At 69.5% G+C, this 57,671-nt stretch carries 47 protein-coding genes, 1 tRNA gene and 1 other RNA gene (1 of these 49 cut by a window edge); 38 read left to right on the forward strand and 11 right to left on the reverse strand.

From position 1 onward, the window contains the following. Positions 1-458: 458 nt before the first annotated feature. Positions 459-1,889, reverse strand: coding sequence for a xylulokinase (locus tag ACFVV5_RS05845; RefSeq protein WP_387240374.1), 1,431 nt, complete (start codon positions 1,887-1,889; stop codon positions 459-461). 127 nt (positions 1,890-2,016) lie between these two features. Beyond that, a complete protein-coding gene (xylA, locus tag ACFVV5_RS05850; RefSeq protein ID WP_387240377.1) occupies positions 2,017-3,210 on the reverse strand; it encodes a xylose isomerase in 1,194 nt (397 codons plus the stop codon). Positions 3,211-3,375: 165 nt separating this feature from the next. On the opposite strand from xylA, the gene ACFVV5_RS05855 reads away from it, so the two are divergent. Genes ACFVV5_RS05855 through ACFVV5_RS05865 form a run of 3 tightly spaced genes read left to right on the forward strand, consistent with a single transcriptional unit; the run spans position 3,376 to position 6,394 of the window. After that, complete coding sequence (locus ACFVV5_RS05855) at positions 3,376-4,593, forward strand: Gfo/Idh/MocA family protein (RefSeq protein ID WP_387240380.1); 1,218 nt, start codon at positions 3,376-3,378, stop codon at positions 4,591-4,593. Positions 4,594-4,619: 26 nt separating this feature from the next. Next, on the forward strand, positions 4,620-5,312 hold the full coding sequence (locus ACFVV5_RS05860; RefSeq protein ID WP_387240383.1) for a ThuA domain-containing protein: 693 nt from the start codon (positions 4,620-4,622) through the stop codon (positions 5,310-5,312). After that, the gene (locus ACFVV5_RS05865; protein WP_387240386.1) at positions 5,297-6,394 is read left to right on the forward strand and encodes a Gfo/Idh/MocA family protein; all 1,098 of its coding nucleotides are present in this window, start codon (positions 5,297-5,299) and stop codon (positions 6,392-6,394) included. Before ACFVV5_RS05860 ends, ACFVV5_RS05865 begins: the two co-directional genes overlap by 16 nt. Before the next feature lie 6 nt (positions 6,395-6,400). Here ACFVV5_RS05865 and ACFVV5_RS05870 read toward each other — a convergent pair whose 3' ends face one another. Together ACFVV5_RS05870 and ACFVV5_RS05875 are read right to left on the reverse strand one after the other, a co-directional pair. Further along, entirely contained in the window at positions 6,401-7,681 is a 1,281-nt protein-coding gene (locus ACFVV5_RS05870) for an endo-1,4-beta-xylanase (RefSeq protein WP_387240389.1), read from the reverse strand. 13 nt (positions 7,682-7,694) lie between these two features. Next, a complete protein-coding gene (locus tag ACFVV5_RS05875) occupies positions 7,695-8,795 on the reverse strand; it encodes a LacI family DNA-binding transcriptional regulator (RefSeq protein ID WP_387240392.1) in 1,101 nt (366 codons plus the stop codon). A 182-nt stretch (positions 8,796-8,977) separates the two neighbouring features. Between ACFVV5_RS05875 and ACFVV5_RS05880 the strand changes: the two genes are divergently transcribed. From ACFVV5_RS05880 to ACFVV5_RS05910, 7 genes are all read left to right on the forward strand, one after another. Then, positions 8,978-10,273: an ABC transporter substrate-binding protein gene (locus tag ACFVV5_RS05880; RefSeq protein ID WP_387240394.1), complete on the forward strand. Its 1,296-nt coding sequence runs from the start codon at positions 8,978-8,980 to the stop codon at positions 10,271-10,273. Between the two features lie 9 nt (positions 10,274-10,282). Continuing rightward, positions 10,283-11,308, forward strand: coding sequence for a carbohydrate ABC transporter permease (locus tag ACFVV5_RS05885; RefSeq protein ID WP_387240397.1), 1,026 nt, complete (start codon positions 10,283-10,285; stop codon positions 11,306-11,308). After that, entirely contained in the window at positions 11,308-12,189 is an 882-nt protein-coding gene (locus tag ACFVV5_RS05890) for a carbohydrate ABC transporter permease (RefSeq protein ID WP_387240400.1), read from the forward strand. Before ACFVV5_RS05885 ends, ACFVV5_RS05890 begins: the two co-directional genes overlap by 1 nt. 103 nt (positions 12,190-12,292) lie before the next feature. Beyond that, a complete protein-coding gene (locus ACFVV5_RS05895; protein ID WP_387241305.1) occupies positions 12,293-14,707 on the forward strand; it encodes a beta-glucosidase in 2,415 nt (804 codons plus the stop codon). Between the two features lie 142 nt (positions 14,708-14,849). Continuing rightward, entirely contained in the window at positions 14,850-16,052 is a 1,203-nt protein-coding gene (locus ACFVV5_RS05900) for an ROK family protein (RefSeq protein ID WP_387240403.1), read from the forward strand. Between the two features lie 243 nt (positions 16,053-16,295). Beyond that, complete coding sequence (locus ACFVV5_RS05905; RefSeq protein WP_387240406.1) at positions 16,296-17,525, forward strand: multidrug effflux MFS transporter; 1,230 nt, start codon at positions 16,296-16,298, stop codon at positions 17,523-17,525. A gap of 162 nt (positions 17,526-17,687) precedes the next feature. Continuing rightward, entirely contained in the window at positions 17,688-18,959 is a 1,272-nt protein-coding gene (locus ACFVV5_RS05910; RefSeq protein WP_387240409.1) for a saccharopine dehydrogenase family protein, read from the forward strand. A gap of 15 nt (positions 18,960-18,974) precedes the next feature. Here the strand turns inward: ACFVV5_RS05910 and ACFVV5_RS05915 are convergent, their stop codons facing one another. Further along, the gene (locus tag ACFVV5_RS05915) at positions 18,975-19,823 is read right to left on the reverse strand and encodes an aminoglycoside phosphotransferase family protein (protein ID WP_387240412.1); all 849 of its coding nucleotides are present in this window, start codon (positions 19,821-19,823) and stop codon (positions 18,975-18,977) included. After that, entirely contained in the window at positions 19,820-20,674 is an 855-nt protein-coding gene (locus ACFVV5_RS05920) for a helix-turn-helix domain-containing protein (RefSeq protein WP_387240415.1), read from the reverse strand. The genes ACFVV5_RS05915 and ACFVV5_RS05920 overlap by 4 nt, the downstream gene beginning before the upstream one ends. A 17-nt stretch (positions 20,675-20,691) precedes the next feature. Here ACFVV5_RS05920 and ACFVV5_RS05925 point away from each other — a divergent pair, with 17 nt between their 5' ends. Further along, entirely contained in the window at positions 20,692-21,300 is a 609-nt protein-coding gene (locus ACFVV5_RS05925) for a GNAT family N-acetyltransferase (protein WP_387240418.1), read from the forward strand. Between the two features lie 78 nt (positions 21,301-21,378). Here ACFVV5_RS05925 and ACFVV5_RS05930 read toward each other — a convergent pair whose 3' ends face one another. The 4 genes from ACFVV5_RS05930 to ACFVV5_RS05945 form a co-directional block, all read right to left on the reverse strand. Next, the gene (locus ACFVV5_RS05930; protein WP_387240420.1) at positions 21,379-21,915 is read right to left on the reverse strand and encodes a hypothetical protein; all 537 of its coding nucleotides are present in this window, start codon (positions 21,913-21,915) and stop codon (positions 21,379-21,381) included. 312 nt (positions 21,916-22,227) lie between these two features. Next, the gene (locus tag ACFVV5_RS05935; RefSeq protein ID WP_387240422.1) at positions 22,228-22,557 is read right to left on the reverse strand and encodes a hypothetical protein; all 330 of its coding nucleotides are present in this window, start codon (positions 22,555-22,557) and stop codon (positions 22,228-22,230) included. 98 nt (positions 22,558-22,655) lie between these two features. Then, on the reverse strand, positions 22,656-23,549 hold the full coding sequence (locus ACFVV5_RS05940) for a PfkB family carbohydrate kinase (RefSeq protein ID WP_387240425.1): 894 nt from the start codon (positions 23,547-23,549) through the stop codon (positions 22,656-22,658). Then, entirely contained in the window at positions 23,546-24,541 is a 996-nt protein-coding gene (locus ACFVV5_RS05945) for a LacI family DNA-binding transcriptional regulator (RefSeq protein WP_387241308.1), read from the reverse strand. Before ACFVV5_RS05945 ends, ACFVV5_RS05940 begins: the two co-directional genes overlap by 4 nt. Positions 24,542-24,712: 171 nt before the next feature. On the opposite strand from ACFVV5_RS05945, the gene ACFVV5_RS05950 reads away from it, so the two are divergent. From ACFVV5_RS05950 to ACFVV5_RS05975, 6 genes are all read left to right on the forward strand, one after another. After that, on the forward strand, positions 24,713-25,804 hold the full coding sequence (locus tag ACFVV5_RS05950) for a substrate-binding domain-containing protein (protein ID WP_387240427.1): 1,092 nt from the start codon (positions 24,713-24,715) through the stop codon (positions 25,802-25,804). A gap of 123 nt (positions 25,805-25,927) precedes the next feature. After that, positions 25,928-27,007, forward strand: coding sequence for an ABC transporter permease (locus ACFVV5_RS05955; protein ID WP_387240430.1), 1,080 nt, complete (start codon positions 25,928-25,930; stop codon positions 27,005-27,007). Next, positions 27,004-27,813 (forward strand): ATP-binding cassette domain-containing protein, encoded by an 810-nt coding sequence (locus ACFVV5_RS05960; RefSeq protein WP_387240433.1) that lies wholly within the window; start codon positions 27,004-27,006, stop codon positions 27,811-27,813. The genes ACFVV5_RS05955 and ACFVV5_RS05960 overlap by 4 nt, the downstream gene beginning before the upstream one ends. Further along, complete coding sequence (locus ACFVV5_RS05965; RefSeq protein WP_387240436.1) at positions 27,806-28,102, forward strand: putative quinol monooxygenase; 297 nt, start codon at positions 27,806-27,808, stop codon at positions 28,100-28,102. Before ACFVV5_RS05960 ends, ACFVV5_RS05965 begins: the two co-directional genes overlap by 8 nt. A 25-nt stretch (positions 28,103-28,127) precedes the next feature. Further along, the gene (locus ACFVV5_RS05970) at positions 28,128-28,721 is read left to right on the forward strand and encodes a hypothetical protein (protein WP_387240439.1); all 594 of its coding nucleotides are present in this window, start codon (positions 28,128-28,130) and stop codon (positions 28,719-28,721) included. Positions 28,722-28,755: 34 nt separating this feature from the next. Beyond that, positions 28,756-29,523: an SDR family NAD(P)-dependent oxidoreductase gene (locus ACFVV5_RS05975; RefSeq protein ID WP_387240442.1), complete on the forward strand. Its 768-nt coding sequence runs from the start codon at positions 28,756-28,758 to the stop codon at positions 29,521-29,523. A gap of 246 nt (positions 29,524-29,769) precedes the next feature. On the opposite strand, the gene ACFVV5_RS05980 is transcribed toward ACFVV5_RS05975, so the two are convergent. Beyond that, a tRNA-Ser gene (locus ACFVV5_RS05980) sits at positions 29,770-29,854 on the reverse strand. Between the two features lie 102 nt (positions 29,855-29,956). Here ACFVV5_RS05980 and ffs point away from each other — a divergent pair. From ffs to ACFVV5_RS06085, 21 genes are all read left to right on the forward strand, one after another. Continuing rightward, an RNA gene (gene ffs, locus ACFVV5_RS05985) (signal recognition particle sRNA small type) lies at positions 29,957-30,053 on the forward strand. Between the two features lie 100 nt (positions 30,054-30,153). Further along, positions 30,154-31,506 carry a DUF1254 domain-containing protein gene (locus ACFVV5_RS05990; RefSeq protein ID WP_387240445.1) on the forward strand — a complete coding sequence of 451 codons (1,353 nt, stop codon included), beginning with the start codon at positions 30,154-30,156 and terminating at the stop codon, positions 31,504-31,506. A 3-nt stretch (positions 31,507-31,509) separates the two neighbouring features. Further along, on the forward strand, positions 31,510-33,639 hold the full coding sequence (gene pta / locus ACFVV5_RS05995; RefSeq protein ID WP_387240448.1) for a phosphate acetyltransferase: 2,130 nt from the start codon (positions 31,510-31,512) through the stop codon (positions 33,637-33,639). Further along, a complete protein-coding gene (locus ACFVV5_RS06000; RefSeq protein WP_387240451.1) occupies positions 33,636-34,841 on the forward strand; it encodes an acetate/propionate family kinase in 1,206 nt (401 codons plus the stop codon). Before pta ends, ACFVV5_RS06000 begins: the two co-directional genes overlap by 4 nt. Positions 34,842-34,871: 30 nt before the next feature. Next, positions 34,872-36,200, forward strand: coding sequence for an acyl-CoA thioesterase/BAAT N-terminal domain-containing protein (locus ACFVV5_RS06005; protein WP_387240454.1), 1,329 nt, complete (start codon positions 34,872-34,874; stop codon positions 36,198-36,200). 10 nt (positions 36,201-36,210) lie between these two features. Beyond that, a complete protein-coding gene (locus tag ACFVV5_RS06010) occupies positions 36,211-37,557 on the forward strand; it encodes an acyl-CoA thioesterase/BAAT N-terminal domain-containing protein (RefSeq protein WP_387240456.1) in 1,347 nt (448 codons plus the stop codon). Beyond that, complete coding sequence (locus ACFVV5_RS06015; RefSeq protein WP_387240459.1) at positions 37,554-38,897, forward strand: acyl-CoA thioesterase/BAAT N-terminal domain-containing protein; 1,344 nt, start codon at positions 37,554-37,556, stop codon at positions 38,895-38,897. The genes ACFVV5_RS06010 and ACFVV5_RS06015 overlap by 4 nt, the downstream gene beginning before the upstream one ends. Continuing rightward, positions 38,894-40,162, forward strand: a complete 1,269-nt coding sequence (locus ACFVV5_RS06020; protein ID WP_387240462.1) for an acyl-CoA thioesterase/BAAT N-terminal domain-containing protein — start codon at positions 38,894-38,896, stop codon at positions 40,160-40,162. The genes ACFVV5_RS06015 and ACFVV5_RS06020 overlap by 4 nt, the downstream gene beginning before the upstream one ends. Before the next feature lie 44 nt (positions 40,163-40,206). After that, complete coding sequence (locus tag ACFVV5_RS06025) at positions 40,207-42,660, forward strand: DNA polymerase III subunit gamma and tau (RefSeq protein WP_387240465.1); 2,454 nt, start codon at positions 40,207-40,209, stop codon at positions 42,658-42,660. A 3-nt stretch (positions 42,661-42,663) separates the two neighbouring features. Continuing rightward, positions 42,664-43,260, forward strand: a complete 597-nt coding sequence (gene recR, locus ACFVV5_RS06030) for a recombination mediator RecR (protein WP_387240468.1) — start codon at positions 42,664-42,666, stop codon at positions 43,258-43,260. Between the two features lie 116 nt (positions 43,261-43,376). Then, positions 43,377-44,663 carry an aspartate kinase gene (locus ACFVV5_RS06035; RefSeq protein WP_387240471.1) on the forward strand — a complete coding sequence of 429 codons (1,287 nt, stop codon included), beginning with the start codon at positions 43,377-43,379 and terminating at the stop codon, positions 44,661-44,663. Positions 44,664-44,672: 9 nt separating this feature from the next. After that, the gene (locus ACFVV5_RS06040) at positions 44,673-45,815 is read left to right on the forward strand and encodes an aspartate-semialdehyde dehydrogenase (protein WP_387241311.1); all 1,143 of its coding nucleotides are present in this window, start codon (positions 44,673-44,675) and stop codon (positions 45,813-45,815) included. A gap of 66 nt (positions 45,816-45,881) precedes the next feature. Continuing rightward, on the forward strand, positions 45,882-47,357 hold the full coding sequence (locus ACFVV5_RS06045; RefSeq protein ID WP_387240474.1) for a malate:quinone oxidoreductase: 1,476 nt from the start codon (positions 45,882-45,884) through the stop codon (positions 47,355-47,357). Between the two features lie 375 nt (positions 47,358-47,732). Beyond that, positions 47,733-49,415: an ABC-F family ATP-binding cassette domain-containing protein gene (locus ACFVV5_RS06050; protein WP_387240477.1), complete on the forward strand. Its 1,683-nt coding sequence runs from the start codon at positions 47,733-47,735 to the stop codon at positions 49,413-49,415. Between the two features lie 27 nt (positions 49,416-49,442). Next, positions 49,443-51,614: an intein-containing Rv2578c family radical SAM protein gene (locus tag ACFVV5_RS06055; RefSeq protein ID WP_387240480.1), complete on the forward strand. Its 2,172-nt coding sequence runs from the start codon at positions 49,443-49,445 to the stop codon at positions 51,612-51,614. A 168-nt stretch (positions 51,615-51,782) separates the two neighbouring features. Further along, the gene (locus tag ACFVV5_RS06060; protein ID WP_387240483.1) at positions 51,783-53,090 is read left to right on the forward strand and encodes an ATP-binding protein; all 1,308 of its coding nucleotides are present in this window, start codon (positions 51,783-51,785) and stop codon (positions 53,088-53,090) included. Next, positions 53,087-54,301, forward strand: a complete 1,215-nt coding sequence (locus tag ACFVV5_RS06065; protein WP_387240485.1) for a hypothetical protein — start codon at positions 53,087-53,089, stop codon at positions 54,299-54,301. Before ACFVV5_RS06060 ends, ACFVV5_RS06065 begins: the two co-directional genes overlap by 4 nt. Then, positions 54,298-54,987 carry a response regulator transcription factor gene (locus ACFVV5_RS06070; protein WP_387240488.1) on the forward strand — a complete coding sequence of 230 codons (690 nt, stop codon included), beginning with the start codon at positions 54,298-54,300 and terminating at the stop codon, positions 54,985-54,987. Before ACFVV5_RS06065 ends, ACFVV5_RS06070 begins: the two co-directional genes overlap by 4 nt. Before the next feature lie 44 nt (positions 54,988-55,031). Beyond that, on the forward strand, positions 55,032-55,697 hold the full coding sequence (locus tag ACFVV5_RS06075; protein ID WP_387240490.1) for a thymidine kinase: 666 nt from the start codon (positions 55,032-55,034) through the stop codon (positions 55,695-55,697). Between the two features lie 3 nt (positions 55,698-55,700). Then, a complete protein-coding gene (locus ACFVV5_RS06080) occupies positions 55,701-57,011 on the forward strand; it encodes a UDP-glucose dehydrogenase family protein (RefSeq protein ID WP_387240493.1) in 1,311 nt (436 codons plus the stop codon). A gap of 73 nt (positions 57,012-57,084) precedes the next feature. Beyond that, positions 57,085-57,671, forward strand: the beginning of a protein-coding gene (locus ACFVV5_RS06085) for a DUF4012 domain-containing protein (RefSeq protein WP_387240496.1). The gene runs 1,279 nt beyond the window's last position; 587 of the gene's 1,866 nt are visible here — the first part of the coding sequence; the start codon lies at positions 57,085-57,087; its stop codon lies beyond the right edge, outside the window.

Consider the following 57,671-nt stretch of genomic DNA (forward strand, 5'->3'; position numbering starts at 1 on the left):
CACACCCCACCCCCCCACCGCCCTGTTTTTTTAACAATGTTTGTTTTTCGGGCCTTTTTCGGGCCCTATAACGACACTTTGGAACAACTCAGCGCGAAGCGGTCGCCGGGGCTGTGGATAACCCGCGCCGACGACGACGGATGCCCGCGGCGCTCACGCGGCGGCGCGCCCGCCGGCGCCGCGCTGGCGCCGCACCAACCCCGCACCCAGCGCTCCGCCATCCCCACCGCCCGTCGGCGCTCGCCATCCCCACACCCCCACCGTCACCGCTCCGCCACCCCCACACCGACCCCACCGTCACCGCTCCGCCACCCCACCCCGCCATCAACGCTGAGTCGTTCCAAAGTGTCGTTATGGGGCCAATTTCGGCACCGTTAGCGACACTTTGAAACAACTCAGCGCCAGTGGGCCGGGCGGGCCTGTGGATAACCCGCACCGACGACGGATGCCTGCGCGGGTCAGATGCCGGCGTACGCCGCGTACTGTTCCCGGATGATCGGCCGATAGTCCGGCGCGACCTCGTTCGAGAGCTCGAGGGGCCATGCCGGGCGCGTGCCGGTGAGCGCCCAGGCCGCCTGCACCGCACCGCCGTCGGCCACGTACTCGCCGGGCGACGGCACCACGATCGGAGCGTCGAACACCTGCGCCGCCACCGCAGCGACGGCCGGGTTCTGTGCAGCGCCGCCGATGAGGAGGATGCGCCGTTCGCGCACCCCGGCCGCGCGCACCGCGTCGAGTCCGTCGGCCAATCCGCAGAGCATCCCCTCGATCGCGGCCCGCGCCAGGTTCTCGGGTCGCGTGGAGGCGATGGTGAGGCCGTGGATGCTCGCCGTCGCGTCGGGCAGGTTGGGCGTGCGCTCACCCTCGAAGTACGGCACCAGGACGACGCCGCCCGCGCCCGGTTCGGCCTCGAGCGCCAGCGTGGCGAGGCTGTCGTGGTCTGCCGAGAGGAGGGTGGCGATCGAGCTCAGGACGCGCGCGGCGTTGAGTGTCGCGATGAGGGGGAGGCTCAGCCCGCCGGCGTCCGCGAAGCCGGCGACCGTGCCACCCGGGTCGGTGACGGGGGACTCGGTCACCGCGAAGACGGTCCCGCTGGTGCCGATGGAGACCACGACGTCGCCGTCCCCCGCGCCGAGACCGAGGGCTGCGCCCGCGTTGTCTCCCGCTCCGGGGCCGACCAGCACGCCGGAGGGGGTGCGTCCGGCCGGCTCGGACGGCCCGAGCACGCGAGGCAGCACGACGCCGTCGCCCGGGGTCCCCGCGACCCGGCCGGCGCGCCCGAGGGCGAGCTCGAACAGCTCGAAGTCGTAGGCTCCGGATGCCGCACCCCAGTACGCGGTTCCGCTCGCGTCCGAGCGGTCGGTCGTCAGGGCGTCGAGGTCGGGGCCGAGGGGGCTCTCGTCCGCCGGTCCGTACCCGCGCAGACGCCAGGTCAGCCAGTCGTGCGGGAGGGCGACCGCCGCGACCCGGGCCGCGTTGGCGGGCTCCGCATCCCGGAGCCAGCGCAGCTTGGTGGCCGTGAACGACGCGACCGGCACGACGCCGACCCGGCGGGCGTACTCGGCTGCCCCGACGGCCTCGATGAGGTCGAGCGCCGCCCGGGCGCTACGGGTGTCGTTCCAGAGCAGGGCGTCACGGACGATATGTCCCGCGGAGTCGAGCACGACCATGCCGTGCTGCTGTCCGGCGATCGAGATCGCATCGACGTCGTCGATGCCGCCGGCGGAGGCGATGGCCTCCTGCAGCGCAGTCCACCACGTCGCCGGGTCGACCTCGGTGCCGTCCGGATGCGCGGCGCGCCCCGAGCGCACCAGGGCACCGGTCTCGAGGTCGCGCACGACCACCTTGCAACTCTGGGTCGACGAGTCGACTCCGGCCACGAGCGTCATCGGCCTGGCTCCTTCGGGGTGAGGGGATACGGCGTCGAAGGGTGCCGAACGCATCCGGTGACCGCGGTCTTCCGTGCGTCCGGCACCCTTCGGCGCTGGGTGATGGGTGGGGAGGGGTGGGGAGGCGTCAGCCGCGGGCGCCGATGAGGTGCTCGAGGGCGAGCTGCTGCAGGCGCACGAAGCCGAAGCCCTTGCCGCCGAAGTAGGCGTCCGCGTCGAAGTCCTCGTAGGCCGAGTGGTCGGCCAGGAGGTCATCGTAGGACTCGCCTGCGCTCAGCGTCGGAAGCGAGAGCTGCGGAACGCGGGACGCCTCGAGCGCCTCCTGGACCTCGGGGTCGGCGCGGAACGCCTGCGTGCGCTCCTTGAGCAGGAGGTAGGTGCGCATGTTGGCTGCGGCCGAGTCCCACACGCCGGTGATGTCTTCGGTTCGCGACGGCTTGTAGTCGAAGTGGCGCGGGCCGTCGTAGGACGGTCCGCCGTTGGGGCCGCCGTTCTCGAGCAGGTCGACGAGGGCGAAGGCGTTCTGCAGGTCGCCGTGCCCGAAGACGAGGTCCTGGTCGTACTTGATGCCGCGCTGGCCGTTGAGGTCGATGTGGAACAGCTTGCCCTGGTAAAGCGCCTGGGCGATGCCGGCGGCGAAGTTCAGACCGGCCATCTGCTCGTGGCCGACCTCGGGGTTCACGCCGACGAGTTCGGGGCGCTCGAGAGTCTCGATGAAGGCCATCGCGTGGCCGACGGTCGGGAGCAGGATGTCGCCGCGCGGCTCGTTCGGCTTCGGCTCGATGGCGAAGCGGATGTCGTAGCCCTTGTCGGTGACGTAGTCGCCGAGCAGGTTGACGGCCTCGCGGTAGCGCTCGAGCGCCGACCGGATGTCTTTGGCCGCGTCGTACTCGGCGCCCTCGCGGCCGCCCCACATCACGAACGTCTTGGCGCCGAGCTCGGCGGCCAGGTCGAGGTTGCGCAGCACCTTGCGCAGGGCGAAGCGGCGCACGGCGCGGTCGTTGGAGGTGAAGCCGCCGTCTTTGAAGACCGGTGCGCTGAACAGGTTGGTGGTGACCATCGGCACGATGACGCCGGTGTCGCTGAGGACCTGCTTGAGGCGGTCGATCTGCTTCTGGCGCTCGGCGTCGGTGGATCCGAAGGCGAAGAGATCGTCGTCGTGGAAGGTGAGGCCGTAGGCGCCGAGCTCGTTGAGCTTGGTCACCGCTTCGACCACGTCGAGCTGCGGACGGGTCGGGCCGCCGAACGGGTCGGTGCCGTTGTAGCCGATGGTCCAGAGGCCGAACGAGAACTTGTCGGCGCGGGTCGGAGTTGTGCTCATGGGTGCTTCCTTCAACGTCATTGGTGATTTGTTGTGTGAGTAAACTTATCACGCCATCGTTCGGAACGAAAACGCGATGGACTGAATAGAGTGGGCGCGCGAAACGTTTCCACTGTCCGCGAGAAACGTGCGGGTGCTTTCACGACGGCGTTACGCTCTGACGGCATGCAGCACACGAAGGAGCACCGGATGAACGGCACGACGAAACCGACCCTCGGCGTGGCCATGGTCGGCTACGGCTTCATGGGCGCCGCGCACTCGCAGGGGTGGCGGGTCGCTCCGCGGTTCTTCGACCTCGACGCCGAACCCGTGCTCCACACGATCGTCGGGCGTGACGCCTCCCGCGTCGAAGACGCCCGGGCGAAGTTCGGCTGGGAGAACGCGCAGACCGACTGGCGCCGCGTCATCGACGATCCGGCAATCGACATCGTCGACATCTGCTCGCCGGGCGACTCGCATGCCGAGATCGCCATCGCGGCGCTCGCCGCAGGCAAGCACGTGCTCTGCGAGAAGCCTCTCGCCAACACGGTCGAGGAGGCCGAGCGGATGACGGAGGCGGCCGAGCGGGCATCCGGAGACGGAGTGCGCTCGATGGTTGGCTTCAGCTACCGCCGGGTGCCGGCGATCGCCTTCGCACGCCAGCTCATCGGGCAGGGCAGGCTCGGCGAGATCCGCCAGGTGCGTGCGCAGTACCTGCAGGACTGGCTCGCCGACGAGAACGGCCCCATGACCTGGCGTCTCGACAAGTCCTCGGCCGGGTCGGGCTCGCTCGGCGACATCGGCGCGCACGCGATCGATCTGGTCGAGCACCTGACCGGTTCGCAGCTCACGGGGGTGAGCGGAACCCTCGAGACGTTCGTCACCGAGCGCCCGCTGCTCCGCGAGGGCGTCGGGCTCTCGGGCACGGCATCGGCCGCCCGCGGGCAGGTCACCGTGGACGACGCGGCCTGGTTCACCGCCCGGCTCGCGGGTGGCCACGCCGACCGTGCGATCGGCGCGTTCGAGGCGACCCGGTACGCCACCGGCCGCAAGAACGCCCTCCGCATCGAGCTGAGCGGATCGCGCGGTGCGCTCGCCTTCGACCTCGAAGCGATGAACGAGCTCCAGTTCTACGACGCGACCGCACCGGCGGGGGAGCAGGGCTTCACGCGCATCCTGGTGACCGAGCCCGAGCATCCGTACATGGCGCACTGGTGGCCAACGGGGCATGCGATCGGTTACGAGCACGCCTTCTCGCACGAGATCGCGGACTTCGTCGGCGCCATCACCCGAGGCACAGACCCCGAGCCGTCCTTCGCCGACGGCCTGCACGTTCAGCGCGTGCTGGCGGCGGTCGAGCAGAGCGCCGCCGCCGGCAGCGCCTGGACGGCGACCGCGCCGTGAGCGCTCCGAGAACACGAGAGGATCCCATGGGCAGACAGGCCCTCGTCGTGCGCGGCGGCTGGGACGGGCACATGCCCGTCGAGACCACCGAGCTCTTCATCCCGTTCCTGGAGGCCAACGGCTTCGAGGTCCGGATCGAGGACTCGCCCGCCGTCTACACCGACGCCGCGTACATGGACACCGTCGACCTCGTGCTGCAGATCAACACGATGAACACGATCGAACGCGACGAGTTCGCGGGCTTGCAGCGCGCGGTGCTGAATGGCACCGGCATGGGCGGCTGGCACGGAGGCATCGCCGACTCGTACCGCGACAACGCCGACTACCTGCACATGATCGGCGGCCAGTTCGCCCATCACGCGGGCAAGGATCCGGCCGAGCGCACCGGCGAGCAGTCGGACAACTACATCCCGTACACCGTGCACATCACCGACTACGGCAAGACGCACCCGATCACCCAGGGCGTCGACGACTTCGACCTGGTCACCGAGCAGTACTGGGTGCTGAGCGACGACTACAACGACGTTCTGGCCACCACCACGCAGACGGTCCGGCCGTGGGACGCGTGGAACCGCCCCGTCACGGCGCCCGCCATCTGGACGCGCCAGTGGGGCAAGGGGCGCATCTTCGTCTCGGCTCCCGGGCATCGGCTGGAGATCGTCGAAGACCCGAACGTCCGCACCATCATCGAGAGGGGCCTCCTGTGGGCAGCACGCTGAACATCGGCATCGTCGGCGTCGGCAACATCAGTCAGCAGTACTTCGCGGAGTTCCCCAAGCTCCCGAACCTGACGCTGACGGCCGTCGCCGACCTCGACCTCGACCGCGCCTCCGCCGTCGCGCGCAGCCAGGGTGTCGAGTCGATGAGTGTGGATGCTCTGCTCGCCGACCCGCGCATCGACGCGGTGCTGAACCTCACCGTCCCCGCGGCGCACACCGAGATCGCTCTGCGCTCCTTCGACGCCGGCAAACACGTCTACGGCGAGAAGCCGCTGGCGCTGACCACGGACGACGCCGCACCTGTGCTCGCTCGCGCCGCGGAGACCGGACTGCGGATCGGCAGTGCTCCGGACACGGTGCTCGGCACGGGCATCCAGACCGCTCGCGCCCTGCTCGACGAGGGACGCATCGGCACTCCCGTCGGGGCCGCGGTCGCCTGGAGCGCGCCCGGCCACGAGCTGTGGCATCCGGCCCCTGCCTTCTACTACCAGCCCGGCGGCGGGCCGCTCTTCGACATGGGGCCCTACTACCTGACCAGCCTCGTGACGTTCTTCGGCCCGGTCGTTCGTGTCTCGGGCGCCGTCGGTCGGTCGTCCCGGGAGCGCTCGGTCGCGACCGGACCGCAGGCGGGCACCGCGATCCCCGTGGATGTCGACACGCACGTGACGGCGATCCTCGAGCACGCGGACGGCGTCATCTCGACGGTGACCGTCTCATTCGAGGTGTGGGAGACGCGGGTTCCGCTGTTCGAGGTCTACGGAACCGGCGGCACGATCTCCGTGCCCGACCCCAACCGGTTCTCGGACACGGCGGCCATCGCAACGTCCGCCGACCGCACCTGGCAGGACGTGCCCATCGCGGCCGGCTATGCGGATGCGGGACGGGGAGTCGGACTCGCCGACCTCGCGCGGGCCATCGAGACCGGTCGGCCGCACCGAGCATCCGGTGAGCTCGCCTTCCACGTGCTCGAGATCATGGAGTCGGTGATCCGGGCCGGCCGCACGCACGAGGTCGTGACCCTGACGTCGACGGTCGAGAGGCCCGAACCGGTGGGACTCGGCACACGACCCGAGACCTGGTGACCAGCGTCACGCCCGGGTGAGGCTGACCGTCACGTGCCGTTGTGTCGCAGAGACGGAGAAGGCGGCCGAGGCCGCGGCGCCCGCTCGAACCTCGTACCCGCCGGCGAATCCGGTGACCGCGAACCGTCCGTCCGCGTCGGTCGCGATCGTCGTCGGTGCGATCCACCACTTGTCCTTCACCAGCCGGCGCAGCGCGTGGTACGACGGTTTCGGCGTGCCGTCGGCGCGCACCAGCCCGATGGGCGCTCCGAGCCAGGCGCCGTCGTCGGTGATGCCCCAGTAGGTGATCGCCTCGACGGCGGGGTGGGAGACGAGCGAGCGGTAGTGTCGTTCGAGCTCGTCGGCCTGCCGCGCTTCGCCCTCGGGCGTGGACGGCCAGTCGGCGACCTGGAAGTCGTTGAGGTCGACGATGTCCGGCGGCATCAGGCGGCCGGAGACGAGCGAGGTCTCGGTGAGGTGCAGCGGCAGCCCGTAGCGGGCGAAGCGCTCGACCGTGGCGAGCATGGCGTCCTCGCCCCAGTAGCCCTGGTGCATGTGCGTCTGCAGCCCGAGTGCGTCGATCTCGATGCCGGCCTCGAGGACTCCCTCGATCAGGCACTCGTAGGCGCTCGAGAGATCGAAGTCGTTCAGCAGCAGCCGCGCCCGCGGATTCGCGGCCCGAGCCTCCTCGAAGGCCATCCGGATCAGGGGGATGCGGCCCTTGGCGCGCGCCAGCGGGGTGATGCCGTTGTCGCCGTTGTCGAAGACGGGCATGATGACGACCTCGTTGATCGCGTCCCAGGTGTCGACGAGCCCCTCGAAGTCGGCCACGTCACGGCGGATGCGCGCACGCTGCAGTTGCTCGACCTCGCGGCTCGGCAGGCCGAGCAGCCAGTCCGGCTGCACACTGTGCCAGACCAGCGGATGACCCTTCAGCGCCACTCCGCGGTCGAGGAACCACCGTGCCGTCCGCTGCAGGCGTGCCGTGTCCGGCGCCCCCTGCCGGGGCTCGAACCGGCCCCAGTAGAACGGCAGGGTCGCGGTGTTGAAGACGTCGACGAACAACTCGGCCAGGCGCTCGGAGACGGCGCCGGCGGAACCGGCGCCCGCGCCCGCGCCGTCGTCGTCGCCGTTCGCGAGGCCGATGAAGTCGAAGCCGATGTTGCCGAACGCGAAGGCGTGGGAGGTCTGCGCGACGGTGATCTCAGCATCCGGAAGCGCGACGCCCGAAGCGTCCGTCACGGTGACGACGGTCTCGACGAGCCGGTGGGCGGGCGCCGACGCAGGAGAGAGGGCCACGGTCTGCACGGAGGTCGCTCCCTCAGTCGGCGGGGCCGAGCTCGTCGGGGTGCGCGAGCTCGACACGCTGCACGGGCTCGACGGGGCGGACGGGGCCGTCGGGCGCCGGGCCGGTGCTCCCGCGCACGACGAGCTCGGCGGGGAGGTGGACGCGGTGGGGGACCTCGCGGCCGTCGAGGAGTTCGATGAGCATCTGGAGGGCCTGCGCACCGATGTCGTGCAGCGGCTGCGCCAGGGTCGTCAGCGGGGGTGTCGAGCTGGCGGCCTCGGGGACGTCGTCGAAGCCGATGACCGAGAGGTCCTCCGGCACCCGGAGGCCGAGCTCTCGCGCCACCTGCATGACCCCGAGGGCCGACATGTCGTTCGCGGCGAACACGGCGCTCGGCCGATCGGCACGGCTCAGCAGCTCACGGGCCGACTCCGCCGTCTGCGCGGCCTGGTAGCCGCCGTCGAGGACGAGGGCCGGGTCGAACGGGATGCCCGCCTCGGTGAGCGACTCGCGGTAGCCCGCCTCGCGCAGCTGGGCGGAGGCGAGGTCGCTCCGGCCCCGGATGTGGGCGATGTGCCGATGCCCGAGATCGATGAGGTGCTGCGTCGCCACGCGCGCGCCGCCGAAATTGTCGGAGTCGATCGTCGAGGGACCGCCCTGCCCGGTGTGCGGGTCGATGGCCACGACCGGGATGGAGGTCGTGGGGATGAGGACCGTCGGCGTGACGATGATCGCTCCGTCGATGAGCGTGCCGGCGAGGCGCGACAAGGATCGGCGCTCCCAGCCGACGGGGCTGCCGGGAGCGCCGAGGCCCGAGTAGGCGAGCAGCTCGTAGCCCGCGGCCGCGGCGGCGGCGGAGGCTCCCTTGAGGAGCTCGACGGAGAACGACTCGAATTCGGCGACCAGGATCCCGATGACGTTGGTGCGCTGCCTGCGCAGGCTGCTCGCGACGAGGGAGGTCTCGTAGCCGAGCGCGGCCACGACCTCCAGCACGCGCTTCGAGGTCGCCGGGGCGACGCCGTACCGCCCGTTGACGACCTTGGACACGGTCGGGACGGAGACGCCGGCCTCACGCGCGACATCGCTGATCGTCACTCGGCCGAACGGGGGCGATGCATCGAGAGGGGCGGACATGTTGTCACCATACCGTCCAGCGCCCGCGAACAGGGCGATGACACCGTTATCGAGACCGTTATCGAAATCGTTATCGATAACGTTGTCGATATCGTTTGACAAGGCGGGCATCCGGATGCGAGGCTCTAGCTCGCGGCAGTGGCTGCCGCGTGTCTCCCAATCACTACCAAGGAGTTTCCACAATGAAGAGGAAAATTCGAGTCGCGGGTATGCTCGCCCTCGTCGCGGGTACCGCGTTGCTCGCCACGGGCTGCAGCGGCAGCGGCGACGGCGGATCGAGCGACGGCAAGGTCACGATGACCTTCTGGCACAACTCCACGACCGGCCCGGGCGCCGCATTCTGGAAGACGACTGTCGCCGACTTCGAGAAGGCGAACCCGAACGTCACGATCACGATCCAGAGCATCCAGAACGAAGACCTCGACGGAAAGCTCCAGACGGCCTTGAACTCGGGCTCCGCGCCCGACATCTTCCTGCAGCGCGGCGGCGGCAAGATGGCCGCCATGGCCGATGCAGGCCAGCTGATGGACCTGACCGGCTCCATCGACGCAGCGACGAAGGCCGCCGTCAGCGAGGGCGCGCTCAAGGGCGAGTCGTACAACGGCAAGGTCTACGCTATGCCCGTCGATGTTCTTCCCGAGGGCATCTACTACAGCCAGGACCTGTTCAAGGCCGCCGGGATCGACGCACCGCCCACGACCATGGACGAGCTGAACGCCGACATCGCCAAGCTCAAGGCCTCGGGCGTCGCGCCCGTCGCGGTCGGCGCCAAGGATGCCTGGCCCGCCGCGCACTGGTACTACAACTTCGCGCTGCGCGAGTGCAGCGAGGACACGCTCGCGAAGTCCGCTGCGTCGCTGAAGTTCGACGACGAGTGCTGGACGAAGGCCGGAGACGACCTCAAGTCGTTCAACGACACCAAGCCGTTCAACAACGGGTTCCTGACCACCGCGGCGCAGCAGGGCGCGGGCAGCTCGGCAGGTCTCGTCGCGAACCACAAGGCGGCAATGGAGCTCATGGGCGCCTGGGACCCGGGAGTGATCGCCTCCCTGACCCCCGACCAGAAGCCGCTCCCCGACCTCGGCTGGTTCCCCTTCCCGACCATCTCGGGCGGCTCGGGCGACCCGGAGTCGATGATGGGCGGAATCGACGGGTTCTCCTGCTCGGCTCAGGCTCCGAAGAAGGAGTGCACCGCGTTCCTCAACTACATGACCACCAAGAGCGTGCAGGAGGCGTACTACAAGGCCTTCAACGCGATCCCGGTGAACAAGGACGCCCAGAGTGTCATCACGGAGCCGTACCTCAAGTCGGTCCTCGAGGCCTACAACAAGGCACCGTTCGTGTCGCAGTACCTCGACACGCTCCTCGGCCAGAACGTCGGAAACGCCATGAACACCGGCGTCGTCGACCTGCTCGCCGGCAAGGGCACGGCCGATGACATCATCAAGAGCGTCAACGAAGCCGCGGCCAAGGGATAATTCGCAACGATGAGTAGTTCCCTAGGCGTGAAGCCGGTGACCGAACAGCAGCCGCCTCGGGGCACGCAGACGGCTGGGGACGACGCACCTCGTGCGGCGTCCCCGGCCGTACCGCGGCCGAAGCGCAAGGCGGCGGACTGGCGGCAGCGGTTCGAGATCACGGTCCTCTCCGGACCGGCGATCATCATGTTCGTCGCGTTCGTGATCTTCCCCGTCGCATTGGCCGCTTACTACGGCTTCTTCAAATGGAAGGGCTACGGAGCGCCGGTCGACTTCGTGGGCTTCGGCAACTACGTGCTGATCTTCGCGGACAGCGCGTTCCACGAGGCCGTGCTCCACAACGGCATCATCGTCGTCCTGTCGCTGCTCATCCAGGGACCCGTCGCCCTCCTCCTGGCGCTCCTGCTCAACCAGAAGATCCGCGGGCGCGGCCTCATCCGGGTGCTGATCTTCGTGCCGTACGTCGTCTCCGAGGTCATCGTCGGAACCGGGTGGAGCCTGATGCTCCAGACCTCCGGTGCAGTCAACGACCTCCTGCAGAGCGTCGGGCTCGGCGCCTTCAAGGCCGACTGGCTCTCCGACCCGAAGATCGCGATCTGGTCGCTGATGATCATCATCTCGTGGAAGTACATCGGCTTCGCGGTCATCCTCTTCCTCGCCGGCATGCAGAGCATCCCCGACGAGCTCTTCGAGGCCGCGGCGATCGACGGCGCGAGCTACTGGCAGATCCAACGCCGCATCACGCTCCCGCTGCTCGGCCCGACCATCCGCATCTGGGCGTTCCTGTCGATCATCGGCTCACTGCAGCTGTTCGACCTCGTCTACATCATCTGGGGCCAGTACGTCGCTTCGACGGCGGGCACCTCGACCATGGCGACCTACATGGTCGCGAACGGGCGCACCTCGGGCAACTACGGGTACGGCAACGCCGTCGCCGTCGTCATGTTCGTGATCTCGCTCGTGATCGCACTGATCTACCAGCGGTTCGTGCTGCGGCGCGATATGGCCGGTGCCGTTACAGAGAGGAAGAAGTGATGTCGGCGACGACTCTCAGCCGGGCACCACGCGCCACGCGCAGACCCCGAAGTTCCCGCAACGGCGACAAATGGGGCAGCCCCACCACCTATTTCATCGCGCTCGTCTTCATCGCCGTCTGCCTCGCGCCGATCCTGTACATCGTGCTGGGCGGCTTCCGCAGCAACTCGCAGATCACGTCGTCCCCGGCCGGCCTCCCGAACCCGTGGCTCGTCCAGAACTACCTGGGCGTGCTCACCGGCTCGACCTTCTGGCTGGAGATCGGCAACTCGGCGATCGTCGGCATCGCGACCACGGTCGGTGTCGTCGTGCTCGGACTGATGGTGAGCTACGTGCTCGCCCGCTACGAGTTCCGTGGGCGCGGGGCGATGTACTCGCTGTTCGCGGCGGGTCTGATGTTCCCGCTGACCGTCGCGATCACACCGCTCTACATCCTCGTGAAGGACCTCGGCCTGACGAACAATCTGGCCGGGGTGATCCTGCCGCAGATCGGGTTCGCGCTGCCGACGACGGTGATCATCCTGGTTCCGTTCATCAAGGCGATCCCAGTGGAGCTCGAGGAGGCGGCGTCGCTCGACGGCACCAGCCGGCTCGGATTCTTCTTCCGCATGGTCATGCCGCTGTCGATCCCCGGCGTGGTGACGACCGGAATCCTCGCGTTCATCGCCAGCTGGAACAACTACCTGCTCCCGTTGTTCATCCTCAACGACCAAGCGACCTTCACCCTCCCGCTCGGCGTGCAGGCCTTCTCATCGCAATACTCGGTGGACACCGCCAAGGTGCTGGCCTTCACCTCCCTCTCCATGATCCCCGCGCTCATCTTCTTCGCCCTGTTCCAGCGGCGGATCGTGGGCGGACTGACCGGGGCCGTCAAGGGGTGACACCCGGGGCCGGCGCAGCCGCCATCCGGCAGACCGCGCCGGACACCGCACGACCGCTCGACTTGTGAACGAAAGTGATGTTTCCGTGACCGCAGATATCCCCATGCCCGACGTGTCGGATCGCGTGCGTGCACTGCACGCCCGGATGACCCTCGACGAGAAGCTCGCGCAGATCGTCGGGTACTGGCTCGATCAGAACGGCGTGGTCGCGCCCATGCAGGGCGAGATGGCCGCGGGACAGAAGGCCCTCGGAGGCCTCGCCGACGTGACCCGTCACGGAATCGGGCACTACACGCGGGTGTACGGAACGCGACCGGTCGACCCCGCTGAGCGCGCCGCCTGGCTCTGGACCGAGCAGCGGCGTCTCAAACGGGAGACGCGACTGGGCATCCCGGCGCTCGTCCACGAGGAATGCCTGACCGGACTGGCGGCCTGGAAGGCCGCCACGTTCCCGACACCGCTCGCCTGGGGTGCGTCGTTCGACCCCGCGCTGGTGGAGGAGATGGCCGCGGCTATCGGCGGCTCGATGAGACAGCTCGGAATCCATCAGGGGCTCGCCCCGGTGCTCGACGTCGTACGGGACCCCCGCTGGGGCCGGGTCGACGAGTGCATCGGCGAAGACCCCTACCTCGTCGGGACCGTCGGCACCGCGTATGTGCGAGGCCTTCAGGGAGCGGGGGTGCACGCCACACTCAAGCATTTCCTCGGATACTCCGGCTCGAAGGCCGGCCGCAACCATGCGCCCGTGCACGCGGGACCGCGCGAGATCGCCGATGTCTTCCTGCCGCCGTTCGAGATGGCGATCCTCGACGGAGGAGCCAAGTCGGTGATGAACTCCTACACCGACATCGACGGCGTGCCCATGGCGGCCAACGCCGACTACCTCACCGGAGTGCTCCGGGAGGTGCTCGGATTCGAGGGCACGGTCGTCGCAGACTATTTCGCTGTGGCGTTCCTCGAGGTCATGCACGCCGTGGCCGCCGATCGCGGCGAGGCCGCCGCGATGGCGCTCGAAGCGGGCATCGACATCGAACTGCCCACCGGTGACGCCTACCTGCTACCCCTCGCCGACCGCATCCGGTCCGGGGAGTTCGACGAGGCGTACGTCGACCGCGCGGTGCTCCGTGCGCTGACCCAGAAGGAAGAGCTCGGCCTCCTCGACCCGGGAGCGTTCGATGACGACGCACCGACCGAGATCGACCTCGACTCGCCGCGCCACCGCGAGCTCGCCCGCCGCCTCGCCGAAGAGTCCGTGGTGCTGCTGTCGAACGACGGAGCACTGCCGCTCAACACGGGCCGGTCGCCCTCGCGGGTCGCCGTGATCGGGCCGAACGCCCACCGCGCCGAGGCCCTCCAGGGCTGCTATTCGTTCGCGAACCACGTGCTGGCCGGGCATCCGGAGCTGCCGCTCGGCTTCGAGATCCCGACGGTCCTCGAGGCGCTCCCCGGTGCGTTCGGCGCTGCCGGCCTGGCGGTGCCGGAGATCGTCTATGCAGAGGGCTGCGCGGTCGACGGCGGCGACGACTCCGGTTTCGCCGCAGCCGTCGCTGCTGCGTCGTCGGCCGAGCTCGCGATCGTGGTCGTGGGCGACCAGGCCGGACTCTTCGGCCGGGGAACGGTCGGTGAGGGCAACGACTCCGAGTCCCTCGAACTGCCCGGCCTGCAGCGCGGACTCGTCGAGGCGGTCATCGCCACCGGCACACCGGTCGTCATGGTGCTCCTGACCGGCCGGCCTTACGCGATCGGATGGGCGCTCGGAACCGAAGGCGTCGCTCCGGCGGCCGTGCTGCAGGCGTTCTTCCCGGGCGAAGCCGGCGGTCTCGCGATCGCCGACATCATCGCCGGGTCGGTGAACCCCTCCGGACGCCTGCCCGTCTCGATGCCGCGATCAGCCGGTGCGCAGCCGTACTCGTACCTGCACCCGATCCTGGGCGGGCCCTCCGACGTCACCGCCGCCGACTCGACCCCGTTGCTCCCGTTCGGCTTCGGTCTGTCCTACACGACGTTCGAGTACTCCGACCTGGTCGTCGACGGGTCGACGCAGGCCGGGGGAGCGTTCACCGTCGCGGTGACGGTGACCAACACCGGCGTCGTGCGCGGGGCCGACGTCGTACAGGTCTACGGTCATGACGTGCACGCGACGGTCACCCGGCCCGTGGTGCAGCTGCTCGGATACTCGCGCGTCGAGCTCGACGCCGACGAGTCCGTGCGTGTGACGTTCTCGGTGCCGACGACCCGCTTCGCGTTCAGCGACCGCCGGATGGTCAAGGTCGTCGAGCCGGGGGATGTGGAGGTCTGGATCGCCTCGCACGTCGCCGCATCCGCCGTCGCTCACAGCGAGGAGGGGACGACGGGCGGCGCGATCGTCAACGAGAAGCAGGCGCCGGCCCGACGCGTGCCCGGCACCTCGACCCCGCGTTCCACCGTCGCGATCACCGGCGGCCTCTACGAGGTCAGCGCTGCGGATGCCCGCCTGGTGACCGTTCGCCAGGATGCGCTGGTCCGCGTCCCGGCCTGACCCGCCCTCCTCTCTTACCGGCGAGAGGTGCGAAGTGTGCCTCGAAGCCAGGGAATGAGGCACGTTTCGCTCCCCTCGCGGCCAGCGCCGGCAGCGGCGCCGGCACCGGCCGGCGGGGGAGCGGATAGTGTTCAAGGGAATCATGATCACATCGAACGAACGCGGCCGGACGGGCACGAACCTCGACACGATCCGCCGCCAGAATCTCGCGACGGTGCTCGGGATGGTGCACCGCGGGGGTCCTGCCGCGCGCTCCTCCCTCACCCAGGCGACCGGCCTCAACCGCTCCACGGTGGGCGCGCTCGTCGGCGAGCTGGTCGAGCTCGGGCTGGTCACCGAGCGCGAGCCGGAGACCAGCAATCGGGTCGGGCGCCCGAGTCCGGTCGTGGTGGCGGACACCCGGGTGGTCGCGCTGGCCGTGAACCCCGAGATCGATGCGATCACCGTCGGCATCGTCGGGCTCGACGGCGTCGTCCATCGGCGCGTCCGGCACCCCACCGGGCAGGTGCCGACCGGCGCCGAGGCCGTCGCGATCGCCTCGGCCATGATCGACGGCCTGCGACCCGAGCTCGCCGCGGCGACCCGGGTGACCGGGATCGGCGTCGCCGTGCCCGGGCTGGTGCGCGAGAGCGACGGCGTCGTGCGGCTCGCCCCGCATCTTGAGTGGGTCGACGAGCCGTTCGCCGCAGAGCTCGCCGCCGCGACGGGCTTCCCCGTGCACGCAGGGAACGACGCCCGCCTCGGGGCCAACGCCGAACGCCTCTACGGCGCCGGCCGCGGCGCCACCGACCTGGTGTACTTGAACGGCGGGGCCTCCGGCATCGGCGCCGGAGTCATCGTCGGGGGTGTGCCGCTCACCGGCGTCTCCGGGTATGCGGGCGAACTCGGTCACATGCTGGTGAACTCCGCGGGCATCCGGTGCCATTGCGGTGCGGTCGGCTGTCTGGAGACCGAGGTGAGCCAGCGGGCACTGCTGCGCGTCCTCGGCCTGGAGGAGGCGGACACCGATGAGCTGGACCGGGCGCTCGCCGCGGCGGTGAAGGCCGGCGATCCGGCCGTGTCGGCGGAGATCGAGCGCCAGCTGGGATTCCTCGCGATCGCGCTCCGCAACGCGACCAACGTCTTCAATCCGCAGCTCATCGTGCTCGGTGGTTTTCTGGGCTCGTTGCATGCGCTCGCGCCGGAACGCCTCGCCGCCCTGGTCGCCGAGCAGGTGCTGAGCGCATCGGGCGAGCACCTCGCGATCGTGCGGGCGGAGCTCGGGTCGAGCATCCTGATGATCGGCGCCGCCGAACTGGCCTTCGCGCCACTGCTCGCCTCGCCGTCACCGGTCTCGGCTCGATAAGCGTTCGCCGGCCGCCGGTCGCGGCGCTGGTAGCGGTCGGTGGCCGCCTCGTCGAAAAGGACGATGTGCACGGTAACATCCGAGCGCGTATTTCCGATAGGATGATCGAGTCCCGGTTCTCGAATCGATTCGATCGCGCCGAATCGCCCGACCACCAGATGCTCCGCCACCTCCGGCAACGCCCCACACTTCACACCGCGGTCACCACCGCGGTGTTCGCTTTCTCCTGCAAGGAATCCGTTCGTGACTACCGTCGTCCACCCCGGTGACTCCCTCTCCGGCCGCCAGCGCCTCACCTACATCCTCGTGCTCGGCGCGCTCACGGCGCTCGGCCCGTTCACGATCGACACGTACCTGCCGGCACTGCCCACCCTGGAGTCGGAGTTCAACGTCTCCACCGCCGCCATCCAGCTGACGTTGACCGCCACGACGCTCGGTTTCGGCCTCGGTCAGCTGCTGGTCGGCCCGTGGAGCGACAAGGTGGGCCGCCGCACGCCGCTCATCCTGGCGACGATCGTGCACATCGTCTCGTGCCTCGGCGCCGCGGTCGCGCCCAACGTCGAGCTGCTCGGCATCGCGCGCGCGTTCCAGGGCATCGGCGCCGCAGCCGGCGGTGTCGTCGCCATGGCGATGGTTCGCGACCTCTTCGGCGGGCGGCCGCTGGTCCGGATGCTCAGCCGCCTCGCCCTCGTCAACGGGCTCGCCCCCGTGCTGGCTCCTGTGCTCGGATCGCAGCTGCTGCTGATCATGCCCTGGCGCGGGATCTTCGTCGTGCTCGCGGTCTACGGACTGTTCGTCGTGATCTGCGTCTCCCTGTGGATCGTGGAGACCCTGCCCAAGGCCCGTCGCCACGACGCCGGGCACTCGACGGTCCGTCAGCGCTACAAGGCCGTGCTGAGCGACCGCATCTTCGTGGGTGTCGCCCTCGTCGGGGCCATGAACTTCACCGGACTCTTCTCGTACCTCTCGTCGAGCTCGTTCGTGTTCCAGGACATCTACCACTTCGACGCGCAGCAGTACGGGTTGCTGTTCGCCGTGAACTCGGTCGGCATCATCATCGGCGTGCAGTCGGCCGCGCGGCTCACCAAGTACGTCGGGCCGCAGTGGATCCTCGCCGTCTCGACCATCGTCATGTTCGTCTCCGCCGTGACGATCGTGGTGCTCGACCAGTCGCACGCCGGGTTGTGGGGGACGGTCATCCCGCTCTGGTTCTTCATCGCGGCCTGTGGTTTCGGCTTCCCCTGCGTGCAGGTGCTCGCCCTCAACGGCCACGGGCACGAGGCTGGGACGGCGGCATCGCTGCTCGGCGCGCTCAACTTCGGCATCGCCGGCCTGATCTCGCCGATCGTTGGTGTGCTCGGCGTCGGAAGCGCCGCGCCCATGGGCTTCGTGATGGCGGCCTGCTCCGCGGTGAGCATCGCGGCGCTGTGGCTGATCGTGCGACCGCGCAGCGTCCCCGCGCTCGCACACTGACGCTCCCCGCCCCGCACGGCCCGTCATTTGCCACTGGTTGTCGGCATCCCGGGCGTGTTGGCGACGACAAGCGGCAAACGACGGCCGCCCGCGCCGCCGCGCGGCGAGGAGAGGGCGCGGCGGCCCTGGTCGGCGTCGGTCGGGCGCGATAGCGTGGCCCGCATGAGAATCCTGCTCGTGGGTGCCGGCGGAGTCGGCGACGCCATCGCAAAGATCGCAGCGCGGCGATCGTTCTACGAAGCCGTCGTCGTGAGCGACTACGACATCGCCCGGGCCGAGCGGACCATCGCCTGGATCGCCGCGAGACACGGTGACGAGGTGGCCTCGCGCTTCACGGCCGCCGCGATCGACGCGTCCGATCCGGATGCGGTGGCCGCGGTCGCCCGTCAGCATGGCGCCACCCACGTGATGAACGCTGTCGAGCCCAAGTTCGTCCCGACGATCTTCGCCGGGGCGCTCGCCGCGGGAGCCGACTACCTCGACATGGCGATGAGCCTGTCGGAGCCGCATCCCACCGACCCGTACGCCAAGACCGGCGTGAAACTCGGCGACGACCAGTTCGCCCTCCGCGGCGACTGGGAGTCCGCGGGGCGGCTCGCACTGGTGGGCATGGGGGTCGAGCCCGGCCTCAGCGACGTGTTCGCCCGTTACGCCGCCGACGCACTGTTCTCCGAGATCGACGAGCTCGGCACCCGCGATGGAGCCAACCTGGTCGTTCGCGACAGCGACGGCAACGAGATCTTCGCCCCGTCGTTCAGCATCTGGACCACGATCGAGGAATGCCTCAACCCGCCGGTGATCTTCGAGAAGGATGCCGGCTGGTTCACGACGCCGCCGTTCAGCGAGCCCGAGATCTTCGAATTCCCCGAGGGCATCGGCCCGGTCGAGTGCGTCAACGTCGAGCACGAGGAAGTGCTCCTCATGCCGCGCTGGATCGACGCCAAGCGCGTCACCTTCAAGTACGGGCTCGGCGAGGAGTTCATCGGCATCCTGCGCACGCTGCACCAGCTCGGGCTCGACTCGACGACGCCGATTCGCGTGCGCAGCGAGAACGGCCCGGTGGAGGTCGCCCCGCGCGACGTCGTCGCCGCCTCCCTGCCCGACCCGGCGACGATCGGCCCCCGGATGACCGGCAAGACGTGCGCCGGCGTGTGGGTGACAGGCCGCGGCCTGGACGGAGCGCCGCGGGAGGTCTACCTCTACCACGTGAGCGACAACGAGTGGACGATGCGCGAGTACGAATGCCAGTGCGTGGTCTGGCAGACGGCGCTCAATCCAGTGATCGCGCTCGAGCTCCTGGCCACCGGCGTCTGGTCGGGCATCGGTGTGCTCGGCCCCGAGGCCTTCGACGCGGCACCCTACCTCGAGCTGATGGCCCGCGCCGAGGCCGAGGGCGGCTACGGCCAGGCCTGGGGCCTCCAAGACCGCGCCTGAGCGGCGCCGCGCGCGTTAGCCCAGCAGCGCGCGGGCGTGCCGTCCGACCTCCAGGACGTGCCCGGGATCGTCTCCCGACAGCTCGGACCAGCACGACGAGAGCGCCGCCCACGCGAGCGTCCAGCGGAGCATCCGGTCGGCCTCGATGCCGGTCTCCGAAGCGATGACGCCGATGTGCCGCTCCAGGCGGCCGGGGGAGAGCGCCACCCGTGCATCCGGGTTGCACAGGATGTTCGCGAAATCGAAACCGGGGTCGCCGATGATGTGCTTGGGATCGATCGCCAGCCACCCGTCGGCGCCGAAGTCGAGCACGTTCCCGTGGTGCACGTCGCCGTGCAGCACCGCGTTCCCGTCCGGGGTCGCGAGGAGCCGCCTCGCCTCCGAAGCCGCCCGCGGGTACAAGCCGTCATGGGCTTCCGGATGCTCCGCCTCCCACGCGAACAGGTCGCTGAACCACGTGGTCAGGTCGACCAGGCCGTCGGGCAGCGGCCGATCGTCGACGGCGTGCAGCCGCAGCGCGGCACGGCACAGGATGCGCGTGGCTTCGTCGTCCGCATCCGGACCCTCGGTCGCGAGCTCGGCGAGGTCGGTGCGTCCGGTCGCGCGCTCCAGCACCAGCGCGTCGCCGTCGTGGGCGTAGACCGGTGCAGCGCCGCGGCCGTCCCACCAGACCATCACGCGTCCGCCCGCGGCCTCTTCGTCGGCGGTCGCGATCTTGAGGTACGCCGCGCGGCCGTCGAACAGCACCGGCTGGAGCACGCTGCTCGCGGTGGCGAAGGCGGGCCCGTCCGGCGTCAGCGCCCACTGCGTAAGGCGGGGAGCGATCAGGGCGGCGACATCCGGCCCGCCTGCGCGGTCGCTCACGCGTCGCTCACCGACGCCAGGTACGCGCCCGGGGTCTGGCCGATCACCGTCTTGAACTCGCGCCCGAAGTGCGCCTGGTCCGAGTATCCGAGGTCCGCGGCCAGCGCCGCGAGGGATGGCGCGTCCCCTGACCGGAGCGCGGCGGCCGCCTCCTGCAGCCGATAGCGCTGGATCAGCCACTTCGGGCTGAAGCCGATGTGTCCGGCCACCAGACGCTGAAGGTGGCGCACGCCGATGCCGAATCGATCGGCGAGCTGCTCGACGCGGGTGATCCCGCGGTCGTCCTCGACGGCCTCGACGATCTCGCCGACGAGCCGCGCATCCGCGTCGGGCCGGGGCACTGCCGCGGGCAGCCAGGACTCGAAGACGTCGATCGCGCCGTGATCGTCTCCCGCGCGCATCCGGTCGCGCACGCCCGAGATCAGCTCGTCCAGCCCGCCCGCGCCGTCGGCCAGCCCGGCCAACCCCGCAGGCCCGGCCAGCGGGATCGACACCGGGGCCGTCCGCAGGCTTCCGCCCACGAGTCCGCGTGCGACCCCCGGGTGCAGCAGGACGCCGAACGCCCAGCCGGTTCCGCTCAGGATGCGCGTACTGCGGCCCCGCTGGGCGCGGTGCAGCATCGCCTCATCCGCTTCGATCACGAGGTTGCTCGTCGGGTATTCGAGCACGTCCTGGCGCAGGGTCGACCCTGCCGGGAGCGACCAGCGCGGAAGCCAGTAGTGCCGCACCCACGGGGCCGCGTCATCCCCGGGCCGGCGGCGCGCGATGGTCACCGGCGCGCTCTCGTCATCCGGCGTCAGCAACCCTTTGCTGCGCGGCTCGGCCGAGGTGGCGACGGGGGAGGCGGTCACGCTGCAATACTTTCACGGTGAGCGTGATCCGTCCCTACCGTCCCAGCGACCGAGACGACGTCTACGAGATCTGCGTCCGCACGGGGGCGAGCGGCGCTGACGCGACCGGGCTCTACAGCGACGACGATCTGCTGCCCGACATCTTCACCGGGCCGTACGTCACCTACCAGCCCGACCTGGCCTTCGTCGTCGACAGCGGCGACCATGCGGCCGGGTATGTGATCGGCGTGTCCGACAGTCGCGCCTACGCCGACTGGTACGCCCGCGAGTGGCTGCCCGCCTTCGCGGCCCGCTATGCGGTCCAGGATGCGCCCACCGAGGCCGAACGCGACATGATCCGTTTCGGGCTCGACCCGAGCACCAGCATCGTCCCCGAGGTCGCGGACTATCCGGCCCACCTGCACATCGACCTCCTGCCGGAGCTGCAGGGCCAGGGGTTCGGCCGGGCGCTCATCCGCCGGATGCTCGAGGAGCTGCGCGAGCGCGGGGTGCCTGCGGTCTACCTCACGATGTCGCCGTCGAACGCTGCGGCCCGTGCCTTCTACGACCGGCTCGGGTTCCACGAGCTGCCGTCGAGCCGGCCGGACGGCCCCGCACTCGGCATCTCGACCTCCGCCGTCGTCTGACGTTCGCGGCGGCGAGTGGTGCGAAAGGTGCCCATTCGCGCAGAATGGCGCAACTTTCGCACCTCCGCGTCGCCGGCGCTAGCGGCCGACGTGCGGGAAGCGCTCGAACCAGTACAGCAGCTCGGGCGACCGGCGCCGGAGCTCCGTGAGCGTCATCGACTCCACGTTCCTCGTGATCGGGACGTCGAGCTCCTCGGCGACCCTCTCCATGTCTTCGAGCGCCCAGAACTGGCCACGCATCCGGATGAGCACCCGGCCGTCCGTGCCGGTCACGAACAGCTGCGGCTGGGTGTCGAGCGTGCTGCCCTCGTAAAGGTGGACCAGCAGCACCGTGCCCGCCGTGCCCGGCCGGACCACCACCGTGCGCCCGAAGAACCCGCGCTCGCGCACGCCGTCGGGCCCGAGCTGGATCGTCGTGCTGAAGAACGCCAGGACCGCCAGCGTGGTGGCGGCGACGACCAGGATGTGGATGCCGAGCACCAGCGGCCAGGCGCCGTCGGGGATGGTCAGCCAGTAGAGGACGGCGAAGACGGGTGTCGTGAGGGCGAGCATCGCGAGGATTCCCCGTGTGAACAGGTGAGCGTGCGGACGCAGCACGATCTTCTGCTGCGTCACGACCTTCTCCTGTCTCAACTCATGCTGACCCTCCATGCATTGAGCCTCCCCCATGCGTATCAGTCACGGTAGCGGCATTTTGGGGGACACAGCGGGTGGTGACCGACGCCAAATCAGGGCACACGGCGGCCCCAGAGTGGGTGGGTAGGGGCACACCGATGCAGTACCGCGACTCGAGGACACCCGCATGTCCTCATGCTCGTCTACTCCATCGGGGCGTGCGGGACTTCCTGATGCTGGTGGACCCGTCGATCGTGACTGCTGCCCTCGTACTCGTCTACTCGACGGTCAGCATCGGGCTCATCGAGGTCATCAGGTTCGCTCACCGCCGGTTCGTGCGAAGAAACGAGCTGCCCGCCCGGTCCACAGCACGATGATGACCGCGGCCGACAGCATGATGTCGATCACCTGAACGTCGTGACGCCACCGTCCGCGACGAGGACGACGACCCCGCCACGAGGGAGAGAGCGATGAGGGAAGTGAGCAGCACGCGCGCGTCGCGCCGTCTCCGGGTGAGACCGGAGGCGGCGGCATGCCGACGAGGTAGCTGAGCACCACGCTCACGAGCAGCTCCATCGGAATGCGTGATCCTCGCATCGCCTTGCCGTTTCCGCAGCGAAACGAGACGACGATCACCGTCATCGATTCTCGGGCGCCGCTGTCCCACGCTGTCGCTACCCGAGTGTCGTGCGCGATGTGGGGCCTCCCGGATGGGGCCGAGCCGAAGCCTGCGGCTCCGATTACTCCTCGCCGGGCGGTAGTCGCAGCAGCGCTCCCGGCGCGCGGCAGGTCGCCGCCGCGATCGCCATCGCCTCGTCGAGCGTCCGAGCCACCGCGTCGGGCGACTTCGGGAGGCCGGCGCGAACGAGCGCGGCGGTGACCGAAGCGAGGGAGGCGTCACCCGCGCCCATCGTGTCGACGATCCGGCCGGGCATGGTGTGGATCGGCCGGTGCACGGTCACTCCCCTTCGGAGGAGGAGGGATGCTCCGGCCGCGCCTTCGGTGGCGAGCACGGCTGAGGGGCCGAGGTCGAGCAACCGGCGTGCGGCGGCCTCCAGCGGCTCCCCGTAGAGCAGCTGGGCGTCCTCGTCGCCGATCTTGACCAGCAGGCTCTGGGCGGCGAGCGTCTCGAAGGCGGCTCGGAACGCGTCCAGGTCGGAGATCAGGTGCTCCCGCGGGTTCGGGTCGAGCACGAGCCGGGACGGGGAGTCGTGGACAGCATTCGAGAGAAGCTCGGTCTGCGCGGTGTCGTCGAGGGGAAAGCAGCTGACGACGACGACGGCAGCGGTGTCGAGTGCCGCGCGCTGCCGGTCGTCGAAGGCGATGCGCCGTGCGAGTGCGGCATCGTTGAAGACGTACCGGGGTTCGCCTGCACGCCGGTCCGAGACGGCCCGCGACGAGGTCGGCATGTCGGTGGCCGAGAGCGAGACGCCGAAAGATGCCAGATGGGCGCGGATATCGTCGCCGGCGCGATCCGTGCCCACCATCGCGACGAGTGACGCGTCGAGTCCGAGCCGGGTCAGCCCCACTGCCACGTTCAGGCCGGCGCCGCCGACGTGTTCCTCGGTGGCGTCGGCCCACTGCAACTCGTCGACGAGTGCGTCGCCCACCACGCACACACCGGGCCCACTCATGACGGCCTGATCTCGCCGGAGCCGCGGGGGATGAGGACGGTCGGGACCACGAATGTCTGCGGTTCCGTGGCTGTTCTGTCGAGGCGGGCGAAGATCCGCTCGGCCGCGACGTGCCCGATCCTGGCGGCATCCTGCGCCACCACGGTGAGCCCCGGCTCGAGGAGGTCGCCGAGTTCGACATCGTCGAAGCCCACCAATGCAACGGTGCGGTGCAGATCGAGGCGCCGGAGCGCGCGGAACGCGCCGATGGTGATCAGGTTCTGCGCGCTGAAGATGGCCGTCGGCGGGTTGGGCCCGGCGAAGAGCGACTCGACAGCGGCCTCGGCATGGGCTTCACTGGTCAGGCCCTCGATGATCGTGACTTCTCCCGTTGCGACGCCCGCACGGCCGAGCTCCTCCATGAAGCCGCGCTTGCGTTCCCGCGCGGTCTGGATCTCCGCGCGGTCGCCGAGGTAGGCCAGGTGACGGTGCCCGTGCGCGAGCAGATGTCTCGTCGCCTCGGCCGCGCCCTGCGCGTTGCTCGAGACCACCGCATCTGCTTCCAAGCCGGTGGGCTCCCGGTCGATGAACACCAGAGGGGTTCCGTGCTTCTGCTCGGCGAGCAGGTAGGCCTGGCTGCGTTTGATAGTGGTGAGGATCAACCCATCGACCCGCCTCGCGAGGAAGGCGGACACGGCTGACTCCTCCCTGTCCGGGTCGTCGTCGAGGCTGGAGGCGAAGACCGCGACCCCACGCCGTGCGGCGATGTCCTCGACCGCACGGTGGAGAGAGCCAGAGAACGGGTTCGAGACGCTGCCCACGAGAAGCCCGAGGGTGGCCGTCCTCCGGTCTGAGCGCCGCAGGTTGCCTGCGTGGAGATCCGGCTGGAAATTCAAGTCGGCCGCGGCGCGTCGCACACGTTCGATCGTCGCCGCCGACACGTGGGGCTCGCCGTTGATCACGCGACTGACCGTCTTGATGCCGACGCCCGCCAGAGTCGCCACGTCACGCATCGTCGACCGCCGGGTGGCGCCGCGCGGCCCTGGTGTTGAACTTGACATCGATGTCACGTTTTTCTCCCATTGAACAAGGTGGGCTTGACTATACCGCCCTACATGCTCTAAACCTACTACTGACACCGTTGTCATACGGCATCGGGTCCAGACACCTAGAGGAGTTCAACGTTGAATCTCACAGCACCACACTCCGTCGGTAAGCGCATCCTCGCCGCTTCCGCAATCGCCTCGCTCGCCGCGCTCGGACTGGCGGCCTGCTCAGGCTCGGGCTCGGGCTCCGACAAGGTCGGCGTCTCGCTCATCGTGAAGACGACCACCAACCCGTACTTCGTCGCCATGCAGGACGCGGCCAAGGCCGATGCGGCCAAAGCCGGAGTCTCCCTCACGCTGGCCGCAGGCAAGCAGGACGGCGACGTCGCCACGCAGGTCCAGGCGATCGAGTCGGCGATCGGCCGTGGCGACAAGGGCATCCTGATCACGCCGAACGGCCCGGGAGTCCAGAACGCGATCGATAAGGCACGCAAGGCCGGCCTGTATGTCATCGCGCTCGACACGGTTCCGACGCCGCCCTCGTCGGTCGACATCACCTTCGCCACCGACAACTTCGCCGCAGGCGAGGCGATCGGCAAGTGGACGGCCGGGCAGCTGAACGGCAAGGCGGCCGACATCGCCATGCTCGACCTGTTCAACACCCAGGTCGTCTCGGTCGACCTCAACCGCGACCAGGGCTTCCTGAAGGGCATGGGCATCAAGGTCCCCGACTCCAGCAAGAACGGCAGCGAAGCGAAGAGCGGCGACTACACGGCAGGCACCGGCGGCACGTACACGATCGCCGGGCACCAGCCCACCAACGGCGATGCCGCCGACGGCCGCACGGCGATGGAGACGATCCTTGCCAAGGACCCGAACGTCAACGTCGTCTACACCATCAACGAGCCGGCGGCGTATGGGGCTTATCAGGCTCTGCAGGCGGCAGGCAAGGCCAAGGGAACGATCCTCGTCTCGATCGACGGCGGCTGCACCGGCGTCAATCAGGTGAAATCCGGCATCATCGGCGCGACCAGCCAGCAGTACCCGGCGAAGATGGCTTCGCTCGGCATGGAGGCGATCGTCAAGCTCGCCAAGACGGGGCAGAAGCCGAAGACGACGTCGGGCCTCGACTTCTACAACACCGGCTCCCAACTCGTCACGAACACCGCGGTACCGGGCCTGACGAGCATCACCCCGGATGCCGGCAGCAAGATCTGCTGGGGCAAATAGTCCCTCCAGCACGGGTCGGCGATCCAGCTCGCCGGCCCGGGCCACCGTCCTCGTCCCCGAGGATCCGACAGCGTGGTTCCACAAGCCATCGCGCCGAACAGAGAAGTTCAGGAGCATCAGATCGTGAGTCATCCCACCACGCGTAAGCCAGCCGCACAGACCAAACCAGCGGCTCAGGCGAGCCCTCCCACCTCGGAGCTGGATCTCGCCCAGGAGTTCCTCCACCGGACCACCCCCCTCACCCGCCTCCGGGGCCTGCTGCACCGCTATCCGGCGCTGAGCCCAGCGATCGTGCTGGTGCTTTCGATCATCGTCTTCGGCGTGATCAACCCCCGCTTCCTCAACCCCGGCAACCTGTCGCTGATCACCCAGCAGGTGGCAGTGGTCGGAACGATCGGCATCGCACAGACGCTGATCATCCTCACCTCGGGCATCGACCTCTCGGTGGGTGCAGCGACGACGCTCGCAGGGCTGGTCATCGCGCAGACCGCCTCGAGCAATCACGTGCCGTGGCCGCTGAGCCTCCTGCTCGGTCTCATCGTCGGCATCGCGACGGGCCTGCTCAACGGGCTCCTGGTGACGCGGCTGAAACTGCCCCCGTTCATCGTGACTCTCGGCACCCTGAGCATCTTCACCGCCGTGCTGCTGCTCTACTCGAACAGCGCTTCGGTCCAGGGGCAGAATCTGCCGGGCCCGATCACCGCGTTGGGGAACACGTTCAACATCGGCGGCGTGCAGATCACCTACGGCGTGATCGTGATGGTCGTGCTCTATGCGATCGTCGCCACCATCCTGGGCCGAACCGCCTGGGGGCGTCACGTGTACGCGGTCGGCGACGATGCCGAAGCCGCCCGACTCGCCGGCATCCGAGTCAATCGTGTGCTGCTGAGCGTGTACCTGGCTGCCGGCGCCATCCTCGCCGTCGGGGCGTGGGTGCTGATCGGACGCGTCGACGGCATCGGCCCCAACGACGGCATCTCCACCAACCTCGAGTCGATCACCGCTGTGGTGATCGGAGGCACCAGCCTCTTCGGTGGCCGCGGCACGGTCTGGGGCACCCTGCTCGGAGCCCTCATCGTCGGCGTATTCGAAGAAGGCCTCGCCGTCGCCGGGCTCGATGTGCTCTATCAGGTGCTCGCTGTGGGCATCCTCGTCATCGTCGCGGTCGCGGTCGACCAGTGGATTCGGAAGGCACGGAAATGACTATCGCAACGGACAACCCATCATCGGCGCCGAGTCCGACGGAGACCCGCACCCCGGTGCTCCAGGCTCGCCGCCTGGTCAAGACCTTCGGACGAGTCGTCGGTCTCGACGGCGTGAGCCTCGAGCTCTACCCGGGGGAGGTGCTCGCGGTCATCGGCGACAACGGAGCCGGAAAGTCCACCCTCATCAAGTGCCTGACCGGGGCCGAGATTCCGGATGAGGGCGAATTGTTCCTCGACGGCCAGCCCATCCATTTCCGCCGTCCGCAGGACGCGCGGGTTGCCGGCATCGAGACGGTCTATCAGAACCTCGCCGTCTCGCCCGCCCTCGACGTGGCATCGAACCTGTTCCTCGGCCGCGAATTGCGTCGCAAGGGTGTTCTCGGCTCGGTGTTCCGGATGATGGACACGAAGAAGATGCGCAAGCAGGCGAAGGACGAGCTCACCACGCTCGGGATCACGACGCTCCAGGATGTCACCGTCCCTGTCGAGAACCTCTCCGGAGGTCAGCGGCAGGCGGTCGCGGTCGCCCGCGCGGCTGCGTTCGGCTCGAAGGTCGTCGTCCTGGATGAGCCGACGGCCGCTCTGGGGGTGCGCGAGTCCAAGCAGGTTCTCGAGCTTGTGAAGAACCTGCGGGACCGCGGTATCCCGGTGATCCTGATCAGCCACAACATGCCGCAGGTGTTCGAGGTCGCCGACCGCATCCACATCCAGCGGCTCGGAAAGCGCGCCGCGACGATCACGCCGCAGTCGCACTCGATGACGGATGCGGTGGCGATCATGACCGGGGCTGCCAAGGTTGAGTGAGCCCACGACGCTCTACGCCGAGTTCACCGCTCGGCCCGGCCACGAGGACGAGGTCGAACGCCTCGTGGCCGGACTCGTGGAGCAGGTGAGGCGAGAGCCGGGGAACGTGAGGTTCATCCCCCACCGCCGTGCGGACGATCCCGCTGCGTTCTTCGTCTACGAAGAGTATGCCGACGCCGACGCTTTCGCCGCGCACCTCCGCTCCGAGCACGGCAGGGCGTTCAATGCAGCACTCGCAACTCATATCGTCGAACGCGGCTCACGACTCACCCGGCTCAATCGCATCTGAGCCGGCCGTCGGAAAGAATGAGGGTATGCCCTTCTTCCACCGGCGGTCGCGACGCGTTCCGATGCGCCCGTTCGACGAAGCGGCCATCGTCGCCGTCAGGCCGACGACCCTGGAGCACGCGCTCGAGGAAGGCATGCTGCTCGCGGATTTCGCGGTTCGGATGACCGTGCGCAACGCCATCATCACCGAGATGCTGACCACATCAGGGTCGGTCTTCACGCCGGTCGTCTTCGCGGGGGCGGCTCGGGATGCTCTGCTCGCCCTTGCCGCCGAGGCCGACGCTGGGGAGGCGCGGATCGTGCGCGAACACCATTTCGCCATTGTTCTCGAGGGCGAGCCGGAGCACAGCCACGACTACCGGCCGGTCGATTCGCTCAACCTGCGCCGCCGCGAGGCCCTCTCGCATGCGACCGCGGCAGAGCTCAGGAGGCGATCGGAGGACTCCGCTTATCTCGCCGACCTGGTCGAACGCGCTCGAGCGGAGGCGTGGAGCGAGATCTCCCGTGAGATCGAGTTGCGGATCGACCGCACGTTCGCGCAGCCGGATCCGGTCGGGATGAACGAGCGGCTGGCCGAATTGCGTGCCGAGCTGCAACGCCTGGCCGCGCGCGAGAACTGAGCCTGAGGCGAGAACAGGGCGATAATGCACTGTTATGAGCGTTCTCGATCAATTCGACCTTTCCGGCCGGACGGCAGTGGTGACAGGTTCGACGCGGGGACTCGGCCGCGCGTTCGCCCAGGCACTTGCAGAAGCGGGTGCGAATATCGTCATCGTCGGTCGCGACGGCGGCGAGGCCGACGCGGTCAGCGCCGAGCTGACCGACCAGGGCGGCCGGTCGATCGGGGTGGCAGCCGATGTGACCTCGCGCTCGGACATCGAACGGTTGCTGGAACGGACCGTGAGCGCGTTCGGTCGGGCGGACATCCTGGTGAACAACGCAGGCGTGTGCATCCACAAGCCGGCCGTCGACGTGACGGATGACGAGTGGCGCCAGGTCATGGGCGTGAACGTCGACGGACTGTGGATGGCGAGTCAGGTGTTCGGCCGTCACATGATCGCCGAGGGCGGCGGCTCGATCATCAACGTCGGGTCGATGTCCGCGTCGATCGTCAACCGTCCGCAGTGGCAGCCGGCCTACAACGCGTCCAAGGCAGCGGTGCATCACCTCACCCGCAGTCTGGCGGCCGAGTGGGCGCCCCACCACGTGCGGGTCAACGCATTGGCACCCGGGTACATGCACACCGACATGTCGCCCATCGACGACCCGCGGTTCCACAGGTACTGGATCGAGGACACTCCGCAGCAGCGTGCGGGCGAACCGGAAGAGCTGGGAGGAGCCGTCGTGTTCCTGGCCAGTTCGGCATCGAGCTTCATGACGGGTTCGGTGCTGACGATCGACGGCGGGTACAGCGTCTACTAGGCGGCCGCTCAGAAGTCGGCGACGCGACGTGCTCTTCGGTATCGTCAGCGCTGGAGGCGGGGGCAGAAACACTTTCAGCTTGGTCGGGGGCGTACTTCTCGCTCCAGCGACTGAGCCTCGATTTGCGCACTTTTGCGCACAACCCGGTGAGGTTGTAGGAGATCCGAAGAAATCCTGCGAGCGCAAAGGCCCCGACTTCCGCGTATTCACGCGGATCTCGGGGCCTTCAATCACTAGGATGGACGGCGGAGAATGGGGGATTCGAACCCCCGAGGGCTTGCACCCAACACGCTTTCCAAGCGTGCGCCATAGGCCACTAGGCGAATTCTCCAGGCGTGTGCCGAACCTTGCGGAACGACGACCACGAAGAATCTTACCGGGTTGTGGAGGCGCCTCGCGCCACGAGCATCCAGCTTCATTCGGTATGCTGTTTTCCGGCTCCTCACGTGGCGCCATCCAGGCCAACTCCCCCAGGGCGGAAACGCAGCAAGGGTAACCGGGCTCTGGCGGGTGCGTGAGGAGTCTTTTTTCGTCTTCCGCCCTTTCCCTCGGCTTGCTGTGGATCGGCCCGCCGCGCATCCCGTCGCGGTAGATTCGTTGTGCGATCAGCACCGAACCCGAGGGGGCAGGATGGCAATCCAGTTGAACGAGCTGGCGTCGGAAGCGTACGTCTTCGGCTTCCCGCTGGTGTTCGACCTCGAACAGGTGGAGCGGTTCACCACGTCGGGGCTGGGCAGCCTGGAGCCCGCCCCGTTCAACACGTTCAGTCACGCACGCACGCTGGCCGGCCCTGAGGACACCTTCGTCTCGATCAACAACGACACCGCGTACTCGATCGCGCAGGTCGATCTGGGCGTCGGGCCGATCCGGTTGAGCGTTCCGGATGCGGGGGACCGGTACTACGTCCTGCAGTTCGTCGACGCCTGGACCAACAACTTCGCCTATGTGGGCACGCGGGCCACCGGGCAGCGGGCGGGCGAATACCTGCTCGTCCCGCCGGGCCGGGACGACGGCCTGAGCGCCGCCGACGGAGCGGACGAGGGCGTCACGGTCATCCGCTTTCCGACGAGGGTCGCCACGATCGTCGGACGGTGGGCGGTGAGCGGCGCCGATGACCTTCCGGCGGTGCACGCCCTGCAGGACGCGCTGACCCTGACGGCGGTGCATCCGACGCTCGCTCCGCCGGAAGGCGTTCCGGCCGTCGCCGGAGGCTTGTCCGAGGCGGTCGGGTTCTTCGAGAAGCTGCGGGTCTGGTCGCAGGCGTTCCCGCCCGCGCCGCGGGACAGGGCCGCCCTCGACTCGTACACCGAGCTCGGCTTGACCGGTGCCCACTCGCTCGCCGACGCATCCGGTGCCCTCGTGGCCGCGTTGGAGAAGGGCTACGCCGCGGGCAAGGAGGCGCTCGAGGCGGCGATCCGCTCCGGCGCCCAGGCTCCGCAGCTCAACGGGTGGATGCTCACCGAGCACATGTTCGACTACAACGTCGACTTCTTCGAGGTCGGCACCGTCGACGACCCCGAATGGAAGTCGGAGGACCCCAAGACCCGCTACGCGCAGCGTGCGGGCGCCGCCCGCGCCGGTCTGTGGGGCAACCACGGCTACGAGGCCAGCTACCCGATGACGTACGTCGATGCGGCGGGGGATCCGCTCACAGGCGATCACGTCTACACCCTGCGGCTGCATCCGACGCCCCCGGTGAACGCGTTCTGGTCGCTGACCATGTACGACCTGCCGCTCTTCCTGCTCGTCGCCAACGAGCTGAACCGGTATTCAGTGGGCGACAGGACGCCGGGGATCGTGTACGACGACGACGGAGGACTCACCATCACCATCAGCAGCGTCAAGCCCTCCGACCCCACGGCGGTCGCCAACTGGCTGCCCGCTCCCGAGGGGCCGTTCAGGCCCATCCTCCGCATGTACGCGCCGGAGGCCCCGGCGCTCGACGGGCGCTACGTGCTGCCCGCGATCGAGCGAGTCGACTGAGCCGTGGCGCACTCCCTCTACATCACCTCGGCCGAAGGGCACACGGGCAAGTCGTCGGTCGCCCTCGGCGTCCTCGAGGCACTGCGGGCCACCGTCGGCCGGGTCGGCGTCTTCCGCCCGATCGCGAGGTCCACCCAGGAACGCGACTATGTGCTCGAACTCCTCCTGGAGCGCGTCACCGTTCCGCTCGGCTACGAGCAGTGCATCGGTGTCACCTACGACGACGTGCACGCCGACCCCGACGCCGCCCTCTCCGAGATCGTGCGCCGGTTCCGTGGGGTCGAATCCCAGTGCGACACCGTCGTCATCCTCGGCTCCGACTACACGGATGTCGGCAGTCCCACCGAGCTCGGCTACAACGCGCGGATCGCAGCCAACCTGGGGGCGCCTGTGCTGCTGGTGCTCGGCGGGCGCAGCGGACAGGGGTTCGGCGAGCGTCTGGGGCAGGCCGAGCCGCGCACCGCCGAAGACCTGCGCCAGCTCACCGACATCGCCATGGCCGAGCTCCGCGACGAGCACGCGGCGCTCCTGGCGGTCATCGTGAACCGCGCCGACCCGCTCCACCTCGACGACATCGTCGCCGCCGTCACGACGTCGGTCTCCGCGATGGCCAGCCGGGAGGCGGATGACGTCCCCGTCTGGGCCGTTCCGGAGGATCCGTTCCTGGTGGCGCCGAGCATGCGCTCGATCATGGAGGCGACCGGCGCGACGCTGCTCGCCGGAGACGAGACGCTGCTGGCGCGGGAGGCGCTCGGCGTCGTGGTGGCGGCGATGTCGATGGACAACGTGCTCCCGCGGCTGATCGAGAGCTCGGTCGTGGTGGTGCCGGGCGACCGCACCGAGGTGCTGCTGGCGGTGCTGCTGGCCAACGCATCCGGCACCTTCCCGTCCATCACCGGGATCGTGCTGAACGGCGGGTTCGACCTGCCCGAGCCGATCCAGCGGCTGATCTCGGGGCTCCGCTCGACGGTGCCGGTCGTCAGGACCGACCTCGGGACCTTCGACACCGTCGTGCGTATCACCCATGCGCGCGGGCGGCTCGCAGCCGACTCGCAACGCAAGTACGACACGGCCCTCGCCCTGTTCGAGCGCCACGTCGACGCGACCGCTCTGCTCGCGCGACTCGACCTCAGCCGGCACGACGTGGTCACGCCGCTGATGTTCGAGTACGACCTCCTCGAGCGGGCTCGTGCGGCGAACAAGCACATCGTGCTGCCCGAGGGCGAGGACGACCGCATCCTGCGGGCCGCCGCCACCCTGCTGGCGCGCGGTGTCGCCCGGCTGACCATCCTGGGCGAGCCGTTCGAGATCCGCGCCCGTGCGGTCGAGCTCGGCCTCGACCTCTCCGCCGCCGAGGTGCTCAGCCCATTCGACGACGTGCTCCGACTCAAGTTCGCGCAGGAGTACGCGACGTTGCGCTCGCACAAGGGCATCACCCTCGATCAGGCGTCCGACACCGTCACCGACTCGTCGTACTTCGGCACGATGTTGGTGCATTTCGGGCTCGCGGACGGGATGGTCTCGGGCGCTGCGCACACGACGGCCCACACCATCCGGCCCGCGTTCGAGATCATCAAGACCCGCCCGGAGGTCTCCGTGGTCTCCAGTGTGTTCCTGATGGCGCTCGCCGACCGCGTGCTGGTTTACGGGGACTGCGCGGTCGTCCCCGACCCCACCTCGGAGCAGCTGGCGGACATCGCCATCTCGTCGGCGGAGACCGCGTCGCAGTTCGGCATCGAGCCGCGCGTGGCGATGCTGTCGTACTCCACCGGCGACTCCGGAGCCGGCGCCGATGTCGAGAAGGTGCGCGTGGCCACGGCGATGGTGCACGAACGTGCGCCGGAGCTCCCGGTCGACGGTCCCATCCAGTACGACGCGGCGGCGGATGCGGCGGTCGGCGCCGCGAAGCTGCCGGGCTCGGAAGTCGCGGGCCGGGCGACGGTGTTCATCTTCCCCGACCTCAACACGGGCAACAACACCTACAAGGCCGTGCAGCGGAGCGCGGGAGCCGTCGCGATCGGGCCGGTGCTGCAGGGGCTGCGCAAGCCGATCAACGACCTCTCACGAGGCGCCCTCGTCGACGACATCGTCAACACCGTCGCGATCACGGCCATCCAGGCGGCGCTGGCATGAGCGCGGTGCTGGTGGTCAACAGCGGCTCCTCGTCGTTCAAGTACCAGCTGATCGACATGGACACTGAGGAGGCGCTCGCCGGCGGCCTCGTCGAGCGCATCGGCGAGAGCTCGGGCCACACGACGCATCACGGGCCGAACGGCACGAGCGAGCGCACCCTCCCGATCCCCGATCACACCGCCGGGTTCCGGGCGATGCTCGACGCGTTCGACGACGACGGTCCGAGCCTGACCGACTTCCCGCCCGTCGCCGTCGGGCACCGGGTCGTCCATGGCGGCAAACGGTTCTTCGAGCCGACCGTCGTGACTCCGCTGGTCGAGATCAACATCGAAGACCTCGCCGACCTGGCGCCGCTACACAATCCCGCGAATCTGCAGGGCATCCGGGCCGCCGAGAAGGCATTCCCCGACGTCCCGCACGTCGCAGTCTTCGACACCGCCTTCCACCAGACGCTTCCGCCCGAGGCCTACACGTACGCGATCGACGCAGCGCTCGCCGAGAAGCATCGTGTGCGCCGGTACGGGTTCCACGGGACCTCGCACAAATTCGTCTCCGAGGCGGCGGCAGAGGTCGTCGGCCGGCCGCTCGGCGAGCTCAAGCAGATCGTCCTGCACCTCGGCAACGGGGCCTCGGCCTGTGCCATCGACGGCGGCCGCTCGGTCGACACCTCGATGGGCATGACCCCGCTCGAGGGCCTGGTCATGGGCACGCGCTCCGGCGACATCGACCCCGCGGTGCTCGTGCACCTCGCCCGCCGGGCCAACCTCAGCATCGACGACCTCGACGAACTGCTCAACCGCAGAAGCGGCCTCCTCGGACTGTCGGGGCGCGGCGACATGCGCGACGTGCGCCGAGCGGCCGAGAACGGGGATGCGAACGCCCAGCTGGCCCTCGACACCTACGTGCACCGGCTGAAGCGCTACATCGGGGCCTACATCGCCGAGCTCGGCGGCCTCGACGTGCTCACCTTCACGGCGGGCGTGGGCGAGAACGACGCCGCACTGCGCGCGGACGCGCTCGCGGGGCTCGAAGGGCTGGGCATCCGGATGGACGCAGCACGCAACCAGGAGCGGTCTCGCGAGGCGCGGGTCATCTCCACCGACGACTCGCCCGTGACCGTGCTGGTCGTGCCGACCAACGAGGAGCTCGAGATCGCGCGGCAGACGCTCGCGGCGATCGGGGAGAGCGTGGCCGCCGGGTGACCTCCGGCCGGTGAGGATGACGGTGAGGTCATGCGGTGGCGGGAGCGGCGGCGAACCGGTCGGGCGGCGATCGCCGTCGCCTGCGGACTGATCGCCGCGCTGGTGCTCACCGCGTGCGTGGCCGGGCGCCACGGCCGGCTGGGGCCACGGTTCGTGACGCCGCCGCTCATCCACTACACGTCCGTGCTGTGGCCCGTGCCGCTGCAGCTGGTCGGCGTCGAGCCGGGCAGCCGGATCCGCCTCGAGGCGTCGCTCGACACCGGGCACGGCCGCTGGAGCTCGTCGGCGACCTACACGGTCCCGGCCTCCGGGACGGTCGACCTGGCCACGGCCAAGCCGCAGCTCGCCGCGTTCACCGAACCGGACTCGGCCGGCTTGTTCTGGTCGCTGCGCGGCCCGGACATCGACCCGTCCGACCTCATGCAGCTCTGGATGCGCTCCACCGTGTCGGTGGCGATCGACGCCCAGGAGAACGGGCGTGTCGTGGCGAGCCGCGAGTTCGTCCTCGACGGGCTGGGGTCGGACGTGCCGCCGATCACGGTGAGCGCCTTCGACATCGCCGACGCCGCTGAGGCTGCGGGGGAGGACTTCCCGTCGCCCCGGTCGGTCGAGGACATCGCCGTCGGCGCCTATTTCAGCGCCCGCTCGGCCGAGAGGCCACGCAGGCCGGTCGTCATCGTGTTCGACGATCCCGCGGTGGGGGCGTCGTCCGACTACGTCGGCCCTCTGCTGAGCCAGTTCGGCGCGGCGGTCTTCGTGCTTCCGGTGAGGAGTACCGCGCCCGGCGTGTACGCCGCCAGCGTCATCGACTCGTCGAAGTTCGGAGCGGTGCTCGACTGGCTGATCCAGCGCCCCGAGGTGGACGGGCGTCACATCTTCACATACGGCACGTCGCAGTCGGCTCAGTTCGCGCTCTGGGCCGCCACGCGGTTCAGTGATCGGGTCGCCGGCGTTTTCGCCGCGGGGGGCGCCACCGCGATGCTGTGCCTTCGGGGAGCGCACGTCCCCCCGGTGTTCGAGAACGGCGCGCGCACACCCTGCCAGCGGGGCTCCGACCGCATCGTCGCCTCGCGGGTGCTTCCCCTGCGATCCGTCAGCGGCCCGGTCGTGGCCGCCTGCGCCGGACGGGACGAGGTGCTGCCGAACGCCTGCGCGTGGCTCGAGGCGGCCATCCGGGATCGTGGCCAGCGCGCGGGCGACACGATCGTGCGCGCGCCCGAGTCGGTGCACGCGATGACCGTGCCGCCCGGCCTTCCGATCGCGCTTCCCGAGGGCGCGGCGGCGCAGGCGACGGAGAAGGCCAGGGTCGCGTTCTGGGACGCGGTCGGCGGCGTGCTCCTCAGGGCGGCCCAAAGGTGAGGGCACGGCGATGAGACGCGGACGGCGGACGGGCTGGGCGGCGATCGCCGTAGCCTGCGGTGTGATCGCGGCGCTCGTCCTCACCGGATGCGTGGGCCGGCCCGGCACCGCGCTCGGGCCACGGTTCGTGACGCCGCCGCTCATCCACTACACCTCGGTTCTGTGGCCGGTGCCTCTCGAGCTGGTGGGGGCGGAGCCGGGGAGCCGGGTGCGCCTGGTCGCCTCGGTGGACTCGGTCCACGGCAGGTGGAGCTCCACCGTCACTTACACCGTGCCCGCCTCGGGGACCATCGACCTGGCGACCGCCAGGCCGCAGCTCGCCGCCTTCGCCGAACCGGACTCCGCAGGCCTGTTCTGGTCGCTCCACGGCCCGCGCCTGAACTCCTCCGACCAGTTCCGGCTCTGGATGCGCACCACGGTGGCCGTGACGATCGACGCCTACGACGACGCGCGCGTGATTGCGAGCCGGGTGTTCCTGCTCGACGGCCTCGGGACGGAGACCCGGCCGGTCACCGTCTTCAGCAGCGAGCTCGACGCGGCGGCCGAGCGCGGCGGTGACACCCAGCCGCCGCTCGGCCTCCCCGACCCGCCACCGCCGGACACCCAGGCGAACGGTCCGGTCGGCGTCTTCTACAGCGCACGCTCGATCGAACGCCCACGCGTTCCGGCCGTGATCCTGTTCGACGATCCGGCCGAAGGGGCGTCGGCGGACTTCGTCGCACCCCTGCTGGCGCAGTTCAGCGCCTCGGTCTTCGTGCTCCCGGTGACCCGGGACAGCGACGCCGTGCACTCCGCCAGCGCCATCGACTCCACGACGCTCACGGCGGTGCTCGATTGGCTCGCCGAGCGACCCGACGTGAACGCGCGCAACATCTTCGTCTACGGCACGTCGCAGTCCGAGCAGCTCGCGCTCTGGGCGGCGACACGCTTCGCCGGGCGGGTGAGGGGCGTCTTCGCCGCGGGCGGAGCAACCACGCTGCTGTGTCTGCCGGGCGGGCTGGTGTCGCCGGCGTTCGAGAACGGCATCGGGATGCCCTGCCAGCGGAATCCGGACCAGATCAACGACTTCACGGTGGTGGCGCTCGACACGGTGCCCGGGTCGGTGGTCCTCGGATGCGCGGGCCGGGACGAGGTGCTCGCGAACTCCTGCCTGTGGCTCGATGCGGCCGTGCGGGGCCGGGGGACGCGGGCGGGCGACGTGATCGTGCGCGCACCGGATGCCGTGCACGCGATGACGGTGCCGCCCGGGCTCCCGATCGCGTTGCCGGACGGCGCGGCCGCGCAGGCCACGGAGAAGGCGCGGGTCGCGTTCTGGGACGCGGTCGGCGGAGTGCTGCTGAGGGCGGCGCAGCAATGACCGGCTCGGCGCTGACCGGCTCGGCGCTGACCGGCTCGGCGCTGACCGGCGCGGCGCTGCGGCGTGCCGTCGCGTCGATCGCGGCCGTCCTCGCCGTGCTGCTGGCGCTCGCCGGATGCGTCGTCGCGCCCGGGTCGGCGCCGACGCGGTTCGTGATCGACCAGCCGCGCTCGGGGATCACCGATCCCGTCGCCATCTCTGTCGTGGGGTTGCAGCCCGGCCAGTCCGTCGTCGTCACGGCCAGCAGCGCCACCACGACCGGGCCATGGACCGCGAGGGGGGTGTACACCGTGCCCCCGAGCGGCATCGTCGCCCTGTCGAGCGCCCGGCCGCTGATCGCCCCGTACCCGTCGCCCGACCCGGCCGGGCTCCTGTGGAGCATGCAGGGTCCGTCCCAGAGTCAGGCGCAGCTCGAGGACACCTGGGCGATCGGCGACCGCGACATCCGGCTGAAGGCCGTCCAGAGCGGCCGGGAGGTCGCCGCCACGACGATCCACCGCACGGGGTTCGAGCACCAGGTCTCCGTGCGGTTCGTCTTCGCCGGCGATCTCATCCGGGGCGACCAGAACACGGCGCCCGGCGGGACCACCTTCGACGTGCGCATCGGAACCTTCTACGAGCCCGACCCGAGCTCGAATGCGCCGCGGGCCGCCGTGCTGCTGATCGACGGCGACGACGGAGGCGGAACCGCGACGTTCGTCGCGTCGCAGCTGGCGAGCGCCGGGTTCGCGACCTTCGTCGTGTCGGCATTCGGCCCCGAAGGCCAGATCCCGGGCTCGTCGGCCCTGTCGGTCGAGAGGATGAAGTACGGCCTCACCTGGCTGCAGCGCCAGCACGACGTCGACTCCGGCCACATCTTCACGTTCGGCACGTGGCGCGCGTCGCAGCTGGCGCTGTGGTTCGCCGCCGCCTATCCGGACGAGATCCACGGCGCCATCGCCGCCAGCGGGACCACCGCGCTGCTGTGCACCTCGGCGGCCGGGTCCCCGGTGCTGACCGAGAACGGCGAACCGGTGCCGTGCGAGGACCCGCAGCGCACCATCGCCGACACCGCCCAGCTCCCGCTCGACCGCATCGCGGGCCCGGTGCTGCTGGCGTGCGGGCAGAAGGACGAGATCCTCGCCAACGCCTGCGAGTGGCTGGCCGCCGGACTCACCATCCGCCGTAATCGACCGGGAGACGTGTATCTGAGCGAGCCCGGCGCCGGGCATTCGATCAGCACCCCGCCGCTGATCCCGGTCGGCCTGCAGGGCCTCTCGCGGTCGGGCGCCCAGGCCACCGAGGACGCACGCGTCTCGTTCTGGTCGCACGTCACCGCGCTGCTGCGGAGGGCGGGATGATGAGGAGAGCCGACGGGTGGGCGGCGGCCGTGCGACGCGTCGTCGCCGTGGCCGGTGGGCTGCTGCTCGCGGTCGCCGCCCTCTCCGGATGCACGGCCGGGGCGCCGCACAGCGTCGGACCGAGGTTCGCGGTGAGCCGGGATCCCAGCCCGGTGTGGGAGCCGGTGGGCATCCGGTTGCTCGCTCTGCCCCCGGGGGAGCGCGTCACGGTCACCGCGACCGTGACGGCGGGTGCGGTCTGGACGTCGCAGGCGGTCTACCTGGTGCCGGCGGGCGGCGAGGTGGACTTCGGCAGTCAGGCTCCGCTCGCGGCGCCGTTCCACGGCGCGGACGGGATGGGACTCTTCTGGTCCCTCGCCAGCACGTCGGGCGCGCCCGCCACCTCCGGCGAGACGTGGGACGCGTCCACGGTCACCGTCACCCTCGTCGCGCGGATCGCGGGCCGGGCGGTCGCCGAGACCGACGTGCACCGGATCGGCCTGTTCGTGGCGGCGCCGTCGCGCGCGGTGTTCGACGACGGGATCCTCGGCGACTACTTCGAGCCCACGGTCAGGTCGGTCGGGCTGAAACCCGCCGTGATCGTCTTCGACGGGACCGACACGGGCACTCCGACGGGTGTTCTCGCGGCCTCGCTGATCTCGGCTCTCGGGTATCCGGCTCTGGCACTGTCCACGTACGGCTCGGCCGGACAGCTCGATCCGCGGCACACCTTCCCGGCGGAGCGGTTCACCTCCGCCCTGAGCTGGCTCCGTTCCCAGCCCGGCGTCGACCCGGAGCGCGTCTTCACGTTCGGCACCTCGCGCGGCGCCCAGCTCGCCCTCTGGACGGCGGTGGCGTTCTCCGACGACGTGTACGGCGCCATCGCGCCGGCCGGCACCACCGGGGTCATCTGCAATTCGCCGATCCCGAGTCCCTCGGTGACGGTCAACGGAAGCTGGGTGCCGTGCACCATCGGCACGCGGCAGGTGGACCCGGCGGCGGTGCTCGACCTCGGGAGCATCCGGGGACCGATCGTGCTCGGCTGCGCCGGACGCGACGAGCAGCTCGACAACGGATGCGCGTGGATGACCGCGGGGCAGCGGGCTCGCGGAACGGTGCCGGGCGACGTGTTCCTGCGCGCTCCGGACTCCACCCACCTCTTCTACGTTCCGCCGTACACGCCGCTCTACCTGGCGACGCCGCGCTACGCGCAGGCCACGGAGGATGCCCGGGTCGCGCTCTGGAGGGCGATCGCCGCCACCCTGCGCGGCTCCGTCGAAGGCTGAGCGGCGGCGCCCCGACTGTCGGTGGGGCCAAGTACGATGAGTGGGTGGTTACCGCACTGTATCGCCGCTATCGGCCAGACACCTTCGCCGACATGATCGGGCAGTCGCAGGTGACCGAGCCGCTGATGACGGCGCTGCGCACCAACCGGGTCAATCACGCCTATCTGTTCAGCGGTCCGCGGGGTTGCGGCAAGACGACGTCGGCGCGCATCCTGGCCCGCTGCCTCAATTGTGCCGAAGGCCCGACGGACACCCCGTGCGGCAAATGCGCGAGCTGCATCGAGCTCAGCCGTGACGGCAGCGGCTCGCTCGACGTGGTCGAGATCGACGCGGCCAGCCACAACGGCGTCGACGACGCCCGCGACATCCGTGAGCGCGCCATCTTCGCTCCGGCTCGCGACCGCTACAAGATCTTCATCCTCGACGAGGCGCACATGGTCACGCCGCAGGGCTTCAACGCGCTGCTCAAGATCGTCGAAGAACCGCCGGAGCACGTCAAGTTCATCTTCGCGACCACCGAGCCCGAAAAGGTGATCGGCACCATCCGGTCGCGTACCCACCACTACCCGTTCCGTCTGGTGCCCCCGGCCCAGATGCTCGAATACGTGCAGACGCTCAGCGACAGCGAAGGCATCACCGTCGCCCCCGGCGTGCTGCCGCTCGTGGTGCGGGCGGGCGGAGGCTCGCCCCGCGACACGCTGTCGCTGCTCGACCAGCTGATGGCCGGCTCCGACAACGACACCGTCGACTACGAACGGGCCGTCGCACTGCTCGGCTACACGCACGCCGCCCTCCTCGACGAGGTCATCGACGCCATCGCGGCCCGGGATGCTGCGGGCGCGTTCGCCGCGGTCGATCGCGTCGTGCAGACGGGTCAAGACCCGCGCCGCTTCGTCGAAGACCTGCTCGAGCGCCTGCGCGACCTGATCGTCGTGGCCGCGACCAGCGCCGAGGGCGCCGCCGCCGTGCTGCGCGGTGTGCCCCAGGACGAGCTCGACCACATGAGCCTGCAGGCGATGAAGTTCGGCGCGGCGGAGCTGTCGCGATCGGCGGACATCGTCAACGCCGCCCTCACCGAGATGACCGGCGCCACCTCGCCCCGACTGCACCTCGAGCTCATGATCGCCCGCGTGCTCGTCCCGTCGAGCGACGAGTCCGAGCGCGGCGCACTGGCCCGGGTCGAACGACTCGAGCGGCGCGTCGGCGTGAGCGACGCCGGCGGAAGCGCGGGCGGGGCGGCTGCCGGTGCTGCGCCGGTCGGTGGTGCGCCTGCTGCTGGTGCTGTGCCGATCGCTGCTGCCGTGGCGCCTGCTGTGCCTGCCGCCGCTGCGCCCGCTCCTGCGGCCGAGCGTTCTGCGGCGCCTGCTGCACGATCGAAGGCGACGGAGGCCACGACGCCTGCCGCCGAGTCCGCTCCCGCACCCGCTCCCATCCCGGCACCTCCCGCCGCTCCCGCTGCGGGCGCACCGGCTGCAGCCGCTCCTGCGGCAGTCGGGCCGGTCACCACCCAGCAGGTGCGAGACGCGTGGCCCCAGATCCTCGACGCCGTTCAGCGCGCCAAGCGCAGTGCCTGGATGGTGGTCTTCACCGCTCAGGTCCGCTCGCTCGAGGGAGACGTGCTCAGCCTGTCGTTCCCGAGCGACAACGACGTCGCCGGCTTCCGCCAGCAGCAGACCGACGGCGCCCTCGGCGTGAGCGAGTACCTCCGGCAGGCGATCGTCGACGTGCTCGGCATCCGGGTGAAGTTCATCGCGCGCGCAGACGGTGCTCCCGCCGGCGGTGCTCCGACCGGCGGTGCTCCGGGCGGCGGCTCGGGCGGCACACCCAGTGGCGGGGGAGCTCCAGGACCCGCCGCGACGTCCACCTCCGCACCTGCTGCGCCCGCGGCATCCGGTGCCTCGGCTCGCTCGTCGAAGCGGGCAGCGGGCGATGCGGCGCCGGCTTCGGCACCCTCACCCGCGTCATCCGCCGCGTCGTCTGCACCAGCATCGCCATCGGCCGCGGCCGTCACCACCGAGTGGGCGACCGTCTCCATCCCCGGTTCGAACGGCGCTGCGGCGCCCGTCGAGGCGACGTCGGCGGACTCCACTGCGACCGCTCCCGCGCTCGCCGCCACCGCGGTCGCCACGCTCGAGCGCGACGCCGTCCCGTACGACGACGTGCCGCCGCCCGAGATCGAGCCGCCCGACGAGCCGCCGCTTCCCGACGAGCCGGACGACGAGTGGGCAGAGGCTCCCGACGACGGCGGCATCCCGCCGCGCGAGTCCGCGTCCGCACCGCCGGCACGCTCCGCCGGAACCCGGCCGGCAGCGGCGACGGTCCCGGCGTCGGCGAACCGGGCGAACCCGGCTCCGTCTTCGGCGGCGTCCGCTTCGGCATCCGGAGTTCGCACGCCCACGTTCCAGCAGCCGCAGCGCTACGGCGAAGCGGTGGTGCGGGAGATCCTCGGCGCCACCTTCATCGAAGAGCAGGCGGCTCCTCCCGCCGGGGCGAGGTAACGCGTGTACGAAGGAATCGTCCAGGAGCTCATCGACGAACTGGGCCGACTTCCCGGCATCGGGCCCAAATCGGCTCAGCGGATCGCCTTCCACATCCTGCAGACCCAGACATTCGACGTCACCCGGCTCGCCGAGGTGCTGCTCGAAGTGCGCGAGAAGGTGCGGTTCTGCGAGATCTGCGGCAACGTCTCCGAACGGGAGACCTGCACGATCTGTCGTGACCCGCGTCGAAACCCCGCCCTGATCTGCGTGGTCGAAGAGGCGAAAGACGTGGTCGCGATCGAGCGCACGCGCGAATTCCGCGGGCTCTACCACGTGCTCGGAGGCGCGATCAGCCCGATCGACGGCGTCGGGCCCGACGACCTGCGCATCCGTCAGCTGATGCAGCGGCTCGCCGACGGCACCGTGCAAGAAGTCATCATCGCGACCGACCCCAACCTCGAAGGGGAGGCGACGGCCACCTACCTGAGCCGCCTGCTGACCACGCTCGAGATCCGCGTCACCCGGCTCGCCTCCGGGCTGCCCGTCGGCGGAGACCTCGAATATGCCGACGAGGTGACGCTCGGCCGGGCGTTCGAAGGCCGCCGGCTCGTCACCTGACCGTCACCCGCATCCATCACAGGCCGGTTGGGCGTCGCGTCATATTCCGGATGGCGAAAGCGACGCCGGATAGAATAGCCACTCCGGCTTTCCAGCCAGCAAACCCAGGAGTGTCCGTGGCCCTGATCGTGCAGAAATACGGCGGATCGTCCGTCGCCAACGCCGAGAGCATCAAACGCGTCGCCAAGCGAATCGTCGAAACCCGCAAGGGCGGAAACGAAGTGGTCGTCGCCGTCTCCGCCATGGGCGACACCACCGACGAACTGCTCGACCTCGCGCACGACGTCACCCCCATCCCGGCCCCCCGCGAACTCGACATGCTGCTGACCGCGGGGGAGCGCATCTCCATGGCGCTGCTCGCCATGGCCATCCGGAGCATGGGTTACGACGCCCGCTCGTTCACCGGCAGCCAGGCCGGAATGATCACCGACGCGCAGCACGGAGCCGCCCGCATCGTCGACGTCACGCCCGGCCGCATCCGAGACGCGCTCGACGAAGGCGCCATCGCGATCGTCGCCGGCTTCCAAGGCTTCAACCGCGACACCCGCGACATCACCACCCTCGGCCGCGGTGGCTCCGACACGACCGCCGTCGCGCTCGCGGCAGCCCTCGGCGCAGAAGTCTGCGAGATCTACACCGACGTCGACGGCGTCTTCACCTCCGACCCGCGGGTCGTCCCGAGCGCCCGCAAGATCGACCGCATCACCAGTGAAGAGATGCTCGAACTCGCTGCGGCGGGCGCCAAGGTGCTGTATATCCGCGCCGTGGAATATGCCCGCCGCCACAACGTGACCCTGCACGTGCGGTCCTCGTTCAACAACAACGAGGGCACACTCGTGCTCAACGAAGCTGCGGCCGCCGCCGCGAAGCAGAAGGACGGAACCGTGGAAGAGCCCATCATCGCCGGAATCGCCACCGACCTGAGCGAAGCCAAGATCACCGTCGTCGGCGTGCCCGACGTGCCGGGCAAGGCCGCGCAGATCTTCAAGATCGTCGCCAAGACCGAGGCGAACGTCGACATGATCGTGCAGAACGTGTCCGCCGCCTCCACCGGCCTCACCGACATCTCGTTCACGCTGCCCAAGTCCGAAGGTCAGCGCGTGCTCACCGCCCTCAAAGCCGAGCAGCAGGACGTCGGCTTCCAGGCTCTGCAGTACGACGACCAGATCGGCAAGCTCGCGCTCGTCGGCGCCGGTATGCGCACCAACACCGGGGTATCCGCCAAACTGTTCGCCGCCCTTTACGAAGCCGGCATCAACATCGAGATGATCTCCACCAGCGAGATCCGCATCTCGGTCGTCACCCGCGCCGACAGTGTCAACGAGGCCGCCCGCGTCGTCCACACCGCGTTCGGTCTCGACGGAGACACCCAGGCCATCGTCTACGCCGGAACCGGACGCTAGCGCCCGGGCCTGACCCGCCAGGGAATGGCCGGCGCCGCCGCATCGTTCGACTTCTCAACACCACCCACGGAAAGGCCCATCGTGACCGAGAAAGCTGAGATCACCCTCGCCGTCGTCGGCGCCACCGGCCAGGTCGGAAGCGTCATGCGCCGCCTGCTGGAGGAGCGCGACTTCCCCGTGAAGAAGATCCGCTTCTTCGCCTCCGCCCGCTCGGCCGGCACGACGCTGCCGTTCAAGGGCGAAGACGTGGTGGTCGAAGACGCCGCCACCGCTGACGTCTCCGGAATCGACATCGCGATCTTCTCGGCCGGCGCCACCGGCTCGAAGGCGCAGGCCCCTCGGTTCGCCGCGGCCGGCGCCGTCGTCATCGACAACTCCAGCGGCTGGCGCATGGACCCCGACGTCCCGCTCGTCGTGAGCGAGGTCAACCCCGAGGCGATCGCCGACGCACGCAAGGGGATCATCGCCAACCCCAACTGCACGACGATGGCAGCCATGCCCGTGCTCAAAGTGCTGCACGACGAGGCGGGTCTCGAACGCCTCATCGTGAGCACCTACCAGGCGGTCTCCGGTTCCGGTCTCGCCGGTGCAGAAGAGCTCGCCGGTCAGGTCCGCGCCGCTGTCGCCGACGAGAACCTGCTGCAGCTCGTTCACGACGGATCGGCCGTGACCTTGCCCGAACCGGTCAAATACGTCCGCCCGATCGCGTTCGACGTGATCCCGCTCGCCGGCTCGATCGTCGACGACGGCGCCAACGAGACCGACGAGGAGAAGAAGCTCCGCAACGAGAGCCGCAAGATCCTGGGACTGCCCGACCTGCTGGTGAGCGGCACGTGCGTGCGCGTCCCGGTCTTCACCGGCCACTCGCTCTCGATCAACGCCGAGTTCTCGAAGCCGCTGTCGGCCGCGCGCGCCGAGGAGCTGCTCTCGAACGCCCCCGGCGTCGTGCTCACCGATGTCCCGACGCCTCTCGAAGCCGCCGGCAAAGACCCGAGCTTCGTCGGCCGCATCCGTCAAGACGAGGGTGTGCCGAACGGCCGCGGCATCGCGCTGTTCATCAGCAACGACAACCTGCGCAAGGGCGCGGCGCTCAACGCGGTGCAGATCGCCGAGCTGGTCGCCGAACGCCTGGCGTCGCCCGTCTCGGCCTAGCCGGAGCGCCCCGGCGGTGTCGCGCGCGCGGCGAGGGCGGCACGCGGGGCACCGTAGGATTGTCGGGTGAGTAATTCTCCCATCGACGTCGTCCTGATCGGCGGGGGCATCATGAGCGCCACGCTCGGAGCCCTCATTCAGCGTGTACAGCCCGACTGGACCATCCGCCTGTACGAGAACCTGGGCGAGGTGGCCCAGGAGAGCTCGAACCCCTGGAACAACGCGGGCACCGGCCACGCCGCGCTCTGCGAGCTCAACTACATGCCGCAGGCGCCCGACGGATCGGTCGACCCGGCCAAGGCGATCAGCATCAACGAGCAGTTCCAGCTCAGCCGCCAGTTCTGGGCCAGCCTGGTCGCGTCCGGAGACCTGCCCGAGCCGCACACGTTCATCAACTCCACCCCGCACATGACGTTCGTGCGCGGACGCGACAACGTGCGCTACCTGCGCAAGCGCTACGAGGCGCTCAAAGACCAGCCGCTGTTCTCCGACATGGAGTACACCGAAGATCCGGCGGTGCTCGGCGAATGGACTCCGCTGCTCACCAAGAAGCGCAACGCCAAGCAGCGCATCGCCGCCACGCGCGCAGCATCCGGAACCGACGTCGACTTCGGCGCGCTCACGCGCGCCCTCGTCGACAACCTCTCGAACCGCGGCGCGAGCATCGCATTGAATCACCGGGTCCGCAGCATCAAGCGCACCCGCGACGGGCTCTGGCGCCTCAAGGTGCGCCACGAGGTCGGTCACACCCCCCACGAGGTCACCGCCCGATTCGTGTTCGTCGGCGCCGGCGGAGGCGCGCTGCACCTGCTGCAGAAGGCGGGCATCCCCGAGATCAAAGGCTTCGGCGGGTTCCCGATCTCCGGGCAGTTCCTGCGCACGAGCGACCCGAAGATCGTCGCCCAGCACCAGGCCAAGGTGTACGGCAAGGCTGCGGTCGGCGCACCGCCGATGTCGGTGCCACACCTCGACACGCGCGTGGTCGACGGCGAGGCGTCGCTGTTGTTCGGCCCGTACGCCGGGTTCAGCCCGAAGTTCCTGAAGACCGGCAGCTGGTGGGATCTGCCCGGTTCGGTGCGGCCGGGAAACCTCATCCCGATGCTCGCCGTCGCCAAAGACAACTTCGACCTCATCAAGTACCTGGTCGGCGAGCTGCTCGCCGGGCGCGCCACGAAGCTGAAGGCCCTGCAGGAGTTCATGCCGACGGCCAAGAGCGAGGATTGGGAGCTCATCACCGCCGGCCAGCGCGTGCAGGTGATGAAGAAGGACGACAAGAGGGGCGGCGTGCTGCAGTTCGGCACCGAGGTCATCTCGTCGGCCGACGGCTCGATCGCCGGTCTCCTCGGAGCGTCGCCGGGTGCGTCCACGGCGGTGCCGATCATGCTCGACGTGCTGAAGCGCTGCTTCCCGGAGCAGTACGAGGGCTGGGTCCCGACGCTCACGAAGCTGATCCCGACGATGGGCAGGACGCTGAACGACCGTCCGGCCGAGGCCGAGAAGGTCATGGCGGCGACGGCGAAAACGCTGCAGCTGACCCGCTGACCCGCCCCGCGCGGCGTCACCGCGTTGAGTTGCCCCAAAATGTCGTTATGAGGCCGGATTCCGCCCTCATAACGACACTTTGCGACAACTCACGTCCCCGCCGACGCGCTCGCCTGTGGAGAAACGTTGCAGGGAACCGGCGACCTGGCTGGACACGACGGCGACGCCCCTGCTAACGTCGTCGTCGCTATGAAGTGAGAATCTCCTTTCGTCCCGCGCCCGAGGCTCGACCTGACGATGTCCATTGCCGACATCGTGGCGCCGCCGACATAGCCAGATGGTCATCCGATCATCGCCCTTCAGCGCTCCGGCGCGGCTGTCGACGGTCATGCCCGGCGGGAACCGGCTCCTCGGAGCGCTCGAAAGGCGGTTCTCATGACCCGAACGACCCCACCACCGACAGCAGCAAGAACTCTCGACCGATCCGACGGCGGCTCCCGCGTCGCCGCCTACCTCAAAGCCGACGGCGTCTCGCAGAGCTACGGCGAGCGTCGTGTGCTCACCGACGTGTCGCTCGCTGTCGCCCCCGGCACTCGCCTCGGGCTGATCGGCGAGAACGGAGTGGGCAAGTCGACGCTGCTGCGCATCCTCGCGGGTGCCGAGACCCCGGACGCGGGAGCGCTCGCGCGTCCGGCGCGCACCGGAATCCTCTGGCAGGAGGTGAGATTCGACCCCGCTGACACGCTCGCCTCGATGATCGAGAGCGCCCTCGCCGAGGTCCGCGCGATCGAGCGCGCACTCGAACGCACGGCGTCGGCGCTCTCCGGTGACGACCCGTCGGCGTCCGCGGAGTACGAGGCCGCGCTCGACGATGCCGAGCGCGCCGAAGTGTGGAGCGTGGATGCCCGCCGCGACGAGCTCCTCGACGGCCTCGGCGTCGGCGCCATCCCGCTCGAGCGCAAGCTGTCGGAGGTCTCCGGCGGCCAGCGGAGCCGGTTCGCACTGGCCGCGCTGCTGCTGGAGCGGCCGGACGCTCTTCTCCTCGACGAGCCCACCAACCACCTCGACGACGACGCGGCGGCCTTTCTCGAAAGGCAACTGGCGGCGTGGCGGGGTCCGGTGGTGTTCGCCAGTCACGACCGCGCGTTCCTCGACGCGGTCGCGACGGGCCTGGTCGACCTGGATCCGTCGCGGTCGGGCACGACCGTCTTCGGCGGAGGTTACAGCGCGTACCTCGCCGCGAAGGCGGACGAACGTGCGCGCTGGGAGAAGCAGTTCTCCGAGGAGCAGGACGAGCTCAAAGCGCTCAAGCATGCGGTGGACGTCACCGCGCGCAGCATCGCCTGGAGCGGGAAGGTGCGTGACAACGACAAGTTCGTCAAGTCGGTCAAGGGCGGCGCCCTCGACCGGCAGATCAGCCGGAGGATCAAGAACGCCTCCGGTCGGCTGGACGAGCTGAAGGAGAATCAGGTGCGCAAGCCTCCGGCCGTGCTCAGCTTCGCGGGCATCCCGACCGGATCGCACGCGCTGGGCGACGACACCGGCCTTCTGGTGCAGGTGACGGATGCCCGGCTGGCCGGCCGCCTCGACGTGGGCTCCTTCCGTGTCGAGCCTCAGTCGCGCATCCTGATCACCGGGCACAACGGAGCCGGGAAGTCGACATTGCTCACGGCGATCGCCGGACGGCTGGCCCTCGACTCCGGTGCGGTCACGCGACGGAAGGGCCTGCGGGTCGGCCTGCTCGAACAGGATGTGCGGTTCGCGGATCCATCGGCCAGCCCTCGCAGGATCTACGAGGAGCAGCTCGGGGAGCGCCGGGCCGAGGCCACGCCGCTCATCGGGCTGGGGCTGATCGCACCGCGCGACGTCGACCGCCCGGTCGGCCGGCTGTCGATCGGGCAGCAGCGTCGTCTGGCGCTGGCACTCATCCTCGCGAAGCCGCCGCACGTGTTCCTGCTCGACGAGCCGACGAACCACCTCTCGCTGTCGCTCGCGACCGAACTGGAGGAGGCGCTGGGCGGGTATCCGGGGGCGGTGGTCGTGGCGAGCCATGACCGCTGGCTGCGCAGAAACTGGAGTGGTGAGCGCGTGGAGATGGCGGAGGGCAGGCTTGCTTAAGATTCGAACATATGTTCGAATGAATCCATGAGATGGAGCGGTCAGGAACTCACGGCAGAAGAGCCGTCGACGCTGCCCGGGCTCGCGCGGCTCAACAACCTCGTGCGCTCGGTGCGCACGCCGGAATTCGCGGGGATCACCTTCCACGAGGTCCTCGCGAAGTCGGCGCTGAACAAGATCCCGGGTGGCGGCGGGCCGATGCCGTTCGGCTGGACGATCAATCCCTATCGTGGATGCTCGCATGCCTGTGTGTACTGCGCGGCCCCCGAGACTCTCATCCTGATGGCGGATGGACGCCAGAAGCCGCTGTGGGATGTCCGTGTCGGCGAGAGCATCATGGGAACCGACTCCCGCGGTCGGTACCGGCGGTATGTGCCGACGACGGTGCACGCCCACTGGGCCACGCGCAAGCGCGCCTTCCGGGTGACCCTCGCCGACGGCACCGAGCTGGTCACGAGTGGCAGCCACCGATTCCTCACCGAGCGCGGCTGGAAGCACGTCACCGGCACCGGAGGCGGCTCAGACCGGCGCCCGCACCTCACAACGAACGACAAACTCATGGGCTTCGGGCTCGGAGCACTCGCGTCCGACGACGGTTCGAGCGTGCTTCACGACGATTTCCGTCGCGGGTACCTCTGCGGCATGATCCGCGGTCACGGAATGATGCTGTCGAAGGACTACCCGAGGCGCGACGGCAGGGTCTACAAGGCACGTCATTTCCGACTCGCGCTCGCTGACGCCGAGGCGCTCAACCGATCTCGGCTGTACCTGCAACTCGCCGGTGTGCCGACGCACACGCGACCGTTCACGGTCGCAACCGAGACCCGGCGGGCGATGACGGCGATCCACACCGGCCGTGCCGACCACTTCCGCTCGATCACGGATCTCGTGGAATGGCCTGACGACGCGTCGGACTCCTGGCACGCCGGTTTCCTCGGCGGAGTGTTCGACGCAGAAGGCAGTTGCTTGCGCGGTGTGCTCCGCATCTCGAACAGTGACGCACGGATGATCGGTCAGATCGTCTCGTCGATGAACGCCCTCGGGATCGCACACGTCGTCGAGCCGCCGAACCCGACCGGCGTCCGGCAGGTGCGCGTCGTCGGCGGTCTTCCGATGCGGTCGCGATTCTTCCGGCTGGCTCAGCCGGCGATCACACGCAAGCTCGACATCACGGGCGCAGCGGTGAAGTCCGATGCGAAGCTTCAGATCGTGTCCATCGAAGACACGGGGGAGACGATCGACATGATCGATCTCACCACCGGCACGGGAGACTTCATCGCGAACGGTGTCGTGAGCCACAACTGCTTCGCCCGGCCCACCCACTCCTACCTCGAGCTCGACTCGGGCAAGGACTTCGACAACGAGATCATCGTCAAGGTCAACGTGGCCGAGGTGCTGCGCAAAGAGCTCATGAAGCCGAGCTGGGGACACCACCCGGTTGCGCTCGGCACGAACACGGATCCCTACCAGCGCGCCGAGGGCCGCTACGCGTTGATGCCGGACATCATCGATGCGCTCGCCGACACGGGCACGCCGTTCAGCATCCTGACCAAAGGGACGCTGCTGCGGCGCGACCTCGACCGGCTGGCAGATGCGGCGACGCGCGTTCCCGTCGACCTCGCGATGTCCATCGCGGTCTACGACGATGACCTGCAGCAGTCGGTCGAGCCGGGCACGCCGACCACGAAGGCACGCCTGGCCACCGTCACCGCGGTGCGAGAGCACGGCCTCGACTGCTCGGTCTTCCTGATGCCGATCCTTCCGTACCTCACCGATACCAGGGCGCACCTCGACGAGGCACTCCGCCAGGCGAAGGGGGCCGGTGCGACGTCGGTCCTCTACACGGCGCTCCATCTGAAGGCGGGGGTGAAGGAGTGGTACTACCTGTGGCTCGCTCGGGAGCATCCTGAGCTGCTGCCGCAGTACCGCCGCATGTACGGCGGGGGAGCACATGCGCCCAAGGAGTACCGCACCTGGCTGGCCGCCAAGATCAAGCCGCTCATCCGGGCGCACGGGCTCGAGCGCGGCCAGGAGGACCCGGTGACCGGCGGGGTGCGTTCGACAGCGCTCGGCATGATGCGCGACGGGGAGGGCGAGCGGCGGGTCACCGCCGGGTTGACGGCAGGCGTGATCGCCGAAGAAGTCAGCGGCGACGCCGTCGGGGTCACGACATTGGGGGTTCAGCCGACACTGTTCTGAGGCGTTCGGCCGGGTACCCGGACGGTGTGCGCATGGGCCGGGGTACATAAAGCGAACATTCGGGGTACGCGGAAGGCGCTTTGAATGGCATAATCCCCCCTGGTACCGACGTGATCGACAAGGGGGTGCCACGCCATGTCCCTCGGCTTGCCGAGTCACCTTTCGCGCGTGGCCAACTCTCGCGCGCTCGCCGCCGGAGCGCGCTGGGCCGGCTTCGTCTGCCTCGGCGCCGCGCTCGTCAACGTGGTCGCGACGAGCGTCGGAGCGCGCGACCCGTACGCGTGGCTCGCCATCGTCGCCCTGGTGCCGATGATCGCCCTGCTCGCTTTCCTCGGCCGGCGCCGCACCGTTGCGCTCACTATCGCCTACCTCCTCGTCGGCACGGTGTGCACCTACTTCTACGTGCTCGCGCTCCTCGGCGCGACGCCGAGCTATCACGACACCAACCTCTTCGTCATCGCCCTGCCGATCGTTGCCATGACACTGGTCGGCGGCACGGGCACCGGCGCCTTCGCGGGCATCCTGTGGGCGACCGCCGGCTTCGCGCTCGCAGAATTCGCCGTCATGCTCGCAGCGGCGACAGCGGGCCGCGTGTTCCGCACCGACGCCATCTCCCTCGGCGCCTACCTCCTCCTCGTCGGGGTCCTCACCTTCGACGGCCTCACCCGCGGGACCCGCAGCCGCACGCAGTCCGCCATCCACCGATCGGTGCGCGACCTCCGGCTCATCGAGCTGCGCCGCGACCTGATCGCCGACTCGACCGCCGAACTGCACGACACCGTGCTGAGCGAGCTGCTGGCCGTCGCCAACGCCGAACCGGGGCCCCTCCCACCCCGCCTGCGCACACGCATCGAAGTCGACCTGCGCAGCCTCGGACAAGATCGAGGCGCGGTCGTCAACGCGTCCCCCGGTGGCGCTGCGGGCGAAACGGCCGACCCCCGACCCGACGACCGGATGCTCGGAGCAGACGCGCCTGTAGCCACCGGAGCCGCAAACACCCCCGGAGCCCCCGGCACCCCCGGAGCCCCCGGCACCCCCGGAGCCTCCGGCACCCCCGGGCAGTCCTGGTTCGACAGCGAGCTCCTCGAGGCCATCGAGCTCGCGCGCGACGAGGGACTCGCCGTCGACCTCTCGGGCGACCGCGACGCTCTCGGCAGGCTCGGTCCCGAACGCCGGCGGGCTGTCGGTCTCGCCGCCCGCCAATGCCTCGTCAACGTGCTGCGTCACTCCGGGAGCCCGACCGCCGAGGTGGCGATCTCGGCGTCCGACGACGCCGTCACGGTGATGGTCGTGGATGCGGGACGCGGCTTCGTGCCCTCGTCGACCGCTTCCGACCGCCTCGGCCTCCGCCAATCGGTGAACGACCGGATCGAGCGCGTGGGCGGCACCGTCACCATCTTCTCCAGCCCGGACATCGGCACGACGGTCATGCTGATCGTCCCGGTGGGCGACGTCGACGCGGAGATCGCGACATGAGCGCCCTCGACGACGCCGCGATCCTCCGACTGCGCACTGTCCCGTTCGAGCGCACGCCGCAACGGCTCGACCCACTCGGCGTGCAATCGGCGTGGCTGCTCGTGCCGACTCTCAGTCTCGTTGCGCTCGCCTACGCGGTGTACTCGACGATCACGCACCTCGGTGAGATCGTCGACGTTCCGCTCGCCTGGTCGGCTGTGGGGCTGCTCGTCCTGGCCGGCGTCGTCTACTCGCTCCGGACCCTCCCCGGACTCACCCCGTTCGGCAGGTGGTCGCACCTGTCGGTCGTGGGCGTGACCGTCGTCGCCGCCGTCCTCTTCTCCGCGTCGATGTGGGGGCACAACGAGCGGATCCAGGACGACTGGGGTCAGATCGCGGTCGCGGTCTTCCTGACCACGATGGCGCTCTACCGGCCGAACTCCGAGGTGATCGTGGTCGCCGCAGCGGCGGGGGTGGTGCTCGGCCTGGTGGCGGCGTTCCAGGCGCCGTTCCTCACCATCTCGAACGAACCGCTCGTCTACGCGACGGTGGCCGCCACCCCGATCGTCGCTCTCGCCCTCGGAGGCTGCGGCTACGCCTGGACCATGACGGGCGAGACCCTCTCCTGGCGCGAGGTGGCCCGGGCCGGCCAGGCCAGGCTGGAGCCGGAGCTGCGCGAGACGGCGCGGCGAATGGTGAACCAGGAGACGATCACCACGCTCAACGAGGCGACCGTGCCGTTCCTCGCCGACCTGCTGCGCCGCGGCGACCTGACCCAGGCCGACGCCGCGCGGGCGAGAATCCTCGCGCTCGCGCTCCGCACCGCCTCCGTCGCCGCAGTGGACCGGTCGTGGCTGGGGGAGATGCTGGCGCACCTGCTCGCCCCGCGCGGCGAGGAAGCTCGAGCCGCCCATGCGGTCGCGCGCGTGTCCGACCCCGACCGTCTGGAGCGCGTCCTGAGCGACGACCAGCGCGCCATCGTCGGGGCCATCGTGGGCACGCTCGCCAAGCTTCCCGGTCTCGACCCGGCGACGGTGCGCATCGCGGCGACGAACCCGTCGCATCCGTCGTTCGCCCTCACCTGCCGCATCACCGAGACCCGGCGTCGGCTGCGTCGCGAGCTCGTGCCGTTCCTCAGCGCCCTCCGCAGCGTGGGCATGGCCGCGTCGTTGAGAGTGTCGAACGGGGTGCTCACGCTCCGGTTCTCGTACCCTGGGGGTGAGAAACGATGAGCACCACAGCGAACTCCCTTCCGCCTATCAGGCTTGCCCTCCTCGACGACCACGAGCTCCTGCTCGACAGTCTCGCGAGCTGGATCGAGAAGCACGCCCCCGAGTTCGACCTCGTGCTGCGCGCCAGCACCTGGCTCGAACTCGTCCACAGCGACGCGTTCCCCACTGACCTGGTGATCATGGACCTGCAGCTGCGCGAATCCGTCTCGATCGGCGCCCGGGTGCGAACCTGCCGGGCGGCCGGAGCGAAGGTGATCGTCTTGAGCGCCGTCGACTCACAAGCCGACCGGGATGCCGCGCTGGCGGCCGGCGCCGTCGCCTACCTCACCAAGACCCAGCCGATGATCGAGGTTCTGGATGCGGCGCTCACCGCGATGGGGCGTGGCACGCCCGGGCACCCGGCGGCTGCACCATCCGCATCCTCACCGGCCGAGACGGCGTGGCGTCCCCGGCCGATGATCCCGGAGGCCGCGAAGCCGCGCCTCAGCGACGGCGAGCTGCACGCGCTCACGTTGTACGCGGACGGCCGGACCACGTCGGAGGTGGCGCGGGAGATGAACGTGCAGTACGAGACGGCGAAGACCTACCTCCGCAGGGTGCGGGAGAAGTACGGCAGAGTGGGCAGGCCGACGAGCTCACGGGCCGACCTGATCCGCCGCGCAGCCGAGGACGGCTACCTCACCTGACGCGCCTGCGCAACCGTTCAGGCGGAAACCCATAGGATCGTCGCGTGGCAAAACTGTATTTCCGTTATGGCGCGATGAACAGCGGCAAGAGCACCGCGATGCTTCAGGCGGCCTACAACTACGAAGAGCGCGGTCACCGCGTGCTGCTCGCGAAGCCGTCGATCGACACCAAAGGCGATCTGGGCATCCTGTCGCGCCTCGGCGTCACCCGTGATGTCGACTTCCTCATCGCGCCGGAGACCGACGCGTACGGCAGGTTCCAGCAGCACCGCGAGCGCACGATCAAGCGTTTCGACCGCGATGTGAGCGCGCTCCTCGTCGACGAGGCGCAGTTCCTCACCGAGGGCCAGGTCGACGATCTGCTCCGGATCGCGCTGCTCGAGAACATTCCGGTGCTCGCTTACGGCATCCGCACCGACTTCCAGACCGTCGCTTTCCCCGGCAGCCGGCGCCTTCTCGAGATCGCACACAGCCTCGAAGAGCTGAAGACGATCTGCCGCTGCGGCCGCAAGGCGATCTTCAACGCGCGCAAGGTCGACGGCGTGTACGTGTTCGACGGCGACCAGGTCGCCATCGACGGCGCCTCTGTGAGCTACGAATCGCTCTGCGGATCCTGCTATCTGCAGGAGAGCCAGGGCGTCTTGAACAACGGACGCTGGCCGCTGGAGTCAGCCGTCTACTCGAGTGAACCGGATGTGGACTTCAGCTGACGCATGAGAATCTCAGTCATCGGATGTGGATACCTCGGGGCCGTGCACGCGGCCTCGATGGCCGAAATGGGTCACGACGTCGTCGGAATCGACGTGGACGAGGCGAAGATCGCGCAACTGGCGGCCGGTGAGGCCCCGTTCTTCGAGCCGGGTCTGCCCGAGATCCTCCGCGCCGGTCTGGCCGGTGGCCGCCTGCGCTTCAGCACCGACTTCGCCGACGCAGCCACCGCCGACGTGCACTTCGTGGCCGTCGGGACCCCGCAGGTCGCCGACGGGGATGCGGCGGACATGCGTTTCGTCGACGCGGCGTTCACCTCGCTGCTCGAGTACGTGAAGCCCGGGGACCTGCTGGTCGGCAAGAGCACGGTCCCGGTGGGGACGGCCGCACGCCTGGCCATGCAGATCGAGGCCGCCGTGCCGGGGGCGACGCTGGTGTGGAACCCCGAGTTCTTGCGCGAGGGCTTCGCTGTGCAGGACACGATCACGCCTGACCGTCTGGTCTACGGCGTCCCGGACGGAGAAGCCGGCGAGCGTGCCGCCCGCGTGCTCGACAAGGTGTATGCGAGCCCGGTCTCGGCGGGGACGCCGGTGATCGTGGCCGACTACGCGACGGCAGAGCTCGTGAAGGTGTCGGCCAACGCGTTCCTGGCGACCAAGATCTCGTTCATCAACGCGATGGCGGAGATCGCGGAGGCCACCGGCGCCGACGTCACCAAGCTGGCCGACGCGATCGGCCACGACAACCGGATCGGCCGGCGCTTCCTCAACGCCGGTGTCGGTTTCGGCGGCGGATGCCTGCCCAAGGACATCCGGGCGTTCAGCGCCCGGGCGCGCGAGCTGGGCAAAGGCGAGGCCCTGGCCTTCCTCGGCGAGATCGACAAGATCAACCTGCGCCGCCGCACCCGGGTCGTTGAGCTGGTGTCCGAGGCGCTCGGCGGCGACGTCACCGGAAAGCGGGTCGCGATGCTCGGTCTGGCGTTCAAGCCGCACTCGGACGACGTGCGCGACTCCCCGGCCCTCGAGGTCTCCCTCCGGCTGGCGGAGGCGGGCGCGCTCGTCGTGGCGACCGATCCGCAGGCGATCGAGAGAGCCCGGATGCGCGCCCCGCACCTCACCTACGAGCATTCGATCCGGGAGACGCTGCGCGGCGCGGATGTCGTCGTGCTCCTCACCGAGTGGCCCGAGTTCGTCGGGCTCGACCCGGCGGCCATCGCCGATCTGGTGGGCGGCAAGCGCATCATCGACGGCCGGAACAGCCTCGATCCGGTCGCCTGGCGCGACGCCGGCTGGGAGTATCGCGGCCTCGGTCGCTGAGTCCGGCAGCTCCTCCGCGTTCGCGGGTGCGAATGGTCACCCAAAAAAAGTGAGGAATTGTTAGATTAGGGCCATGGCCTCTCCCTATTCCGGCGACCCGCGCGCGCGACGGTACTCCGCGCCGCGCGATCGGCTCCCCGGGCGCACGCGCCGGATCGTCCTCTGGTCGGTCGCCGGCGTGGTGCTGGTGCTGATCATCGGGGCGGGATGGGTGGGCATCCGGGGTCTGCTCGCGAAGAACGAGCTGCAGAGCGCGCTGCCCTACGCCAAGACCGTCCAGTCGTCGATCACGTCAGGCGACCTCCCGGCTGCGGCCGCTGCGGCGAAGGAGCTTCGCCGGCATGCCGACAAGGCTGCGTCCTACACCGACGACCCTATCTGGCGCGCAGCCGAACTCGTGCCGTTCGCCGGACCGAACCTCACCGCCGTGCGCATCGCGGCGGCCGCCACCGACACCATCGCGGTGCACGCGATCCTGCCCCTCGTCGGCGTCGCTCACGACGTCGACCCGGCCCGGATCAAGCCGGTGAAGGGCGCGATCGACCTGGCTCCGCTCAGCAAGGTGCAACCGGTCGTCATCCGCGCGCAGAGCGCGTTCGACGCCGCAGCAGCATCGGTCGACCGCATCGACACCGGCGCGACGCTCGGTCCTGTGGCCGA

The sequence above is a fragment of the Leifsonia sp. NPDC058248 genome (assembly GCF_042881905.1).
Classification (GTDB): Bacteria; Actinomycetota; Actinomycetes; order Actinomycetales; family Microbacteriaceae; genus Leifsonia.

Excerpts from the sequence above, each read along its gene's own strand:
- ACFVV5_RS06070 (WP_387240488.1), top strand. The coding sequence starts at position 54,298 with ATGAGCACCACAGCGAACTCCCTTCCGCCTATCAGGCTTGCCCTCCTC.
- ACFVV5_RS06005 (WP_387240454.1), top strand. The coding sequence starts at position 34,872 with ATGCGGTGGCGGGAGCGGCGGCGAACCGGTCGGGCGGCGATCGCCGTC.
- ACFVV5_RS05885 (WP_387240397.1), top strand. The coding sequence starts at position 10,283 with ATGAGTAGTTCCCTAGGCGTGAAGCCGGTGACCGAACAGCAGCCGCCT.
- ACFVV5_RS06080 (WP_387240493.1), top strand. The coding sequence starts at position 55,701 with ATGAGAATCTCAGTCATCGGATGTGGATACCTCGGGGCCGTGCACGCG.
- ACFVV5_RS05880 (WP_387240394.1), top strand. The coding sequence starts at position 8,978 with ATGAAGAGGAAAATTCGAGTCGCGGGTATGCTCGCCCTCGTCGCGGGT.
- xylA (WP_387240377.1), bottom strand. The coding sequence starts at position 3,210 with ATGAGCACAACTCCGACCCGCGCCGACAAGTTCTCGTTCGGCCTCTGG.
- ACFVV5_RS06015 (WP_387240459.1), top strand. The coding sequence starts at position 37,554 with ATGACCGGCTCGGCGCTGACCGGCTCGGCGCTGACCGGCTCGGCGCTG.
- ACFVV5_RS05970 (WP_387240439.1), top strand. The coding sequence starts at position 28,128 with ATGCCCTTCTTCCACCGGCGGTCGCGACGCGTTCCGATGCGCCCGTTC.
- ACFVV5_RS05860 (WP_387240383.1), top strand. The coding sequence starts at position 4,620 with ATGGGCAGACAGGCCCTCGTCGTGCGCGGCGGCTGGGACGGGCACATG.
- ACFVV5_RS05910 (WP_387240409.1), top strand. The coding sequence starts at position 17,688 with ATGAGAATCCTGCTCGTGGGTGCCGGCGGAGTCGGCGACGCCATCGCA.
- ACFVV5_RS06000 (WP_387240451.1), top strand. The coding sequence starts at position 33,636 with ATGAGCGCGGTGCTGGTGGTCAACAGCGGCTCCTCGTCGTTCAAGTAC.
- ACFVV5_RS05855 (WP_387240380.1), top strand. The coding sequence starts at position 3,376 with ATGCAGCACACGAAGGAGCACCGGATGAACGGCACGACGAAACCGACC.
- ACFVV5_RS05900 (WP_387240403.1), top strand. The coding sequence starts at position 14,850 with ATGATCACATCGAACGAACGCGGCCGGACGGGCACGAACCTCGACACG.
- ACFVV5_RS05845 (WP_387240374.1), bottom strand. The coding sequence starts at position 1,889 with ATGACGCTCGTGGCCGGAGTCGACTCGTCGACCCAGAGTTGCAAGGTG.
- ACFVV5_RS05990 (WP_387240445.1), top strand. The coding sequence starts at position 30,154 with ATGGCAATCCAGTTGAACGAGCTGGCGTCGGAAGCGTACGTCTTCGGC.
- ACFVV5_RS05975 (WP_387240442.1), top strand. The coding sequence starts at position 28,756 with ATGAGCGTTCTCGATCAATTCGACCTTTCCGGCCGGACGGCAGTGGTG.
- ACFVV5_RS05875 (WP_387240392.1), bottom strand. The coding sequence starts at position 8,795 with ATGTCCGCCCCTCTCGATGCATCGCCCCCGTTCGGCCGAGTGACGATC.
- ACFVV5_RS05895 (WP_387241305.1), top strand. The coding sequence starts at position 12,293 with ATGCCCGACGTGTCGGATCGCGTGCGTGCACTGCACGCCCGGATGACC.
- ACFVV5_RS06055 (WP_387240480.1), top strand. The coding sequence starts at position 49,443 with ATGAGATGGAGCGGTCAGGAACTCACGGCAGAAGAGCCGTCGACGCTG.
- ACFVV5_RS05960 (WP_387240433.1), top strand. The coding sequence starts at position 27,004 with ATGACTATCGCAACGGACAACCCATCATCGGCGCCGAGTCCGACGGAG.
- ACFVV5_RS05890 (WP_387240400.1), top strand. The coding sequence starts at position 11,308 with ATGTCGGCGACGACTCTCAGCCGGGCACCACGCGCCACGCGCAGACCC.
- ACFVV5_RS06020 (WP_387240462.1), top strand. The coding sequence starts at position 38,894 with ATGATGAGGAGAGCCGACGGGTGGGCGGCGGCCGTGCGACGCGTCGTC.
- ACFVV5_RS05935 (WP_387240422.1), bottom strand. The coding sequence starts at position 22,557 with ATGACGGTGATCGTCGTCTCGTTTCGCTGCGGAAACGGCAAGGCGATG.
- ACFVV5_RS06010 (WP_387240456.1), top strand. The coding sequence starts at position 36,211 with ATGAGACGCGGACGGCGGACGGGCTGGGCGGCGATCGCCGTAGCCTGC.
- ACFVV5_RS05940 (WP_387240425.1), bottom strand. The coding sequence starts at position 23,549 with ATGAGTGGGCCCGGTGTGTGCGTGGTGGGCGACGCACTCGTCGACGAG.
- ACFVV5_RS06065 (WP_387240485.1), top strand. The coding sequence starts at position 53,087 with ATGAGCGCCCTCGACGACGCCGCGATCCTCCGACTGCGCACTGTCCCG.
- ACFVV5_RS06050 (WP_387240477.1), top strand. The coding sequence starts at position 47,733 with ATGACCCGAACGACCCCACCACCGACAGCAGCAAGAACTCTCGACCGA.
- ACFVV5_RS05945 (WP_387241308.1), bottom strand. The coding sequence starts at position 24,541 with ATGCGTGACGTGGCGACTCTGGCGGGCGTCGGCATCAAGACGGTCAGT.